The sequence below is a fragment of the Enterococcus moraviensis ATCC BAA-383 genome (assembly GCF_000407445.1).
In the GTDB taxonomy this organism is placed as follows: domain Bacteria; phylum Bacillota; class Bacilli; order Lactobacillales; family Enterococcaceae; genus Enterococcus_L; species Enterococcus_L moraviensis.
The window spans coordinates 1-57,671 of the sequence record NZ_ASWB01000002.1 but is presented as its reverse complement, the minus strand read 5'-3'; the positions used below and the strand labels follow the sequence as shown (position 1 = coordinate 57,671).

At 36.1% G+C, this 57,671-nt stretch carries 57 protein-coding genes (1 of these 57 running past the window's edge); 16 read left to right on the top strand and 41 right to left on the bottom strand.

From position 1 onward, the window contains the following. The 4 genes from thiI to I586_RS06220 form a co-directional block, all read right to left on the bottom strand. Window positions 1-723 carry the 5' portion of a tRNA uracil 4-sulfurtransferase ThiI gene (thiI, locus tag I586_RS06235; protein ID WP_010765993.1) on the bottom strand. It extends 483 nt beyond the left edge of the window, so only the first 723 of its 1,206 coding nucleotides appear in the window; it begins with the start codon at window positions 721-723; its stop codon lies off the left edge, out of view. 34 nt (window positions 724-757) lie between these two features. Beyond that, on the bottom strand, window positions 758-1,906 hold the full coding sequence (locus I586_RS06230) for a cysteine desulfurase family protein (RefSeq protein ID WP_010765994.1): 1,149 nt from the start codon (window positions 1,904-1,906) through the stop codon (window positions 758-760). Between the two features lie 145 nt (window positions 1,907-2,051). After that, window positions 2,052-3,773, bottom strand: a complete 1,722-nt coding sequence (gene ezrA / locus I586_RS06225) for a septation ring formation regulator EzrA (RefSeq protein ID WP_010765995.1) — start codon at window positions 3,771-3,773, stop codon at window positions 2,052-2,054. Between the two features lie 229 nt (window positions 3,774-4,002). Then, window positions 4,003-4,668 (bottom strand): HAD family hydrolase, encoded by a 666-nt coding sequence (locus I586_RS06220; protein ID WP_010765996.1) that lies wholly within the window; start codon window positions 4,666-4,668, stop codon window positions 4,003-4,005. Between the two features lie 195 nt (window positions 4,669-4,863). On the opposite strand from I586_RS06220, the gene I586_RS06215 reads away from it, so the two are divergent. The 3 genes from I586_RS06215 (at window position 4,864) to I586_RS06205 (ending at window position 8,687) form a co-directional block, all read left to right on the top strand. Then, window positions 4,864-6,216 carry an aspartate kinase gene (locus I586_RS06215; RefSeq protein ID WP_010765997.1) on the top strand — a complete coding sequence of 451 codons (1,353 nt, stop codon included), beginning with the start codon at window positions 4,864-4,866 and terminating at the stop codon, window positions 6,214-6,216. A gap of 130 nt (window positions 6,217-6,346) precedes the next feature. Further along, window positions 6,347-7,111, top strand: coding sequence for an ABC transporter ATP-binding protein (locus I586_RS06210; RefSeq protein WP_010765998.1), 765 nt, complete (start codon window positions 6,347-6,349; stop codon window positions 7,109-7,111). Beyond that, a complete protein-coding gene (locus tag I586_RS06205; RefSeq protein WP_034701946.1) occupies window positions 7,104-8,687 on the top strand; it encodes an ABC transporter in 1,584 nt (527 codons plus the stop codon). Before I586_RS06210 ends, I586_RS06205 begins: the two co-directional genes overlap by 8 nt. Before the next feature lie 128 nt (window positions 8,688-8,815). Here the strand turns inward: I586_RS06205 and I586_RS06200 are convergent, their stop codons facing one another. From I586_RS06200 to I586_RS06170, 7 genes are all read right to left on the bottom strand, one after another. Continuing rightward, complete coding sequence (locus tag I586_RS06200) at window positions 8,816-10,369, bottom strand: LPXTG cell wall anchor domain-containing protein (protein WP_010766000.1); 1,554 nt, start codon at window positions 10,367-10,369, stop codon at window positions 8,816-8,818. Between the two features lie 42 nt (window positions 10,370-10,411). Next, on the bottom strand, window positions 10,412-11,437 hold the full coding sequence (wecB, locus tag I586_RS06195) for a non-hydrolyzing UDP-N-acetylglucosamine 2-epimerase (RefSeq protein WP_034702191.1): 1,026 nt from the start codon (window positions 11,435-11,437) through the stop codon (window positions 10,412-10,414). 121 nt (window positions 11,438-11,558) lie between these two features. Beyond that, a complete protein-coding gene (locus I586_RS06190; RefSeq protein ID WP_010766002.1) occupies window positions 11,559-12,824 on the bottom strand; it encodes a glycosyltransferase in 1,266 nt (421 codons plus the stop codon). 304 nt (window positions 12,825-13,128) lie between these two features. Next, window positions 13,129-13,647 carry a pyrophosphohydrolase domain-containing protein gene (locus I586_RS06185; RefSeq protein ID WP_010766003.1) on the bottom strand — a complete coding sequence of 173 codons (519 nt, stop codon included), beginning with the start codon at window positions 13,645-13,647 and terminating at the stop codon, window positions 13,129-13,131. A gap of 134 nt (window positions 13,648-13,781) precedes the next feature. Continuing rightward, a complete protein-coding gene (locus I586_RS06180; RefSeq protein ID WP_010766004.1) occupies window positions 13,782-14,621 on the bottom strand; it encodes a Cof-type HAD-IIB family hydrolase in 840 nt (279 codons plus the stop codon). Between the two features lie 38 nt (window positions 14,622-14,659). Next, complete coding sequence (locus I586_RS06175) at window positions 14,660-15,493, bottom strand: DUF72 domain-containing protein (RefSeq protein WP_010766005.1); 834 nt, start codon at window positions 15,491-15,493, stop codon at window positions 14,660-14,662. A gap of 141 nt (window positions 15,494-15,634) precedes the next feature. Continuing rightward, the gene (locus tag I586_RS06170) at window positions 15,635-16,375 is read right to left on the bottom strand and encodes an acyl-ACP thioesterase domain-containing protein (RefSeq protein WP_010766006.1); all 741 of its coding nucleotides are present in this window, start codon (window positions 16,373-16,375) and stop codon (window positions 15,635-15,637) included. Window positions 16,376-16,799: 424 nt separating this feature from the next. On the opposite strand from I586_RS06170, the gene I586_RS06165 reads away from it, so the two are divergent. The 3 genes from I586_RS06165 to I586_RS06155 all read left to right on the top strand — a co-directional run bounded on the left by I586_RS06165 (window position 16,800) and on the right by I586_RS06155 (window position 19,489). Further along, the gene (locus tag I586_RS06165) at window positions 16,800-17,645 is read left to right on the top strand and encodes a helix-turn-helix domain-containing protein (RefSeq protein ID WP_010766007.1); all 846 of its coding nucleotides are present in this window, start codon (window positions 16,800-16,802) and stop codon (window positions 17,643-17,645) included. A gap of 182 nt (window positions 17,646-17,827) precedes the next feature. Next, window positions 17,828-18,412 carry a lytic polysaccharide monooxygenase gene (locus I586_RS06160; protein WP_010766008.1) on the top strand — a complete coding sequence of 195 codons (585 nt, stop codon included), beginning with the start codon at window positions 17,828-17,830 and terminating at the stop codon, window positions 18,410-18,412. 27 nt (window positions 18,413-18,439) lie between these two features. Further along, entirely contained in the window at window positions 18,440-19,489 is a 1,050-nt protein-coding gene (locus I586_RS06155; RefSeq protein ID WP_010766009.1) for a chitinase, read from the top strand. Between the two features lie 99 nt (window positions 19,490-19,588). Here I586_RS06155 and I586_RS06150 read toward each other — a convergent pair whose 3' ends face one another. From I586_RS06150 to I586_RS06140, 3 genes are all read right to left on the bottom strand, one after another. Beyond that, the gene (locus I586_RS06150; protein WP_010766010.1) at window positions 19,589-19,903 is read right to left on the bottom strand and encodes a DMT family transporter; all 315 of its coding nucleotides are present in this window, start codon (window positions 19,901-19,903) and stop codon (window positions 19,589-19,591) included. Next, window positions 19,900-20,235: a DMT family transporter gene (locus I586_RS06145; protein ID WP_010766011.1), complete on the bottom strand. Its 336-nt coding sequence runs from the start codon at window positions 20,233-20,235 to the stop codon at window positions 19,900-19,902. The genes I586_RS06150 and I586_RS06145 overlap by 4 nt, the downstream gene beginning before the upstream one ends. A gap of 774 nt (window positions 20,236-21,009) precedes the next feature. Continuing rightward, a complete protein-coding gene (locus tag I586_RS06140; RefSeq protein ID WP_010766012.1) occupies window positions 21,010-22,338 on the bottom strand; it encodes a C1 family peptidase in 1,329 nt (442 codons plus the stop codon). Window positions 22,339-22,487: 149 nt separating this feature from the next. Between I586_RS06140 and I586_RS06135 the strand changes: the two genes are divergently transcribed. The 3 genes from I586_RS06135 (at window position 22,488) to I586_RS06125 (ending at window position 24,922) form a co-directional block, all read left to right on the top strand. Beyond that, window positions 22,488-22,859: a GntR family transcriptional regulator gene (locus tag I586_RS06135; RefSeq protein ID WP_010766013.1), complete on the top strand. Its 372-nt coding sequence runs from the start codon at window positions 22,488-22,490 to the stop codon at window positions 22,857-22,859. Window positions 22,860-22,876: 17 nt separating this feature from the next. Then, window positions 22,877-24,259 carry a PH domain-containing protein gene (locus tag I586_RS06130; protein ID WP_010766014.1) on the top strand — a complete coding sequence of 461 codons (1,383 nt, stop codon included), beginning with the start codon at window positions 22,877-22,879 and terminating at the stop codon, window positions 24,257-24,259. Between the two features lie 183 nt (window positions 24,260-24,442). Then, on the top strand, window positions 24,443-24,922 hold the full coding sequence (locus tag I586_RS06125; RefSeq protein ID WP_010766015.1) for a GNAT family N-acetyltransferase: 480 nt from the start codon (window positions 24,443-24,445) through the stop codon (window positions 24,920-24,922). Window positions 24,923-25,006: 84 nt separating this feature from the next. Here I586_RS06125 and I586_RS06120 read toward each other — a convergent pair whose 3' ends face one another. The 15 genes from I586_RS06120 to nirB all read right to left on the bottom strand — a co-directional run bounded on the left by I586_RS06120 (window position 25,007) and on the right by nirB (window position 39,137). Beyond that, on the bottom strand, window positions 25,007-25,630 hold the full coding sequence (locus I586_RS06120; protein WP_010766016.1) for a P-loop nucleotide/nucleoside kinase family protein: 624 nt from the start codon (window positions 25,628-25,630) through the stop codon (window positions 25,007-25,009). Window positions 25,631-25,634: 4 nt separating this feature from the next. Further along, window positions 25,635-26,498, bottom strand: coding sequence for a class II fructose-bisphosphate aldolase (locus I586_RS06115; RefSeq protein ID WP_010766017.1), 864 nt, complete (start codon window positions 26,496-26,498; stop codon window positions 25,635-25,637). A gap of 25 nt (window positions 26,499-26,523) precedes the next feature. Continuing rightward, complete coding sequence (locus I586_RS06110) at window positions 26,524-26,925, bottom strand: hypothetical protein (RefSeq protein ID WP_010766018.1); 402 nt, start codon at window positions 26,923-26,925, stop codon at window positions 26,524-26,526. 15 nt (window positions 26,926-26,940) lie between these two features. Further along, window positions 26,941-28,230, bottom strand: a complete 1,290-nt coding sequence (locus I586_RS06105; RefSeq protein WP_010766019.1) for a PTS sugar transporter subunit IIC — start codon at window positions 28,228-28,230, stop codon at window positions 26,941-26,943. Between the two features lie 31 nt (window positions 28,231-28,261). After that, window positions 28,262-28,567 carry a PTS sugar transporter subunit IIB gene (locus I586_RS06100; RefSeq protein WP_034701942.1) on the bottom strand — a complete coding sequence of 102 codons (306 nt, stop codon included), beginning with the start codon at window positions 28,565-28,567 and terminating at the stop codon, window positions 28,262-28,264. Window positions 28,568-28,588: 21 nt separating this feature from the next. Further along, complete coding sequence (locus tag I586_RS06095; protein ID WP_010766021.1) at window positions 28,589-30,688, bottom strand: BglG family transcription antiterminator; 2,100 nt, start codon at window positions 30,686-30,688, stop codon at window positions 28,589-28,591. Window positions 30,689-30,905: 217 nt separating this feature from the next. Next, window positions 30,906-31,106 (bottom strand): heavy-metal-associated domain-containing protein, encoded by a 201-nt coding sequence (locus I586_RS06090; RefSeq protein ID WP_010766022.1) that lies wholly within the window; start codon window positions 31,104-31,106, stop codon window positions 30,906-30,908. Window positions 31,107-31,144: 38 nt separating this feature from the next. Next, window positions 31,145-31,591, bottom strand: coding sequence for a CopY/TcrY family copper transport repressor (locus I586_RS06085; RefSeq protein ID WP_010766023.1), 447 nt, complete (start codon window positions 31,589-31,591; stop codon window positions 31,145-31,147). 170 nt (window positions 31,592-31,761) lie between these two features. Continuing rightward, window positions 31,762-32,295, bottom strand: coding sequence for a dihydrofolate reductase family protein (locus I586_RS06080; RefSeq protein WP_010766024.1), 534 nt, complete (start codon window positions 32,293-32,295; stop codon window positions 31,762-31,764). Window positions 32,296-32,581: 286 nt separating this feature from the next. Further along, window positions 32,582-33,262: a uroporphyrinogen-III synthase gene (locus I586_RS06075; RefSeq protein WP_010766025.1), complete on the bottom strand. Its 681-nt coding sequence runs from the start codon at window positions 33,260-33,262 to the stop codon at window positions 32,582-32,584. Beyond that, window positions 33,259-34,167 carry a hydroxymethylbilane synthase gene (gene hemC / locus I586_RS06070; protein ID WP_010766026.1) on the bottom strand — a complete coding sequence of 303 codons (909 nt, stop codon included), beginning with the start codon at window positions 34,165-34,167 and terminating at the stop codon, window positions 33,259-33,261. The genes I586_RS06075 and hemC overlap by 4 nt, the downstream gene beginning before the upstream one ends. 47 nt (window positions 34,168-34,214) lie before the next feature. Next, window positions 34,215-35,000 (bottom strand): formate/nitrite transporter family protein, encoded by a 786-nt coding sequence (locus I586_RS06065; protein ID WP_010766027.1) that lies wholly within the window; start codon window positions 34,998-35,000, stop codon window positions 34,215-34,217. A 453-nt stretch (window positions 35,001-35,453) separates the two neighbouring features. Further along, complete coding sequence (gene cobA / locus I586_RS06060; protein WP_034701937.1) at window positions 35,454-36,425, bottom strand: uroporphyrinogen-III C-methyltransferase; 972 nt, start codon at window positions 36,423-36,425, stop codon at window positions 35,454-35,456. A gap of 2 nt (window positions 36,426-36,427) precedes the next feature. Further along, window positions 36,428-36,733 (bottom strand): nitrite reductase small subunit NirD, encoded by a 306-nt coding sequence (gene nirD, locus I586_RS06055; RefSeq protein ID WP_010766029.1) that lies wholly within the window; start codon window positions 36,731-36,733, stop codon window positions 36,428-36,430. 1 nt (window position 36,734) lies between these two features. After that, window positions 36,735-39,137 carry a nitrite reductase large subunit NirB gene (nirB, locus tag I586_RS06050; protein ID WP_010766030.1) on the bottom strand — a complete coding sequence of 801 codons (2,403 nt, stop codon included), beginning with the start codon at window positions 39,135-39,137 and terminating at the stop codon, window positions 36,735-36,737. A 378-nt stretch (window positions 39,138-39,515) separates the two neighbouring features. On the opposite strand from nirB, the gene I586_RS06045 reads away from it, so the two are divergent. Further along, window positions 39,516-39,770 carry a hypothetical protein gene (locus tag I586_RS06045; RefSeq protein WP_010766031.1) on the top strand — a complete coding sequence of 85 codons (255 nt, stop codon included), beginning with the start codon at window positions 39,516-39,518 and terminating at the stop codon, window positions 39,768-39,770. Window positions 39,771-39,978: 208 nt separating this feature from the next. On the opposite strand, the gene I586_RS06040 is transcribed toward I586_RS06045, so the two are convergent. Genes I586_RS06040 through I586_RS06020 form a run of 5 tightly spaced genes read right to left on the bottom strand, consistent with a single transcriptional unit; the run spans window position 39,979 to window position 43,248 of the window. Next, window positions 39,979-40,410 carry a precorrin-2 dehydrogenase/sirohydrochlorin ferrochelatase family protein gene (locus tag I586_RS06040; RefSeq protein ID WP_010766032.1) on the bottom strand — a complete coding sequence of 144 codons (432 nt, stop codon included), beginning with the start codon at window positions 40,408-40,410 and terminating at the stop codon, window positions 39,979-39,981. After that, on the bottom strand, window positions 40,398-41,135 hold the full coding sequence (locus I586_RS06035) for a sirohydrochlorin chelatase (RefSeq protein ID WP_010766033.1): 738 nt from the start codon (window positions 41,133-41,135) through the stop codon (window positions 40,398-40,400). Before I586_RS06035 ends, I586_RS06040 begins: the two co-directional genes overlap by 13 nt. Window positions 41,136-41,147: 12 nt before the next feature. Then, window positions 41,148-41,795, bottom strand: a complete 648-nt coding sequence (locus I586_RS06030; protein ID WP_010766034.1) for a response regulator transcription factor — start codon at window positions 41,793-41,795, stop codon at window positions 41,148-41,150. After that, window positions 41,792-42,811, bottom strand: coding sequence for a sensor histidine kinase (locus tag I586_RS06025; RefSeq protein ID WP_010766035.1), 1,020 nt, complete (start codon window positions 42,809-42,811; stop codon window positions 41,792-41,794). Before I586_RS06025 ends, I586_RS06030 begins: the two co-directional genes overlap by 4 nt. An 8-nt stretch (window positions 42,812-42,819) precedes the next feature. Further along, on the bottom strand, window positions 42,820-43,248 hold the full coding sequence (locus tag I586_RS06020; protein WP_010766036.1) for a GAF domain-containing protein: 429 nt from the start codon (window positions 43,246-43,248) through the stop codon (window positions 42,820-42,822). Between the two features lie 101 nt (window positions 43,249-43,349). On the opposite strand from I586_RS06020, the gene I586_RS06015 reads away from it, so the two are divergent. The 5 genes from I586_RS06015 (at window position 43,350) to I586_RS05995 (ending at window position 49,397) form a co-directional block, all read left to right on the top strand. Next, the gene (locus I586_RS06015) at window positions 43,350-44,858 is read left to right on the top strand and encodes an amino acid permease (protein WP_010766037.1); all 1,509 of its coding nucleotides are present in this window, start codon (window positions 43,350-43,352) and stop codon (window positions 44,856-44,858) included. Window positions 44,859-44,972: 114 nt separating this feature from the next. Further along, window positions 44,973-45,728, top strand: a complete 756-nt coding sequence (locus I586_RS06010; protein WP_010766038.1) for a MurR/RpiR family transcriptional regulator — start codon at window positions 44,973-44,975, stop codon at window positions 45,726-45,728. A gap of 137 nt (window positions 45,729-45,865) precedes the next feature. Then, window positions 45,866-46,285, top strand: a complete 420-nt coding sequence (locus I586_RS06005) for a hypothetical protein (RefSeq protein ID WP_010766039.1) — start codon at window positions 45,866-45,868, stop codon at window positions 46,283-46,285. A gap of 239 nt (window positions 46,286-46,524) precedes the next feature. Continuing rightward, window positions 46,525-47,856 carry a PTS sugar transporter subunit IIC gene (locus I586_RS06000; RefSeq protein WP_010766040.1) on the top strand — a complete coding sequence of 444 codons (1,332 nt, stop codon included), beginning with the start codon at window positions 46,525-46,527 and terminating at the stop codon, window positions 47,854-47,856. A gap of 110 nt (window positions 47,857-47,966) precedes the next feature. Continuing rightward, window positions 47,967-49,397 (top strand): 6-phospho-beta-glucosidase, encoded by a 1,431-nt coding sequence (locus tag I586_RS05995; protein ID WP_010766041.1) that lies wholly within the window; start codon window positions 47,967-47,969, stop codon window positions 49,395-49,397. A gap of 116 nt (window positions 49,398-49,513) precedes the next feature. Here I586_RS05995 and I586_RS05990 read toward each other — a convergent pair whose 3' ends face one another. The 3 genes from I586_RS05990 to I586_RS05980 are packed head-to-tail and all read right to left on the bottom strand — an operon-like array spanning window position 49,514 to window position 51,779. Next, a complete protein-coding gene (locus I586_RS05990) occupies window positions 49,514-50,017 on the bottom strand; it encodes a hypothetical protein (protein ID WP_010766042.1) in 504 nt (167 codons plus the stop codon). Beyond that, the gene (locus I586_RS05985; protein WP_010766043.1) at window positions 49,995-50,996 is read right to left on the bottom strand and encodes a hypothetical protein; all 1,002 of its coding nucleotides are present in this window, start codon (window positions 50,994-50,996) and stop codon (window positions 49,995-49,997) included. Before I586_RS05985 ends, I586_RS05990 begins: the two co-directional genes overlap by 23 nt. An 18-nt stretch (window positions 50,997-51,014) precedes the next feature. Then, window positions 51,015-51,779: a S8 family peptidase gene (locus I586_RS05980; RefSeq protein WP_034702185.1), complete on the bottom strand. Its 765-nt coding sequence runs from the start codon at window positions 51,777-51,779 to the stop codon at window positions 51,015-51,017. Between the two features lie 1,215 nt (window positions 51,780-52,994). On the opposite strand from I586_RS05980, the gene I586_RS05975 reads away from it, so the two are divergent. Next, window positions 52,995-53,243: a hypothetical protein gene (locus tag I586_RS05975; RefSeq protein ID WP_010766045.1), complete on the top strand. Its 249-nt coding sequence runs from the start codon at window positions 52,995-52,997 to the stop codon at window positions 53,241-53,243. 194 nt (window positions 53,244-53,437) lie between these two features. On the opposite strand, the gene I586_RS05970 is transcribed toward I586_RS05975, so the two are convergent. From I586_RS05970 to I586_RS05955, 4 genes are all read right to left on the bottom strand, one after another. Continuing rightward, window positions 53,438-53,971 carry a DNA-3-methyladenine glycosylase I gene (locus I586_RS05970; protein ID WP_010766046.1) on the bottom strand — a complete coding sequence of 178 codons (534 nt, stop codon included), beginning with the start codon at window positions 53,969-53,971 and terminating at the stop codon, window positions 53,438-53,440. Window positions 53,972-53,989: 18 nt separating this feature from the next. After that, window positions 53,990-54,772 (bottom strand): MurR/RpiR family transcriptional regulator, encoded by a 783-nt coding sequence (locus I586_RS05965; protein WP_034702182.1) that lies wholly within the window; start codon window positions 54,770-54,772, stop codon window positions 53,990-53,992. 127 nt (window positions 54,773-54,899) lie between these two features. Beyond that, on the bottom strand, window positions 54,900-56,237 hold the full coding sequence (locus I586_RS05960) for a 6-phospho-alpha-glucosidase (RefSeq protein WP_010766048.1): 1,338 nt from the start codon (window positions 56,235-56,237) through the stop codon (window positions 54,900-54,902). A 105-nt stretch (window positions 56,238-56,342) separates the two neighbouring features. Continuing rightward, a partial coding sequence (locus I586_RS05955; RefSeq protein ID WP_016249971.1) for a PTS transporter subunit EIIC occupies window positions 56,343-57,671 on the bottom strand: 1,329 nt, incomplete at its 5' end.

Genomic DNA, 57,671 nt, shown 5'->3' with positions numbered 1-57,671 from the left:
TTCAATAAATTGAATACTACCAGCATATGGTGCAATTTTTGCTGCTAGATCTTTAGCTTTTTGCAAGGCTTGTTCACTCGTGTACGGAGGACTAGCAAAATGAACCGCTTCTACTTCCACTCCACGTTTCATTGACAAGTAACCTGCTACTGGCGAATCGATTCCGCCTGAAAGCATCAACATACCACGACCGCTCGTTCCAACAGGTAATCCACCAGCACCACGAATCGTTTCATAGGATAGATAGGCCCCTTCTTTCCGAATTTCAACACGAATCTCGATATCAGGTTTTTTCATTTGTACAGCTATCTCAGGGAATACGTCAAAAACTGCTCCCCCTAGTTCACGGTTCAATTCATTCGTATCTAATTCAAAACTATGGTCCGAGCGCTTAGAAGTGATTTTAAATGTTTGACCTGGCTGATATGCTGACTTGATGATTGTTTGCACCATTTCTCGAATTGCTGGCATTGTTTTTTCTACGCGAACACTTGGAGAAAAATTTTGAATACCAAAGACTTTCTCTAGCTTAGGTAAAATTTGTACGCTGTCTTCTCCATTTAATAATAAATGCATTCGATCTCTGTCAGCGTGGATTTTAACAGCTGGAAAATCACCCAGCACTCTTTTGACGTTTTGTGCTAATTGGGAAATAAATAGTTTTCTATTTTTCCCTTTCGTTGAAAGCTCGCCATAGCGAACCATGATTTCAGTGTATTTCAAATTTTTCAATCCTTTTCTATAATGTTTGATTTTCTTATCCATTGAGCACTAGAAACTTTTTATACAGTTGATTAAAGATGATCATAAACTGTTCTGCTTCTGCAATCGTATTACTTTCATCTAAACTGACTCTAATCGCAGAAGTTGCTAATGAATCTGGAACATTCATCGCATGTAATGTGCTACTTGCGATCTTCTTACGGCTAGAACATGCACTCGTCGTTGAGGTGTAGATTTGTTTCTCTTCTAATGCGTGTACCAAAACTTCTCCACGAATTCCCTTTAGCGCAAAACATAAAATATGAGGCGCAAAGTCGGCTGTTTCTTTTGAAAAAACCGTCACGTTCGTATATTCTTGTAAAGCTTCAACTAAATAGCGGCGAATAGTGGCTGTATGCTCTGGTTTTTCTGATTTTTTATCCATGTATAAACGCAATGCCTTAGCCATAGAAACAATGCCTGCGACATTTTCAGTTCCACTTCTTTGATCATTTTCTTGCCCACCACCTGTTAAAAGCGGCGCAAGCTTACGCCCATGTTTCCAATAAATAAAGCCTACACCTCTTGGTCCATGAAATTTATGTGCAGAAAATGTTGCAAAATCTACTCGAGGTGTTAACCACTGCTCTTGTGAAACTTTCCCGATTGCCTGTACAGCATCCACATGAAAATGAATCGTTGGATAATCTGCTAAACAGTCACTGATAGCTTGGATCGGTTGAATCGATCCAATTTCATTATTTACCGCCATAATGGAAACAAGGATCGTATCTTTTCGAATCAATTTGGATAATTCTTCTACGTTCACAAACCCTCGTTCATCAACTGGTGCAATGGAAAGTTCAAACCCATTTTCAGCTAATTGTCTTGCAGTTTCAGAAACCGCAGGATGTTCAATATCTGAAATAATAATATGACGACCAAAAGATTTTTTCTCCATAGCCGTTCCTTTTAGCACCCAATTATCGCCTTCCGTTCCACCACTTGTAAACGAAATCTCATCTGGCTTCACTTCGATCAACTCAGCTATTTGCTTTCGGGCTTGTTCCATTAAACGATTGGCTTGGTTGCCTAGATCATGCAAACTAGACGGATTCCCAATAATTCGTTGACTAACTTTTACATATGTATCTAAAGCTTGAGGATAAATCGGCGTTGTTGCACTGTTATCAAAATATATCATCTAAAAACCTTCTTCTTTTGAAATTCTTTCCTATTATATACTTTCTGTTTTAGTAGTTCAACCAAACTAACAGAATTCATTAAAGAATAAATAAAAACAAGCAAAAAGACGAGACCACAGTCTCGCCTTTATCATTTACTTCCTATTACATTGCATCAAGATTATTGAAGTAGAAATCTTCAATTCTTCTAAATGCGCCTGGTTCCACACGTTCAAGTGCAGTACCGATCTCATCTAAAGCATCTTGATATCTGTATTCTTTTGAAAATAATTCTAAACTATTTTCCATCGCTACACGAATTGCTTCATGTGTATGGCGATAACGATTAGCGTATTGCATCATTTGTTCTGTTAATGCTGCTGAGTTAACTAAATCATTTGTTTTCTTATCTAGCAATTCTAGATCTTCGTTACAAAGATCAGAAAGTTTTCTAATTTCTTCCATGTTGATTCGGATTCTGTTTAGCGCTTTGCTTAATTCTTCAATGCGGTCTGTTGCAACAAAGAAGAATTCTAAGTAATCAGCTGGCAATCCTGGTAAACGTTGTTTTTCAACATGACGTTTGATATTGCGTAAACGGAAATCATATTGGTCAACTTTTTCTTGCGCTGCTTTTTCACCTTTACGTAGTTCTTTTAGAGAATCATCGATTTCAACTTGTTGATTTTCGATATCATCTAAGATTTTGTAGCAATCTTTAAAGAATGCTTGAACTTCTGAATAAGGAATCGTGTGTTCTTTTAATTTTGGTTCAAAGTCTTCATAACGACGAATCAATTCTTCGATTTCAGTTTGGAAACCTCTTGAACGACCTAATTCATTATGGTTTAGTGTGTAGCTTTGAGACGTGTGATCTAATTCGATCATCAACTGACGATTATTTTTTAATGCATGTGCGATGTAATCACCAACGACTTTACGATTTGTAATCACGTATTTCTTCGCATTGATCTCACGTTCCATGATTTCATACAATGCATCGATTGCATTCGCTGTATCACGATTCGCTACTTCAACTGCGTCAACTTCTGTCTTCTCTAAATCAACTGTTGAATTTTTCACACGTTTTTGTACGCGTCTTAACTCGTCTTCGAAATTCTTTTCAGGAAAAACATAATGATCTGCAAGCAGACGTTTGTATCCTTCTTCGATTTCTTTTAATTGATCTGGGAATGTCCGGTTCAATTCGTCATAAAGTGGTGGGATACGTTTCATCACATCATCTAATTCATAAGTGTGACGTTCCGCATTTTCCAATACTTCACGCGCTTCAATCGGATCACCTGACGTATTCAATGTGACAAATTGAGTGAACTCGATTTCGATATTTTTGATTTGTTTTTGCAATTCAGGATACGCAGAACCAAATTCTGATTTTTCATCATGAAGTAATTTACTGATCTCTTCGTAAACATCTAAAGCTTTTTGCACTTCAAGTGAATTACGCTCTTCACTTTCGCGCAATTCTTTCAGACCATTACGAATGATCTCAACTTCTGATTCCATCTCAGTCATTGTCTGATCTGCTTCAGCAACTGCTTTTTTAGCTTTCATAAAACGGAAGGTTTCATTTAAATTTTCAACTTCAAAAATCTGACTTTCTAGCTCTGCAAAAGAACGAGTAGAAATCTCGGTCCAACGTTGATTCCATTCTCTAAATGTGTTCTGACTTTGCCCGACCATGTGCATCTTTTTAACATCATCGACCTCTTCGATCACTGGTAAGTCGAACAGCTCTTCTTTCCTCTTTTCCAGATCATCGAGTTTCATTTGATTTTTCTTTCTCATAAAATAACCAATTAAATACAAAACAGCTGCGATGATTATTATAGATAAAACTACGATAATGATCAGATTATTCTTCATTCATGGTTCCTCCGTTTATTAGTCCATATATGATATGTTACTGCCGATAAATAACAAAAACGCCTTTATCTACAGTCACAATATTCTATTATCTACTTAAATTTCCTTAAAAACACCTACAGAAAATTATAGCACAAACCTGTCCATCAAGCACTAACTAATTGTATTTTTTTAAGAAATATTTTGAGTTTTTATTATTGTTACAAATTCGTTCTAGCTAATAGCCAGTTTAACCGACTTGTTCTGTCTTTTGCAACTTTTTACACATATCACTTAATGTATTCAATTGTTCGTGCGCTAATTGTTGATCCATACCAAAGCGTGTATCTTTTAAAGCCCACACGGTTGTGCCAGCATCATATGCTGCCCGAATCCCTTTTTCGGAATCCTCGATAGCCAAACAATTTTTGGCATCGATTCCTAACTCATTGATTGTATACTCATAAATTTCAGGATTTGGTTTGCTTTTTTGAAATTGTGTTCCACTGACAACCACATCAAAGTAACTGGTTAATTGTCCGACTTTCAGTACTTCTTGGATCACTGCCATCGTTGATGAAGACGCTAAGCCTATCTTATAGCCTTTACGCTTAAAGAATTGCAGCACTCGTTTGGCATCTGGATCGACCAACTGTCGATAATCAATAGGATGTTCTCTTTTATATTCATGGTATTTTTCGTTTAAAAAAGCTTCATCATAGATTGTATCATTAACTTCAAGAATCGTCTCCCATAAACTTCGCATATCGGCGCCAATAAATAATGGGATCGGAATCTGTTCAATAGATAAATCATATTCTTTAAGGAATGCTTTTCTGCGTTGGTAATAAAACTCTTCACTATCGACTAATACACCGTCCATATCGAAAATGATTCCTTCATAATCTTGGGTCATTTTGGTGCTCCTTTTTTTGACTATTCTTATTCAGCTCTACCAGTCTAACAAAAGTTTGAAAAAAAATGAAGAAATTTGTTGAAAAATAACTGAAAAGAACGAATAATTGTCATTTTTGCGGTTGCTTTTCCCACCATATTTCGGTATTCTTTTACTATTATAATGAAAAATCTATTAAAATTAGGAGTGAAAAAAGTGAAAGTCACAAAATTCGGAGGCAGCTCGCTCGCTTCTGCTGCACAATTAGAAAAAGTTTTACAAATCGTAAAAGAAGATGCTTCACGAAAGTTTATTGTGGTTTCCGCTCCTGGTAAACGGTCTTCTGAGGATATCAAGGTAACTGATTTGCTTATAGCTTACTATAACGCCTATTTAAACAATGAAGAAACGACCGAAATCATTGAAAAAATCGTTGGGCGTTATGAAGCAATTTTAGATGAGTTAGAAATCAGTAAAGAAATTTTGGCTGATATTCATCAAGCAATTCAACATTTATCCACATTAACTATCGAGAATAATCCCCATTTGCTTGATGCATTTTTAGCAAGTGGTGAAGACAATAACGCTAAGTTGGTGGCTTCTTATTTTCAACATCGCGGCTTGAACGCTCTTTATAAAAATCCTTTAGATCTTGGAATCATCGTTTCAGATGAACCTGGCAATGCACGAATTTTGCCTTCTTCATCAGACAAAATCAATAAATTTAAAGAAACAGAAGAAATTTTAGTTATTCCTGGATTCTTTGGTTTTACTGAAGCAGGTGATATTTGTACATTTTCTAGAGGCGGCTCAGATATTACAGGATCAATTGTTGCAGCGGGTGTCGCAGCAGAGATCTACGAAAATTTTACTGATGTCAACGGGATTTTTGTTGCCCACCCTGGCATCATACATGAACCAAAAACTATCAAAGAGTTGACCTACCGTGAAATGCGGGAATTAGCTTACGCTGGTTTTGCTGTGCTTCATGATGAAGCGTTGATGCCTGCCTATCGTGCTAATATTCCAGTTGTTATTAAAAACACAAATAATCCTGATCATCCAGGAACATTGATTACAACGTCTAGAACTGTTAAACATGATCCAGTTGTAGGGATTGCCAGTGACCAAGGATTCGCTAGCATTTATATCAGTAAGTATTTAATGAATAGAGAGTTAGGGTTTGGCCGACGCTTACTGCAAATTCTTGAAGAACTAGGTCTTAGTTATGAGCATATGCCTTCTGGAATCGATGATATTTCGATTATTTTACGAGAACGACAATTAACGATCGACATTGAAGATGCGTTGATGAAACGTTTAGAAACTGAACTTGAACCTGATGAACTGCGAATCACACATGGTTTGTCAATGCTAATGGTTGTAGGTGAAGGAATGCGCCAACGAATCGGGGTCATGGCCGATAGCACTGCTGCTTTGGCTTTTAACAAAATAAACTTAGAAATGATCAACCAAGGGTCTTCTGAGGTTAGTATTATGTTTGGTATTCGTGAAGATCAAGAGAAAAAAGCCATTCAGGCCTTATACCACACTTTTTTTGAAGGCTAAATAATAACGTAAATACACAGCGATGCCTCGATAGAGGCGCCTGTGTATTTTTTCATAGAATACATTTTCTTGATGTAAGGACTAGCGTATAATAAGATTAAGCAATTTAAATTAGAAGGGTGGAATCATCATGATCGAGTTCATTAACGTTAGTAAAGATTATGGAACAAAACAGGCACTAAAAACATTAAGTTTGAGTATAAAACAGGGAGAGATTTTTGGATTTCTTGGTCATAATGGAGCAGGAAAATCGACAACTATCAAAAGTTTGGTCAGTATAATCCAACCCTCTAATGGTTCCATCACTGTAGATGGTTTAGCGCTAGCTGAGCATCGTCAAACGATTAAGAAAAAAATCGCATATGTCCCTGATACACCAGATATTTTTTTACAGCTTACTGCAGGTGAATATTGGGATTTGATTGCAGCAGCCTATGAACTTGATGACCAACAAAAGCAAACCCGTTTAAATGAACTCGCTACTTTATTTGATATGCTAAGCCATCAAGACGAAACATTAGCGAGCTTCTCACATGGAATGCGGCAAAAGACAATCATAATTGGCGCGTTACTCCCTGACCCTGATATCTGGATTTTAGATGAACCCTTACAAGGATTGGATCCTCAAGCGGCCTTTGATTTAAAAGAAATGATGAAAGCACATGCTGCTAAAGGAAAAACCGTTATCTTTTCGACCCATGCCTTAGACACAGCTCAACAGTTATGTGATCGTTTGGCTATTTTAAAAAAGGGTGAGCTTATTTATAACGGTTCTGTTGATGATTTATTAGCACAATCGCCAAATGAAACGTTAGAATCGATTTATTTGAAAATGGCTGGGCGGCAATCAGATACACAGCTAGTGGAGCGTGTCGAAGGTGCTTCTTATGAATAAAACACAATTGTTGGAATTAATACGTGTCAACTTGCGTTATGCCAATCCTCAAGTGACTGATCGTGCCCGAAAAAAAGGCAAAAGCGGCAAAGCATTAACGAGAGCGCTGATCAATCAATACTTACTGTCTGGCGTATTATTTCTGTTCATCTATGGCATGACGATGTTTTTTCTCGACTTCAGTCAGATGCCAGGTTTTTTCACTTATTACGTGGCTTTATTTAGTATTTTAGCCTTCTCACAAGGGATCTCAGTTATTTATAATGTCTTTTTTGAAAGTCAGGATCTTCCTGCTTATTTGCCACTTCCATTTCGCCAAAGTATGATTTTTAGTGCAAAAATCTTGGTTGTTGCTTTGACGGTTACACCTTTTGTGTTTCCCATGTTCATTGTCTTTTTATTGACAGGTTGGCGATCTGGACTCTTTCTTCCAGCCACGATCATCTTGGCAATTTTACTCTTTTTATTCGTTTTAGCTATTGTTTTTGCAATTTGTTGTCTGATTGTTTTTGGCTTAACAAGAACTGTATTTTTTAAAAAACATAAAAAACTTGTTACGAGTTTATTATTAGGTGTCTCAATGGCGATTGCGATTGTTGGGATTATTTTCATGAATGGGCAAGGTTCTTCTATGGAAACAGGACAAATAGATCGTCATCCTATTTCGATATTCCTTCCTTTATTTCATATTATGTCTGGACCTTTCACTGCATCAGGACTACTAAGTTTTGCTGGTTTACTGGGTTTATTCTTACTTTTGATGCTCGCTATCTATGTTTTGATTTTACCAAAACTTTATGAACAATTGACAGATGCCACAACTGCTAAAGGTGCAAATCGTCGAAAACATAAAGCAAATCAAAATTTGACTCAACTGCTTATAAGTTATAATACGCAATTATTGAAAGAACCAAACTTAATTATGCAAGTTTTATCAAATTCTATACTGATGCCAGTGATTTTCATTGTTACATTTGCAATTGGCGGCTCATTAGATTTAAGTCATCTTGATTTCCGTTTTGTTGGTGTTGTCTTTTTAACTGGAGTTGCTTTAGCATTTATGACCGTCAATCAGACTTCTTTTATCAGCAACATGATTTCTCTGGATCAGGAGAATTTTAATTTTATCCAATCTTTACCGATTTCAATGTCTGAATATATGAAACAAAAATTTTTAGTTGGTCTACTTATTCAGTCTTTGTTAACAGGTAGTATTGCGTTGATTGGCGGTATTCTTTTTCATTTATCGCTTCTAAATGTTGTCATTTTGGTAGTCGGTTCATTACTTGGTACTTATCTACTTTGTCTGCGTTTTTTTGCTAGAGATTATCGCTTTAGGTTATTGGATTGGACAAGTATCAGCCAATTGTTCACTCGTGGCTCTGGAAGTGTAGGATTAGTCTTTACCATGTTAGGCTCGATTTTTATAAGCTTGATTTTGTTAGGAGCCTATATTTTTGCTGCAACACTGCTTCCATTTTGGCCCCTCAATTTAAGTGTTTTAGCCATCCTATTGCTTGTGAGTATTTTGTGGATACGTCATTTCCAAAAGAATTTTTGGCATTTGTTTCATTAAAGAAAGAGCTTGAGGCAGAAGTGTTTAACTCCGAGAAATAAGGATGAGTTACTTCTTTACCCACTCTTTATTCAGATACTAAGAGCCTAGGACATAACTTTTTTAGTTATGTCCCAGGCTCTTTCTATTTATTTACGTTTGCTATCGTTTTGATATTTCTTCCTAACGAAAAGAAATGTCATGCTGAGCATTATCAATCCATAGCCGGCCAGCTCGATCAAAGATTTTAAATCCCCCGTATTCGGTAGTCTGCTTGCGTTTTTCGGATCTCCTTTACTAGAATTAGTTCCTACGGCTTTGGAATCTGAACTGCTACCCTTTTTCAGTTCTGATAGCGTTGATTCTGTCGTGCTTGTTGCCAGTGATTCCTCACTACTTTCAATATGACTATCCGTAGTTGCAGTAGTTTCCTCTAGACTTGATTCTGTTGCTATCGTCTGCGTTTGTGAAGTTGTTTCTTCTGGATCAGTTTCTGGTGTACTTGTTTCAGTGGTGGTGTCACTTGTTGATTCTTCACTGCTTTCTGTACTTGTCTCTGAAGTTGCTGGAATTTCTTCGGTACTTGTCTCTTCTGTGTTTGTTTCTGAAGTCCCCGGAATTTCTTCGGTACTTGTCTCTTCTGTATTTGTTTCTGAAGTCCCCGGAATTTCTTCAGTGCTTGTCTCTTCTGTATTTGTTTCTGAAGTCCCCGGAATTTCTTCGGTGCTTGTCTCTTCTGTGCTTGTTTCTGACGTCTCTGGAATTTCTTCGGTGCTTGTTTCTTCCATGCTTTCACTTGTCGATTCTTCTGGATCTGGTTCTCCTGGGTCTCCACTGCCAGTTCCGCCACCACCGATTCCTGGTGTTTCAGCGTCGATCACTACTGGATCGCCATCCCCATCTGCTTCTAAAATGGCTTTATTTTTATAGGGTACGTTTGTGTCACCTAACTTATTCGAGACATAGGTTAAACTAACCGCATTATTTAAAATTCCTAACTCAATCACGAACCCATCGTTTGAAGCAATGATCTTTGAAGGATCAATTGGCTCTAATGCTTCAAAGGATTGCGTTGTTTTGTCATACGTCCCAAGATCTGCCTGAATCAAAAAACCACTATCAAATACCTGCATCTCTCCAAGTTGATCTGTCAAAATCACATTCGTGATATAATTTGAATCTGGATTAATAATAATATTCCAAACAGCCGAAGTATTATCTAAACTGTTCCAACCAACTTTGTTCATTACCCAATCTTCATTTTCAACTGTTGTGGCGCCACGCGCATAGAAAAGAATTTCTCCTTGCCGATTGGCTTTGTGCGTTTCGTAGTATGGACCAAAAGTTGCTATTGCAGTATTTGAGGATGAATCTCCGCTGATTGTCATGATCACTGTCCCATCATTTGCAACAATGTCATACGAAAAACTATTTGCTACTATTGTGTTTTCCGGAATTCTCAAATCCATCGTATCTCCTGAAATGATAGAGATGTTGTTAGGAATGTTATAGGTGTATGATAACGAAACATTCTGGTGGTAATCGATTTCGGTATTCTCGTCAATAACACTATCCCCTTGATAGATTGTTGGATCTGAAACATATAAATCTCCAAAGTTCATATTGGCATAGGAATAGCTTGGAAAAAGAACACTACAAATCATGCAGAAAATAATAGATAAAACAAAACTTTTCCTTTTCATTCATTCATCTCCTTTTTAAGTTCTTTCACAAATGGCGGATACTCATACTTCTTGTAATAGATGATCAACAATTCTCTTTGCAGCTTTCCCAGCACCAGCATCAGTGACCCCCATTGTTTCATATTGGGCTTGATCCTCTAAAAGGGAAACAATATTTTTGTAAAGCGTCTCTTCTCCTGTACCATCTCTGACAACTAAAACAGGCACTTTGTAATCGGATACCTCTTCTTGTACGCCACTAGAGTCAGTGATAACTAAAAAGCTGTTCATCATTTCTTTTTGAAATTCCAAATGGTTTAATGGTTTCGTTAAAAAAATATTCTCTTGATCAGATAATAATCTTTCGACCATTTTTCTCCCTTTTGGGTTAAGAGGTTCAGGATATTTTATTACAACTTCTGGGTTTTCCTTTGCAATTTTCACCAAGACTGCACAAATTCTCTTTGACTTTTCGTCATTCCATTCACGTTGGTACGTCGTAACCATTATTTGACGTTGATCATTTGTGATAGTCCGTTTCAAATCATGAAAGTTCAATGTATCTATTCCTGTATTTCCAGTAATCTCGATTTTTGAATAGATACCTTCTTTTTCTAAATTTTCCTTGTTCTTTTGCGTTGGAACAAAATAATAATCCGCGACACGATCGATCATTTGGCGATTCACGTCTGCTGTATAAGGGGCGTGTTTATCATTGGTTCTAAGTCCTGCTTCCACATGAGCTATTTTTTTCTGCTGATAAAATGCCACTAAACTGGCAATAAAAGCTGTCGTCGTATCTCCATGAACCACTACTAAATCCGGGTTTTCGATTTTCATAATCGGTTCCAACCCACTCATTAAATTAATATTGAGTTCTGTCAATGATTGTTTTTGTTTCATGACGTTTAAATCATAGTGTGGTTTAATTCCCCATTCACTTAAAAGCAGGTCGACCATTTCTTTTTGTTGTCCTGTATTGACGATCGTTAATTTGATTTTTTTCGCATGATTCTGACACTCTTTAATTACCGGATACATTTTTATCAATTCAAGTCTCGTTCCAAAAACGATCATGTAATGCTTCATTTGTGCCCTCCTATTCAGTACATCTAAAAAAATCCATAAGATTTTACCAAAGATCATACTTGCGATGATGATAATAATTGGTAGAACCGAAAATAAGCGATTATCAAAAAGATGGTTGAGTTCATTCATTGTAGACCTTCTCTTCTCTCTGCGTTTTTATCCATGATTTTTTGCCAGTTAATTGTCTAGCGAACGCCAGTAGAATACTTGGAATCGTTAAAAAAATGTACAGGTACATCAGCATTCCTCCTAAATAACTTCTTAATTTAGGAGAATTTCCGATTGTTTCGATCTCTTTTGTTTCATTGATATATCGTCTAGAAAATGACAAACCAGGATAAATCGTAATAAATGTCATTAAAAATAGGGTGATCAATGATTTAATGGTTATACCCTCTATCAACGATTGGCTTAACAATTTTATTGATACTAAAAGGATGACGCTATTGACTAAATTGTAATAAGGTTGCAGTAAAAAATAAAACATCTCAAGTTTTCCAATTTTTGAGAGTGAGCCCGTTTTTAGTAAATGAAACATGTACGAATGACATTGAAGACTTCCTTGAATCCATCGGCTTCGTTGCTTGATATATCGTTGATAGTTTCGTACTCCTTGTTGATAAATGATCAGCTTATCTGTATACACAATTTGTTCATTATTCAACAATAGACGAATTGTTAAATCATAATCTTCTAGTAAGCAATCACTCCAAGGAATACCTGTAAGTTTTTCTAAAACAGATAAACGCGTAAATTGACCATTGCCCCCTAGCCCAACTGTTTTTGTTTTCATCCTAAGTTTTTGAATATTTCCAATTACCTCGTAAAATTCAATATCTTGCAGGAGTGTCAGCCAGTTGCCATTTCTATAGTTATTGATAATTCTCACTCTCGCTTGGATGCCATGTATATCGGAATGACTAAAAATTCGGTCTGCTATCGTGAACGCATCCGCGCACAAAAATCCATCCGCGTCTAAAACAGTCACTATGACCTGGTCAGAATCGATAGACCAGTAATCTTTAAGAATACTTTCGTAGGCAATATTAAGGGAATGGCCCTTGCCTTTTTGAGCATTGGGTTTCTTTTTTCTAATTACTTTAATTCTAGGATCTGAGATTCCATTTATGACGTTTAATGTGTTATCAGAAGAATCATCATCCACCACATAAACCATTAGATTTGGTTCAGTAAAACGTAATAAGGATAGCAGCGTTTGTTTAATAACTTTCTCTTCATTAAAACAAGGGATAATCACCGCATAATACAACGGCTGGTTTGAGTTGGAACGTTTTTCAATATAAACGTCATTTGCACTTTTAATAATTGTGATGTAGACGTAGTAAACACTGATCGAAACCATAGAAATGAAGTAAACAACGGCCATTTTCTTCCACCTTTCTGCTGGGTTCTAAAAGGTTTTGCCATGACGGGTTTTTCACAAAGACTTTTAAAAAATAACACTCGTTCTATAGCAATCATATCCTTTCGTAATTTTATATAAATATTATGTTTTTTCAAGTCGACTATATGTATGTTATCATAATAAAAATGTAAATTTTATCATATTATTAGTACATACGCTAAAATAATGAGAAAAACATGAAGATATTTATCTAAAATAATAGAAAAAGAACCCGAAGCAAAACAAGAATTGTTCTGTTCTAGGTTCTTTTATCTGTTGTTTTTATTCATTTCTTTTTAGCATTATATTGCCGTTCTAGCTCTTCTTTTATTTTGGGTTCAGGCGCAAAATCAGCTTCCCAGTTATTTGGTTTCATCACTTTATGTGTTACTGGATGATAATGTGGTTGTCCATCGGGAAATATTTTTCCCATATTCGCTTCATGAACGATAGAGAAAATTTCTGTTGGATCAACACCTAACAGTGAAAATGAACCATACGTAAAATACAATAGATCAATCAACGCATCTACTTGTTCTACAAGAGGATCAGTGACATTTTTCTTCTTACTAAGCACTTTTTCTTCTGCCTCATCGACAGATTGTTTCAATTGAGTGACTAACTTTTTAAACTCAGTTGGATCATTGGCAGCAGCCCCATATAAAAACTCTACAAGTTCTTCTACTTTGAATCCAGCTCGGTCCGATGCTTGCTTGGCAGAGAATGGTGTAGGCACTTCAGGTTTTCTATTATCAAATTTTTCGTGAAATGCTTCTGTTTTTTCAAATGGATTTTCGATTTTCATTGAGTTCCTCCTATAATTAAGCATGTAGCAGACTTGTTTAGGCGTAACCAGAACATAGATCATGATACTTGAGCTCTTTTTTATTCATGATTTATCTTTTTAAAAAAAATTATAGAATCAAACTAGCACAACGATTAATCAACAATATTATAATGTGCTAAAGCTTGGTGAATGCCTGCTTTTTCATTTGTTTCAGTGACATATTTCGCATTTTTTTTGATCTCTTCTTCTGCATTCCCCATCGCTACACCAACGCCAACACCTACAAGCATTTCCAGATCATTCCAACTGTCACCAAAAGCCATCACTTCTGCTAACGAGAGACCAAAATGTTTAGCACATGCTTGAATTCCTACTAACTTTGAACCACCACTTGGAATGATGTCTACAGTATAGGGATTAGAGCGTGTAATGTGACAAGCTGGTAATTGTTCTTTTAATGCAGCTTCTTCTGACGATGGACTCAGAAGAACACATTGGTAGATTGGTTCTTTTAACAAATCAAGATCATGATAACGTTGCGGTTTTCTATGAATGGAAAATCGACTAATCAAATTTTTTACAAAGGTTGCAGGAAACTTTTTGGGTAAAAAATGGACTAGTTTCTTCGCCCATTTTTGTTGCCCAAAACGCATCAATGAACTTCCTGCTAGGTACTCTCTTGAACCAAACAGGATTTGCCTATGATACTGATCAGAAAAAGAGACGATCCGACGCAAGGTTTCATCTGGAAATGGTTCTGAGCGAATCGTTGTATCCTTTGTATAAACCAATTGGCCGTTGTATGTTACAAAAACATCAAAATTAAGCGCATCGATTTGCTGACTTAAATGAACGGGCCCACGCCCTGTTGCCACACCACAAATAATTCCTTGTTCTTGAGCCAAAGCGATTGCTTTTTTGGTAGATTCCAAAGCTTTGCCATTATTATTCACTAACGTACCATCGATATCAAAGAAAATTGCTTTTATCATCGTTTCCCTTTCTTTATTCAAAGAAGTATTTTTGCTCCCTAAAACAAGCCCATTTGTTTTGGATTTAAATGATCATACTCCAGATTAAGTGCCGCTTTCATTTCTAATAGATTTTCGGCCGCATCACCACCAGAATTATTGTTGAAGATGACACCCACTTCTTTTGCTTCACGAGCCACTTTCTCTACTGCCTCGCTTAACTCTGCGATTTCTTCTGAATTATAGTGATACAACGTCCGTTTTTTGCGCCAGTCTTTATCATTCGCCATCCAGCCTGCTGCATTACGTCCATGAAAACGAAATAAAACAAATCGTTCATTCGTAACATATGGAAAAAATGGCACTGGATTTGTTGGAATTTGTGGTTCATCCACTCCAACTAATGAGAACGCATTGTTCTTCATAAAAGATACCGTTTGTTTAATATATTTAGCTGTGTACCATGAACCATTTCGCAGTTCAATCGCAATCGGAAGGTCTTTAAACCAATGCCTGATTTTTTCCAAATACTGTACATTTTCTTTTGTACAGGCAAAGGTTCCAGAGAATTGAATCAAAAAGGCAAAGAGTTTACCACTTTCGATCATAGGAGCCATACTGGTCAAAAAGGCATTGACCATCTCCTCTTCATTTTGGTAATACTGCTGCCATTCCCCTTGACAACTGATACCACTATATACTTTCATTACAAAACGAAAATTTTCAGGTACAGACTTCGTCCATTCTCTAACAGAATCTTGTTTTGGAATACCGTAATAAGCCGTGTCCATCTCAACTAAAGGTAAATAGCCTGCATATTCGTATAATGTAGATCGCTTTTTTCCAGTTAATTTATCATGTTCATTAAAGGAGGTCAAACCTAATCGAATCATCGTTTCATCACCCTTTCTATTCCTAATTCATTACGTTTATATTTAGTCAAAATGATTGGTCTTTTCTTTATTTTATACTAAAAAAGACCAAGACAAAACAAAAAGTTGCCTCAGTCACAAAAAGTGATTTTGATGTCTCTTCTATTCACTTTTTTTCCATTTCATATTTGCTTCACAATAGGTTTGATCATTTATTCGTATTTCGTGGCGAGTCATTTTTCCCTCTTCTGTATCAACCATTTCATAGTGACTTTCTACTACTTGGCCATATTCTACTTCTTTGTCAAATTTCACATTGATGAATGTTGGTTCATGAGTACTTAAAAAATCGTATCCTAAGACATCTAACAACCAGTTGAAGTAGATTGCATTATTAACATGTTGGTTACCATCGATATCAAAATAGCGTACACGATAGGGTAAAAATTCACCGTTTTCTACTTTTTCGATCTTTTCACCACGATAGATTTTTTTAATTTTTTCACTTTCGTAAGGTTCAATGATTTCAGGCAGCACACTGCTCATTTTGCGATTTTCTTTATCCATCAAAACGAACGTTGACTTGATTAACACACACTCGTTTCCTGCTTCATCATGAATCCAAAAGTTTCGATAACAAAAGTATTTATTATAAGACATCGCTTGAGTCGTCACCGCGAGTTTTTCGCCAACCTTGGGTAAACGTGTAATATGAATTTCATAATTGGTAATTACCCATCCTAACCCAAATGAAGCAACAAAATCACTTCCTCTTTCTAGGGCATCACTTTGTTCTTCAGATGTCTTGATCACAACGGCTAACATTGCTGGAATCGTCATTTTTCTAGTAATATCGCCATCATAATACGCTACTTCGTACGGGGTCGTAAATTTTTTGGCCATTGGATCTCCTCCTTTTTGAACTATACAACTCTTTAAATTATAACATAAGATCGCAAACTGAGGATAGAACGCCATGAATTGTTCGATTTTGTAAACTTAGGTAAATAGCGCTAAACGTCTAATTCCAACAACTAAAAATAGAAAATTTTTACAATAAAAACAAAAAAACTTTAAAAAACAAAAGTATAAACACTCCTGTTTAAAAAAGTTTTTTGGTCTTACCTAATTGTTAAAAAAAAAAACCTAATAACTAATTTTTTCACTCTATACGTGACCAGTATTGCCTTGACCGATTACTTCACCCAACAGTAATAAAAACGCTTCCATTCCAATCCCTCCAAAAAAATTAGTTGATTCCAAAAGAATAATACCATACTATTATATAAAACTAGAACTATAATGCATAAACATAGAGGGGAAAATTATGAGAATCAAAGGTGACATCATTCGAACAGTCAGAAAACAGAAAAAATTGTCGCAAGTAACTTTAGCCGCTGGAATTTGTACGCAAGGAACTGTTAGCAACATTGAAAATAAAAATGTCTGCGATAGTCTTGAAATCCTTGATGCAATCTGCAAAAGATTAAACCTCAGTCTTGAAAGTGTATTAGATGATAATGATGAAAAGAAGTTAACTTCTTTATTAAATCGTGTAGAAGAATTGTGCAATACATTTAAACATAAAGAAGCTCATTCACTTTTAAAGTCAACATCGATCAATGTTGCTGATTTTCAAAATAAAGAGCTTGAAGTACGTTGGCTCTATTTTATGGGCATTACTAATTTATTAGGTTACAATAATACAACCGATAGCTTATTTTACTTTTACAGAGCTGATGAACTTGGTGATTCAAATTCTGTGTATGCGATCCTTTCAGTCAATAGCTTGGGAATCGTTTATGAGATGGCTAATGAATTAGATAAAGCACAAGTTTATTATGAAAAATCAATCGATATGCTGAAAAAAATGACGATCAAGATACCTATTGAAGCAACAAAAGTTTTCTTCAATACTGCAAAATTCTATTCCTTGATCAAAAATTATGAAACAGCCTATGATTTAGCGATTGAAGGAATGGCTTTAAACCAAACCTATCAATCCTTATACATGTTAGATCTTTTGGCGTATGAAGCTGCTTTTAACGACTTTAAGAGATCACCAGAATTAAAAAATCCAGATTTTAATAGCGCAAAAGTTTTCGCTACTTTTAATAATAATGAAAGTTTATTAGATGTTATTGCTAGTGATGAGAAATCATTACTTCGTTAAAAGTAAATTAGCCCGTTAGGATAATGCATTCAAATGCACCTAATGGGCTTTTCATGTCTTTTACATACCTTTCTCATCTTTTTATAATATAAAAAATATATGCGTATTATTTGAATAATATAAACCAGCATGTTACATTTATTTTTGTAAGCGCTACAAAAAAATACTTAGGAGGAATCATTATGAAAAAAACAATGCTCAAAGCAGTCCTTACACTAGGGTTATTAGCTGGAGGTTTATCTGTCTCAGCTACGGTGACACATGCCCATGGATATGTCTCATCTCCCGGAAGTCGTGCGTATTTCGGTAGTACTCAAGGTGGCAAAATAAATAAAGATGTTGGTCGTGCTGAATGGGAACCCCAAAGTATCGAAGCAACTAAAAATACCTTTATCCCAGGAAAGTTAGCGAGTGCTGGTGTTAGTGGTTTTGACCCTCTAGATGTTCAGACTGCTGATCGTTGGCATAAATCTGATATTAACACAGGTCCACTTGCCCTCACTTGGACATTGACTGCTCGCCACAGAACTTCTACTTGGGATTACTATATGACTAAACAAGGATGGAATCCAAATCAGCCTTTAGACATCAAAAACTTTGATTTAATCGGTCGTGTAGATGATCAAGCAGCAATTCCTGAAGCTTCTGTAAAACATACGATTACGGTTCCGAGTGACCGTAAAGGATATCATGTTATTTATGCGGTATGGAATGTGTATGATACAACAAATGCTTTCTATCAAGCAATTGATGTCAATGTGAAGTAATTCAATAAATCAAAAGGGGAAACACCTATGAAAATCAAACAATTGATTCCTGCTTTTTTACTAATTACTGGTATTACTGCTGGTAGTTTGTTCACCGCAACACCTGTCGAAGCGGCAGACTCTGCGAGTGAGATGGTTAGTGTAGCAAATAAAAAAGTCCTTGTAGGGTATTGGCATAATTGGGCTTCAAAAGGACGAGATGGCTATAAACAAGGAACTTCTGCGAATATTTCATTAGCAGAAGTGAATAGAGCATACAATGTAGTTCCTGTTTCTTTTATGAAAAGTGATGGCGTGAGCCGCATTCCAACATTTGCTCCTTACAATAAAACAGACGCCGCTTTTCGACAAGATGTAGCCTTGCTCAACAGTCAAGGACGTGCCGTTTTACTTGCTTTAGGTGGTGCTGATGCGCATATTCAATTGAAGACAGGTGATGAACAAGCTTTTGCTGATGAAATCATTCGTCAAGTAGAAACATATGGTTTTGATGGATTGGATATCGACTTAGAACAATCGGCCATAACAGCTGGTGATAATCAAACAGTTATCCCTACTGCTTTGAAAAAAGTTAAAGAACATTATAAAGCACAAGGTAAAAATTTTCTCATCACAATGGCTCCTGAATTTCCTTATTTGAAACCTGGCGGCGCGTATGAAAAATATATTACTTCTTTAGAGGGGTATTATGATTACATTGCACCACAGTTATATAATCAAGGTGGCGATGGAGTTTGGGTGGATGAAATAAATAAATGGATTCCTCAAAGCAATGATGCATTGAAATACGAGTTCCTTTATTATATGTCCGACTCAATGATCCACGGCACACGAACTTTCTTGAAAATTCCAAATGACAAACTTGTTTTAGGACTTCCTGCAAATGTGGATGGTGCCGGTAGCGGTTATGTCATTGATCCAAATTCTGTTTATAAAGCTCTTGATCAGTTAGCCAAAGATGGCAATCCAATCAAAGGATTAATGACTTGGTCTGCCAACTGGGACATCGGCACAAACGTAAATGGCGTATCTTATAATAATGAATTTGCTACAAGATATGTACGAATTTTACAATAACTAAACTAAAAAAGAGCTGAAATATAACTTGATGAGTTATGTTCCAGCTCCTTTTTTTATTCATCTGTTCATTGTATGAATGAAAATAGATTGAATAAATCACCCAATTAATTTTAACCCAATTACAGAGAACAGAATAATGCCGATGAAAATGAGTCTACGCCAATCTTTTGATTCCCCATAAAAAATCATTCCTAAAATTGCGCCCCCAGCTGCCCCAATTCCTGTCCAAATGGCATAAGAAACGCCCATTGGTAAATTTTTCATCGCTAAAAAAAGAAAGAGAAAACTACTACCAAAGGTCAACATTAATAGGACGAATGACTGTTTATCCTTTTTTTGATTCAAACGATTGATTGAGCCCACACCTAACATTTCAAAAATTCCTGCAACAATCAAAAATAACCAACTCATTTTTTACTTCCACCCTTCTCTCCCGTTACAAATTTCAAGCCCATTACACCAATCAACAATACTGCTATCAAAAGCATTTTCGATAGTTTAAATTCTTCTCCAAAAAAAAGAATTCCTGTAATAACGGTTCCGGCCGTACCTAATCCAACAAATACTGCATACGCTGTCCCAACAGGTAGTGTTTCTCCTGCTTTGATTAAGGCGTAAAAACTGATGAAAATGAAGACAATCGTCAATGCTATTTCCCACCACGTGTTACTATGCTTCATCCCAATCACCCACAAAATCTCAAAAAAAGCGCCAATCAATAATTTAATCCAATCCTTGCTCATATACATGCCTCCTAATTTTAAAAGCCGTAAATACGCTTTCTACCTTAACTGTACATTTACAAATGTATCAATGTATTTAATACAAGCTTTATTCTATTTCTCGGAAGATTTCAACGTAAATCAATAAAAAAAGTGTCAATCAACAATTCCATCTACGGCCTAAGAATTGTCGATCCACACTTTAACTGATAAACAGCCGGCGCTGATTACCAAAAGTTATTTTATTTAATGTTGTAATTTCCTCAACTGAAACTGTCTCTCATTCTACTCCACAATAAATACTTTGGCAATAGCAAATTCCTCTTATAATTGCGAAATAAAACGTAATACTTATAAATAATTATAACTTAACACGTTAAAAGAATTTTTAACGCATTAACACTCTATATTGTTTAAAAATTCAATCATTTTTATCTGTATTTATTTCAATTAAATATAATCCTTCATTTATACTCTATATAAAGTACAATTCAATTAAATAATTCCTAAATTTTTCGTATCATGATTTTGTAAATTCAATCAACATATGATACACTTACGTTATCAAAAAAAGATTCCTAGTGAATCAGTTAACGTTGATATTACTTACTTTAGGCGGTAGTAATGTCAACGTCTTTCTTTTGTATATACAAATTATAACACAGTAAAATCTTTTTGAAAATATCCACATACTTAGCGTAATAAAAAAAAGCGTCTAGGTCATAACTCTGCAAGTTATATCCCAGACACCTAGTATCCGAATAAACGGAATTGTACGACTTCAAGGTCTTTTTTTTATGCTAAAGCTCCCATTGGATCCCAAGGTGCTAAAACAGTCGGCTCTTGATTCCAAACTTCTTTTAACTCTTTTGATAATAACTCTTTACGTACAACGATTTGATACGTATATTCATCCATCCACGCGTCACTCATCACAAAGAATCCTTTGTCTCCAACTTTTTCACCCCAGCTGTTTTCTACTTTCCATTTTGTAGAAACACCATCAATGACATCGACTCCAGTTAAAACCATCGCATGCGTCATTAAACTTTCACCAAAATCTAAACGTTGCGCTTTTGTCATCGTGAAATCAATATCAAATAAATCATTCATGTCATAAGCATCCAACGCCATGATTCCACTATCTCGTGTAGAAGATTGACCTACATCACAACCAAACCAAACAGATTCGCCTTGTTCTAATTGAGCCATAGCTAGTTTTTTAAACGTCGTCATATCGACATTGATATATTTTACCTCTTTACCGCCTACCACGTTTCCTAGCATTTCTACTGTGTAGGTTTGGTTATACGGTTTATCTGCCGTTGGAGCATTGATTATGCTCACATAGTTATCCAAATCAACGCCTACATACTTTTCATAGAAGGCTTGTGGTGTCAAATTTTGGTCTAAGTGATAATTTTTTTCTTCATCACGGTATTCAAAATCAACGGTTGCTGGTGGTGTACCTAAGGAAATAGCTAAAAAGTTATACACTTCTTGCAGCATTGATTCTTTAGCAGTTTGGATTTCCGTCGCTGATTTTCCACTGCTTATCAATTCACGTAAAATCGTTGCATCTTTTCTTAGCTTTTTATTTAAGTAATTATTTAAATCACGAGAGTTTGAGCTATTGCTACTTTCTGGCATAGCAGTTTTTGGCACAACACCGTATTTTTGGAAAAGAGAAACGATCATATCCCATTGTCCACCATCTTGCTGCGGTGTTGCGAGTAAAAAGGCCACTTTCCGACTGTCTAACGCTTGGTCAGCAGTTGCGATGATATTTTCATAAAAGTAATTTGATTTTTCATATTTGTCCCAGAAAAATGTATAGTTTTGAGAGAGTTCAAAATCTTTTAAATTAAAACTGTTGATCATTTTGTGTCTGAATGTATTTAACGCTGCAAACATCCAGCAACGACCGCTTTGTTTTTGATTGGCTACTTTTCCGGTTGTAAGATCGATTGAAAAGACTGGAACATTGTTCACTTCAGCACTTTGGTTTTGTGCAGAAGCCGTAATACCATTTTTAACAACGCCACGCTGTAGCGCATTTTGTTTATTATTTTCTATAAATGTATCATGAAATTTTTGTGTCACGGTTGGTTCGATTGCTGACATATTGACTCATCCTCTCAGTTATTATATTTATTCCCCGCTCTTATTATATGCCTGAATTTTCAATCCCTCAAGTTTTTAATCAAATATGATTGCATTTTTGTATCAGTTGTATTACTATATGTAATACAAAGGATAAAAGAGGTGAACACATGTTATTAGAAATAGATACTCAAAATCAAATGCCTATTTATCAACAAATTTGCAATCAACTGATCCTTGGCATTGCAACAAAAAAACTACAACCAGGAGAGCTACTTCCCTCCGTACGGCAAATGGCAGATGAAATTGGCGTAAATATGATGACTGTTTCAAAAGCTTACACGTTATTGAAGAATGAAGGATATATTGTGACAGATCGACGAAACGGAACGAAAATCGCCGAAAAACAAACTTTAGCTTCCCCATTTCAAGAGCGATTTTTAAAACAGCTCGAACTATTGTTAGCTGAAGCGTCGATTCATCGGGTTTCAGAAAATGAAATACAAGAAAAAATCAAACAGATTTATCAAAAATTTGACTAATAAAAGGTGTGTTGAAAATGAATTTTTTTCTATATTTACTACTTGTTGGGGTTAACTTTGTCATGGCATTTTCAGGAAGAATTCCTGCGAATCCGCATAAAAATATTATTTTGGAAACAACTTTACCCAAAGAGAAACTTCAAGATGAACAAGTTCTTACAGTCAGTAGAACTTACAAAAAAAGGTTATTACAATGGGCCTTCGTTTTCTCCGTTATCGCCTTACCAATCATTGTTATTCCTTATGATTCATTAACGCTGATTTATTTTATTATGATGACCATTGGTATCATTGGAACTTCATTTTATTTACAAGTCATTTATATTCGGAAAATGACAACGATAAAAGTTCAAAACGATTGGATTTTGCCAACAAGCCCTATTTTGGTGGACACAACGTTAGTAGCGAATAAAAATCGCAAATTGATCTCTGCTTGGTGGTTTTTACCAAGTATTTTAATTACTGTTTTAGGATTCATTTATTCTTTTAAAACAATTGGCTTGTCTAATGGTACTTGGATTATGGGGATTCTCTCTTTACTTATGTCAGGCATGTTTTTACTTTTCTATTATTTTATTGCACGTTTTCCAGTTAAACCGGTAACAAGTGATGCAACAATCAATCAGCAAGTCAATGATCAAATGCGACATCACTGGTCTGTCTTAATGGCTGTTTCCTCTCTTGTTTTAAGTCCTCTTTCTTTTCTACCAACGAGTTCGGTGATGATTCCTTATGAACAAATGATGCTATTTTCAGTTGGTTACGCTGTATTTATTCTTTTGTTTGTACTTTTCACGTTTTACTATTTATTCTCATCTAGAAAAAAACAGGACCAATTGATTGCACAAGCGAAAGAGTATCGCTACAGTGATGAAGACCAATATTGGAAGTATGGCCTTTATATTAACCCAGATGATAAAAGAATTATGGTTCCTGATCGCGTTGGAATGAATATTTCTGCAAATTTAGGTAGACCTGCGGGGAAATTGACGTTGGGGTTAACTGGTATTGTCGTTTTGATTGCTTTAGTTGTAGCATGTGTTCCATTGTTGATCAGTGACTTTTCAGCTAATCCATTTGAACTTGAAACAACGCACAATGGTATTTATTTATCCGCACCATTAAGTCAAAGCAGAAAGATCGATTGGAATGAGATCGAAACAGTTAAATTGGTTGATACGTTACCTAAGAACAGACTCCGCGTTTACGGAACTGCTACGGAAAATTATTTGACTGGTGAATTTCAAGTCAATAATAAACCTGCTTATTTACTTGTTCTATCAAATAAGAAACCGATTTTAGAAATACAAACTAAAAATAAATGGTACTACTATACAAATAAAGACAGTAAGTTAACAGAAAAATATTATAATAACATTCAATCAATGCGAGGAAAATAGAACGGTGTTTGGTTTTGATTACGTTACTTTTTGTTTGTCTATTCCCTTTTGTTTATGCTTGATTCCGAGATTAGTGGACAAATTAGCTAAATTTTCTAAAAAATTGCCTATCTACGAAATAATGCTTTGACATATCTCTTTTATGTGATTAAACTAAGTTTAATGAATAGGGGTGAATGGATAATGACTGTATTCAATTTAAGAAAATATCAAAAATCTGACTTAGAAGATATACTTACTATATTTAATGGAACCGTTCAAGCAATCAATAAAAAAGATTATACACAACAACAAATCGACCAATGGGTGCAACTAAAGCCTGATTATGAAAAATGGCATGCAACTCTTGATTCGACTTACTCTGTGGTTGCGCTAAACAGAATGGAAGTCATTGGCTTTGGTAATATCTCTGATACTGGTGAACTTGATTATTTGTATGTGGATAAAAAATGGATCGGCTATGGCATTGGCAAAATGATTGCGACAGATTTGATGAATCATGCGTTGAACGCTGGAGCAAAAGAACTTACTGTATATTCATCGATCACAGCCAAACCATTTTTTGAATCACTTGGTTTTGAATTAGTAGAGCAAAAAGTACAATATCGTAATGGTGTTATGCTTATGAATTATTTGATGGTTTATCGTAAGGCGACTAAATAAGTCTCTACCTTCATCTTTAATTCTTCTGAACACGAAATAAAGGCAGCCGCTAAATTGTTTAGTGCTGCCTTTATTTTTTTCATATTAAAGTCTTTTTGTCCCCTCAACTTCATTTTTTAAATACTTGATCAAGGGTGCATAATCAACTTTTTCATAATCTGTCACATCAAATTCATGCAATTCACCTAGTTGAAATTGGTTATATTTTCTAGTATCAATTATCTGTTTAAATTGTTCTTTTGTAATATGATTGTCCGCTTTGCTTCGATCATCTAATTGATCGTTCCAATGATAATGTGTCATCAAATGGCTAAGATGTCTGTCTGGTTCAAGATCACGTTTGCATCTTCGCTCCCACAATACGTCAAAATCGGCCACTAAACGTACGGTAATCACTTCATATTCATAGGTTTTAGCTAGTTTTGCTAATTGCTCTTTTTGTTTATCGCTAAAGGGGTATTCTGAAACAATTACTTGTTTCCCTACATCCATATATAATGCTAAAACACCGTAATAAAAGGACCATACCCTTTTTTCTAACTGCGCTTTTTCTGTAAGGTTCGTAAACCCGACGGAATCAGCTAGCAATTCCTTGCCTTCATCTGGTGTGATCAAAAATAGATCAGGTATTTGTTCACGAATTTTTTGGATCAAATATGTTTTGCCTGTTGCTGGACTTCCTGCAAGTAAAACTAAAAATTTTTTCATTGGACTAACTTAAATGGATTGGACTGTCCACATTCATGAATAAGCCAATTTTATGTTTGACAATATCACGACAGACTTCATTTGCAGGAATTACGTTATAGCGTAATGACTTGTTGACTGCTGTTTCTCCAAAAGATTCTTTTGCAGTTTTTGTCCAGTTGACTAAAAGCTCTGTCCCAACATTGAATTTACGGATACCATTATTGATAAGTTCTGGATAGTCTTCTTCTTTTACTCCTGTTCCACCATGGATCACAAGAGGAATGTCAACGATTGCGTTGATTTCTTTTAGCAATGGTACATTGACTTCTGTCTTAGATTTAAATTGTCCGTGATTTGTGCCGATGGCGATCGCTAAGGCGTCGATTCCTGTTGCTTCTACAAAGGCAAGCGCATCTTCTGGTTTGGTATACACTTTGTCATCTTCAGCCACATGAATTCCTTCTTCCGTGCCGCCAATCGTTCCTAATTCTCCTTCAACTGAAACACCTCTTTGATGAGCATACTCCACTACTGCTTTCGTTTTTAATATATTATCTTTAAAGGGTAAATGAGACCCATCATACATAACCGACGTGTAGCCCTGATCGATTGCTTCTTTGATGTCATCAAAATTTCTAGCATGATCTAAATGCAATACTGCATCGACCATTTCTTTTTCAGCCATTGTTTTGACAACGGAAACTAATACATCATACCCGATATATTTGGCAGTATCTACACTGGTTTGGATAATGATCGGCGCCCCCATTTCCTTAGCTGCTCGAATCATTTCTGGTAACATTTCTAAATTATGAGCGTTAAAAGCACCTACGGTAAAATTCAATTCTTCTGCTGTTTTTGTGACTTCTTTTAATGTTGTATACATGTATTTCTCCCCAATCTTTTCAATTTTACTGACCGCTGATTGTGACCTTTTTAGCGATTTGTCGCATGTCATCCATTTTGTTCATCCATTTATCAATGCCAGCATCATCCCCATTTTTTGCGGATTCTGCTCGTTTTTGATTATATAAACTCATTAATTTTTTATAGCCTGTGCCAATACTATTTTTATAGGACTGACTTTTCTCTAGCGCTGCAATTGCTTCGTCTATTTCACTAAGTTGTGCCAATAACAAGCCGACTTTTTCATATTTTTCAGCAAACACACAATCTATTGGTTCTGATGATGCAATTTCTACAGTAAGTTGTTCTATTTCTTGGCGTAATTCATTTTTTTGTTCTTCTGTTAAAGTCTCGTCTACTTCTAGTTTGACAGGCTTTGTTTTTTTCTTTTTTAGAAAATCAAACATCGTTTCACTCCTTTTCTAAAAGGCCTTCATGATTGGGCTAATGATCCAAGCGTATAACAGAGCTGCCGTCACAGTATCCACATCTGTCGCTGTGGCATTGACAAAGCCCATGCTATTGAAAATCGTCACTAATAATGCAGGCAATAATGTGATAAAGAAACCATGTGCGATTCCGCCGATGATCGCACCACGTCTACCCCCCACTGCATTCCCGAAAATTCCTGCAGTGCCGCCTGCAAAAAAGTTCGTTAACATTCCAGGTAAAATCATTGCTAAACCAAATGTTGGCAAAACAAACATCGCCAAAACCGCACCAATCGTTGTTGTAATAAATCCTAAAATCACGGCATTTGGACTATAAGGGAAAAACACTGGGCAATCTAAAGCAGGAATAGCGTTTGGTACTAGTTTCATTGCAATCCCTCTAAAGGCTGGAACGATTTCTCCAAGTAATAGACGCACACCTGCTAACAAGACATATACGCCAACAACAAATTGAATTGCTTGTAAGAAGGCAAACATAATATAGTTTTGGTTGCCAGATAACGTTGACGCAAATGTTTCACCTGCAAATAATACGGTCACGATATATAGAGGTACCATCACAACCATCACAGATAAATACGTATCTTGAAGGAATTCAAAAGATTTTGGCAATTTAAGGTCTTCCACTGACTTTTTATTTTCACCCCGTTCACCAAAAATCCAAGCTACTCCTGCTTCAAATAGATACCCAATCGTACAAAAATGGCCTAATGCAATATCATCTGAACCAGTTATTTTCCGGATGAACGGCTGTGCGATTGCAGGCATAGCTACGGCAAAAACGCCGCCGATAAAGCCACCTACAAGAATCAAGACGATCCCACGTAGACCCGCAAAATATCCAAAAACAGTAGTCATTGTTGCCATCCATAAAATCGCTTGCCCCGTTAGAAAGATATATTTCCATTTTGTAAAGCGGGCAATCAAAATGTTGAATACAAAAATGGCTAAAAAGGTTAACGCAATATCTCGACCCAAGCCAAGCTCATTCATCGCTTGACCGTTAATAGCTTCGATTGACGGAATGATTCCTTGCATATGGAAACCTTCTGTAAAAATCTCACCAAAATAGGTCAGACTCCCAACGATAATACTAGAACCTGCGCTTAATACTTGAAACCCTAACAACGTTTTTAATGAACCCGACAACACTTGACCAATCGATTTCTTTTGTAAAATCAAGCCCAACATAGCAATCAAGCTGATTGTAATCGATGCCTGAGTCAAGATATTCTCGATTATAAAATTAACTACCCCCATGATATAAGTCCCTCCATTTATATTTTAGTCGCTAAATAGCGCCTTTTGCTTGTAAAACTGGTGTGATTTTTTCATCTATTTCAGCTTTTGACACAATATTTTTCAGGTAAATGATGGCCGTTTTTTCTTCATCAATCGTAAATTTTTCAAATTGTGTTTGAAAGTTTTGAGCTGTAATAATAATATCGGGATTCATCGAAACCGCCGATGAAATATCTGTATGCTCCAGTTTTGCTTCGACTCCTTTCTGGTTTAATACATCCTCTGCTGCCATTTGTGCTGCAAAACTGCTGCCTAATCCTGCTCCGCAAACAAATAAAATCGTTAGTTTTTTCATCATAATTCGCTCCTGTCATTTTTATTGTTTTGTTTCATTTAGCGCATCTTCATATAAAATTGTTTCAAAATCAGCTACAGTGGTGCATTGAGCCAAGCGATCGATTTTCGTTTCATCGTTGATCAATTCAATCAAGCTTTTCATAATATTTAAGTGGGAAAAAGAGTCCACTGCTGCGAGACAAAAAATGATTTTCACTGGATCATTTTCTTCATTGCCAAACACGACTGGTTCTGCCAATGTCGCCACGCTAATTCCTAATTTGTTTACCCCATCTTCTGGTCTTGCATGGGCTAGGGCTAGGTGTTTTCCCATCACGATATACGGACCAAATTCTTTAACAGAGGCGATCATCGCGTCTATATACGATTCTTCAATAGCGTTTTCTTTCAATAAAGGACATGCTACTTGTTGAATCGCACTCTCCCAATCAGGACATTTTTCTAATAACAAAATATCACTTTTCTTTAAGACATCTTTTAGCATTGGCTGCAGCTCCCTTTTATTTATCTTTAAATGATTCTGATCAAAGGTTTTTTCTAGATTTTTATAAATTTCATTGGAGATCATTCCCCCACTTTCTTTGATCAAGTCAAGGACACGGTAAAATAATTCAGTAGAATCAGTGTCATTATTTATCAAGCGCTTATATTGTTTATTTTGTTCTAAAAAAGCTTGGATATTTTTTCGACTCTCTACTTTGATGATTGGATCGACGACTAATATTGGTTTTTCAGGATAGGTTAAACTCAGCGTTGAAAAAATCAAATCAACATCTAACTTTTTGATTAAGTCCATTTCTCCTGTACTTAAAACAGCTAGCACGTCAATATTGAATAGTTCTTTTAAATGCTCGGCTAATAATCGACCCGTTGCCGTACCATGATTACAAATGACAACCGCTTTATAGGTATAGGTCAACTCTTGATTGATCGCACTTACAGAGGTAGAAAAATGAATAGTTAAAAAGGCCATTTCGTCCTCACTTAGCTCATTTTTAGTAATGGCTTCAATCGTTGGCGCAAATTTCTCAATCGCAAAATAAATATTGCCGTAATATCGTTTTACCGTTTCCTTTAAAGGATTTAAAATTTGAATTTCACTTTTTACCCGACTAATCAGGCCCGCCATATGCCGATATAATCCCTCATGGAGTGATTCTTCTTTTTTGGAAAAAGGAATTTTAGTCGTTTGTTCCACAAATTGAATGAGTTGAATCGATAATACTTGTGCTTGGACCCACTCTACAGAATTTCTGATACTTCCAGTGTTGAAGGTTTCCAGCATGAAACTAATATAGTTTATTTCTGAACTGGGCGGTCTCACTGCAAGCGTGCGGCAAAGCCGATCGATAAAAGTGTGAAGCTTATTTTGACCGTTCTCGACTACTTCCCAAGAAGAATTCACAATCAATTCCTGTCTTAAATAACGGCTTAGCCAAATCGCTGTAAACATGACTAGTTGATTTCGGTAAAGGTCTTCTCGTGAAGAAATCGTCTGATGATAGACCTGGTCGATTTTTTTCAATATCTGCTTAGGGATATACCGAAATAGATGTTTTTCTGAATTACTCAAGCCTGATTCATTTCCCTCAAGAAATCGTAAACTATCAATGGATCGGTTGATCACATCGTAAATCATGGTTCGAATGGTCCGTTCAGATCCTTTTAAAATAATTCCTTGTTTCGGAATGCTCAACACCTCGATACCGTATTCCAAAAGAATCGTTCTAACCCTACGCATGTCTTCATCCATTGTACTTTTCGAAATTTGATAGTCTGATTCTTTTTGATATAAAAACACAGGCTGTTCTGATAACGAAAAAGCTAAGATCAGGTCAAAAATTCGTTCTTCTCGATTTAAATAGTTGAATTCATTTTTTTCATCAAGACATGCATCCAACAATTCACGTTCCTTTTGTTCAAGGTTTAAACGCATCCCTCTGTTTCGAATCGTTTTGATTTCGGGCAAGTTTCGTTCATCAAGAAATGCGTTGATTTCTTTGATTTCATTTCTAAGTGTTCTATTACTGATGCGAAAATCTTCGCTTAACTCGCTAAGAGTCAAAGGATAATCCGACCAAATAAAGCGCTTAAATATTTGGATTGTTCGATCTTTCATCTGCTTCTCTCCTTGCTTGATTTCATTATATAGTGGTGTGACACAATTGATTAGTGGAGATTGTTGCAACATTTATCGGCAATAATGTAAGCGTGAACATTCCCCTTGGAAATAACTAGTTGCAATTTTAGTATACAAAAAAGAGTGATACAAAACTGATTTAGTTTTGTATCACTCTTTATGTTAGGATCAATATTCTTTTGCCGTAGCTAACTTTTTAAGCCACAGTAAATTTAGTTTCTGATAATGCATTTTGTAACTCATTATTTGAGATTTCTCTATCACTTGTGACAGATGCCGATTTTTTTTCTAAGTCAACTGTTGCAGATTGAACACCTGCAATTTTTTCAAAATTTTCTTTGACGATGTTTACACATCCATCACATTTCATTCCGTTGATCGTTACTGTTTTTTCCATTGTAAAACACTCCTTATTGTTGTTTGTATGTTAATGGTTTAATGAACAAGGTGACACTGACATTGGCCAGGTATACAGTTACAAGGTACGACATCGACTGCTGACTTGCGTTTTTCTTTCAGTAGTGCTTCCAGTTCATCAATGTCGTCAAAGCTTAATAAACTTTCAGCAATGATTGATTCAAGAACCTTCCCTACTTTTTTACTGCAAACTTTCGTCAACATTTCTTGTGAAAGTACTTCGATGCTTTTACGCTCTTCGACTAAAGGAAAATAAGTAAATTTATTGCCATTACGTTTCGTTCCAAGCATCCCTTTATCAACTAAGCGACTTAATAATGTTTTGACCGTGGTACTTTTCCATTCAGTCTTTTCATTTAGGATATCGGTCACTTCTTTACTCGTCGTCTCCTCTGTGGCCCATGCAACGCGCATGACTTCCCACTCTGCGTCAGTGATGTTCAAAGCTTTTTTCTTCTCTGACATAAAAAGTCTCCTTTTTATTGTTTTCTCGTTGTATCACCCGAACAACTACACGCGTAGTCGAACCTTGTATTTATAATAGCTCTTTTTTTGATCTTTGTCAAAGGGAAGATTTTAAGATGAAATAAAATAAGTGTGCAACTATCTAAATAGCCACACACACTTATCTCACTTTATCTAGTTTTATATGTTGTATACACCATATCATTCTTCACATAAACCTGATTTACTTTCAAATTGACCGGTCCATTGAATTCATTAAATAAACGAATCCCTTTCCCTAAAATCGTCGGAATTGTCGTAAGAATATAAGTATCAATCAAATTGGCTTCCACTAAAGGTGCAATAATACTTGCTCCGCCAACGACCCAAATCGCTTCGCCTTCTTGCTCCTTCAATTCTTGAATCAGCTCAACAGGTCCTTGACTTGTAAAGAATAGCTTTTCAGTATTTTGATCTGGACGACTTGTGATAATATAGGATGATTGCTCTTCATATGGATATTGATCGACCGCCAATTCATTTACTACTTGATCATAAGTCGTTCGGCCCATTACTACCGTATCGATCTTTTCCATCAATTCTTGATAACTAGTATCCTCTTCCACTAATTCAATCCCGCCACCTAAAAAATCAATACTGCCATCAGGTTCAGCGATATACCCATCGACACTTGCTGCAATGTACAAAATAACTTCTCTACTCATAAAAAACCTCCTAATTTTAAAAAGCTGAAAGAGCTTGGTCAGCCTTGACAGGAAAATAGGAAAAATTGAGGGTGGCGCTTTTTGCCACAATCTATTTTTATCTGTTTCCCGAAGAGCTAGCCCGTGTAGCTAGATAACATTCAACGTTGAACGAGTTTGGTCAACACTGATAATACTAAAGTATGTATCTTCCTCGAACTATCTATTCTACCTGTTTTATTACTTTCGTCAACTAGTTTTCTAAAAAAAGAAGTATCGTTGAACTGAAGAGTATTCCTTCTTTCAACTATACTTCTTTTCTTAATTTTGCTTTGTAACCATCTTTTAGAATAGCTTGTCTTGTTGTTTCACCTAAACAGTATAAAGTCGGCATTTCCCTCAAATCAACTTCTCTAAATACCAATAAAAATCGTTCCCACAGAGACGGACTTGCTAGATAAACTGCTGTCATTTTTTCAGCCATTAAATTTTTTTGTAGTAGCAGTTGATTTTCTTTTGGGAAACAATTGTCGTAAAGGATTGGTGTGAATAATCGATGTCCTTTATCAACTAGTTCTGCTTCACCAGTCTGATTGGCTAAATTACTCCTTGGATAAAAAATCGTGGTTGCTTCTAAATGATCAGCTGACCAAGACTCAAATAAGTTCTTTTTTGTTGCACATGGGGCTTGAAATGTTGTTTCTATCTGATTGGCTAAGAGAACTTGAGCAGTCTTCTTTCCAATTACAGCGAACTTTTTCATTTCAACCTCTTTTCTATTGATTTGCTGAAAAAAAAATTTGGCTGCATGTTGACTTGTTAAAAAAATCCACTCGCTCTGTTTCACCATTCTCTCAAATGATTGACCTAACGCTCTTTTTTTCAATTCAATCAATGGAATTTCAACCGTCTCAAATCCTTTTTGCTGAAAATACAAACGATCTTCTTGGTTATCTTCTATCAAACGTGTTAAAAGAATTTTATTCATATTGATTCCTGATCCATTTCAGTTAGCAACGCTTTGGCTATTTGCTTTCCAACACCCTCTATTTCTTGGACAGTCACACTTTTAGTGAAGGATTGTTGTAACTCTTTATCTCCTAAAAACCCTGAAAAGCGGTAACCATTTTGCTCTTGACTAGCGAAAGCTCCGATAGGAATATCGCAATTTCCATTTAACATCGCCAAAAAATCACGCTCTTCCATGACTAATTTTCTTGTTAACGAATCATTGATTGGGCTTAAAAAATCGTTCATCTCTTGATCTTGGCTACGACATTCTACAGCTAAAGCTCCTTGTCCTACAGCTGGAATACACTGCTCACAGCTTAAAATAAGATAAGGATGTGTGGGTTCATCAAACCAATTCAACCGTTTTAAACCAGCTACTGCTAAAACAATGCCATCTAGATTTTGCTCTTCCATCCGTTTCAAACGCGTTCCTACGTTCCCTCGAATCGATTCCACTTGAATATCTTCCCGTAAATTTTTCATTTGAAATTCTCGCCGCAAACTACTCGTTCCAATTCTAGCACCGTTGGGCAACGCCTCTAAAGAATTGACTTCTCTAAAAATCAAACAATCAGCCGGATCGCTTCTCTCTGGAATCGCAGCTAACGTCAATCCATCCGCGACTTTTGCTGGCATGTCTTTTAAACTATGGACCGCAAAATCGATTGAGCCTCTCAATAAAGCCTGTTCTACTTCATTGATGAATAATCCCTTCCCGCCAATTTTAGACAAACTGACTGAAAGCATTTGGTCTCCTTTGGTCGTCATTGGGACGATCTCAACTGGAAAATCACCATGAACTTCTTTCAGTAAATTTAATACGATCATGGTTTGCTTCATTGCTAAAGGACTATTTCTGGTGCCGACACGGACGGTTTTCATTCAACTTACTTCCTTTTTCTTTTCTTATCTTTTCATCATACTAGATTTTATTTTTTTGACAACTGCCCTGTACCAACTTTATATGCTAAGAAATAAAGTCCTGCCACAAAAAAGCCGCCACCAATAATATTACCTAAATACACACTGACCATATTTTGCCCAAACGCTGACCACGTATTGCCTCCTAATAAAATCCCCATCGGAATCAAGAACATATTGGCTACAACGTGTTGGAAGCCGCAAATCACAAAACCCATGATTGGCAGAAAAATCCCGACGATTTTACCAATAAAATCTTTTGCTGCAAAGTTCAAATACACTGCGGTACTCACTAAAAAGTTACAAGCAATCCCCGAAAGAAACCCTTGTAAAAAAGTATCTTTAGTTCTCCCCAGTGAAACTTGGATCGCACGCTCAGCAAAATCACCTTGTAACGCTCCACTTAAATAGCCAAAGAAATAAGCCACAAATAAGGAACCAATCAAATTAAAAATCGTCACAATCACAATGTTTCTAAGCCATTCTTTGCCACTGATTTTTCTAGCAAACAACGCCATTGAAACAACCATCATATTTCCTGTAACTAACTCTCCTCCAGCTAACAATAAACAAATCAGTCCAAACGGAAAAACAGCTGCTCCGATCACATTAACTAGTGACCCCCATTCCTTTGGCATTGTTCCCATTGCACGAATCATCGCAATCCCTGCAACAGCAATAAAAACACCTGCTAAAAATCCTAATACCGCTAAAGTCAAAAAACTACCACGCGCTTTTTGAACCCCTTTTTCAATTGTAACATCAACTATTTCTGGTGGTTGAAGTGAACTCATATTTTACCTCCTAATTTAAAAGCGGAACGGGCTCGTTCAGCTCCGACTAGAAAATAGGAAAAATCGATTGTGGTGCTTTTTACCACAAACTATTTTTATCTTTTTCCAGTCGGAGCTAGCCCGTGTAGCTAGATAACTATAAAAGCGGAACAAATCGGCTAATCCTGTAGAAAATTAGGAAATTGACATTGAAACGCTCTTTGTTTCACTGACAATTTATCTATTTTCATAAGGATTGATTTGTGCAGCTAGATAACACATGGTAACAACGTTCCGCTTCGCTGCACCTTGTACTTTTCAACATCAGTTCTTTTCATTCACTGTGTTTCAAAGCAAAAGCGAAGCGGGCTCGTTTAACCTTGACAGAAAAATAGGAAAATATGACTGAGGCATTTTCTGCCTTATTCATAATTTATCTTTTTTTCGAAGAGCTAGCCCACAAAACTAACTGATTTACTTATCTAAAATATCTCTTTGATTCTTATACACCGTCGTTAATTTAGGATCTAAATACACGACCTCATCAAAATAATGATCCCTTAAATACTGTTTATGAACCTCATCAAACCGTTTATCACGCTCTTCACCAACTTGAATCGCATAAACGTCTGCTCCTTGTTGTGTGTAGATAAGAATCGTTTCAAAATCGATTGTTTTAGTATCCATCAATAACATTTTATGTCCAAACAATGGCAATTGTTCAAACCAATCCTCATCCTTTCGACAAGAAACAACCTCTCCTACAATAATCAATGCAGGATTTTGAATGTGTTGTTCCTCAATTGCATCGATCATCGTTTGAACTGTTGCGGTAATTGTACGTTGACGACCTAAGCTCGCCCATTCGATGATTGCTACTGGTAAATGTGGTGAAACATCTTGCTCCAAAAGTTTCTGTTGAGTACTTTCTACTCGTTCTACCCCCATGTACAAACAAATCGTTCCATTCTCTGTCAGTCCTTTAAAATCGATGGTTTCCCCTGCTTGACGATGAGCAGTTGCTAGCGTTACTTTACTACTATGGTCACGATGCGTGAGCGGAATACCACTGTAGCTACTAGCAGCAGAAGCCGCGGTAACACCTGGAATGATTTCATAGTTAATTCCTTCTCTTTGAAGCGTGGCGATTTCTTCACCTACACGACCAAAAATACCAGGATCTCCGCCTTTTAATCTGACCACAAGCTGATTTTGACGACCTTCTTCTATCAATAGTTGGTTAATATTTTTTTGCTTTAACACATGATTTTTTGGGTATTTTCCACTGTAAATAAAGCGAGCTGCTTCTTTGGCAAGGTACAACAGAACTGGATGAACTAGCCGATCGTAAATAATCACATCTGCTGATTCTAACAGTCTCTTCCCTTTTAGTGTCAATAGTTCTGGATCACCTGAACCTGCTCCTACAAAATAAACTTTTCCCATCACTACACCAAAACATAGACGAGGTCTTCTTCAATAATCGTTTCATAGGCACGAACACAGCCTTCATCAGGCTCTTGCACTTGTCCATCGTTTAAATTGATTTTGTAATCATGTAGTGGACAAAAAACATATTCCCCTGAAACCGTTCCTTCAGCCAATGGTCCTTGTTTGTGCGGACAAATATTTTCAATTGCTTTGACACGATCATCACTTAAACGAAAAATAGCGATTTTTTGCTCTCCAACAATAATTTCTTTCCCCATTCTAGGAGCTAGCTCAGCTAATTGACCAACTAAAATTTTTTCCATTTCATGCTCTCCCCACTGTGTATAATTCTTGGCGTGTTTTATTATCTTCTACAACTTCATCCCATGGGTTTCCACGACGTCCTGTGACCGCCTCATCTAATGTCACTAACAACTCTTGACGTTTTACAGGATCTAGTAACACGTCTTTCACGTTATCAAAGCCCAGCCGTTCAATCCAAGGTGCAGTCCGTTCTGCGTAAATACCCGTTTCACGGTAATATTGCAACATTGCTCCACAAATATCGATAACTTCTTGTTCCGTTTCAACCGTCGTTAGTAACACTGCTTCTTTCACTTCTGTCCCGCCATTTCCGCCAACATAAATTTGGAAGCCATTTTCCACACCGATAATGCCAAAATCTTTCACGCCACTTTCCACACAACTTCTTGGGCAAGCAGAAACACCCATTTTAAATTTGTGTGGTGTATCGATAAACTCGTATCGTTGTTCCAATTTGATTCCAAGACCCATTGAATCTTGTGTACCAAATCGACAGAAATTAGCACCTACACACGTTTTGACCGAGCGAACTGCTTTCGCATAGGCACCAGCAGCTTTCATATCTAATTCTTCCCAGATTTTTGGCAAGTCTTCTTTTTTCACACCATATAAACCGATTCTTTGGCTACCGGTTACTTTGACCATCGGTACATCGTATTTTTCTGCAACTTTGGCAATCAACAGTAGTTGTTGAGGGTTGGTTTTTCCACCACGCATTCTTGGAATCACAGAGAACGTACCATCATTTTGAATGTTCGCGTATAGTCGTTCATTCACATAACGAGACTCTTTCTCATCTTCGTGTTCCTTAGGCCAAGCAACATTTAAATAGAAGTTGATTGCAGGTCGACACTTAGGACATCCTTCTGAATTGGTAAAATTCAATTCTCGGTATACTTCACCGGATGAGGTCATTTTTTTCGCGTAGATTTGTGTGACAATTTGATCTCTTGTTAAATCTGTACAACCACAAATTCCAGTTGGAGCAGATACAACTTCGCCACCTAATGCATAAGCTAAAACGTCTCCGATCACTGCTTTACATTTCCCACAAGATCCGCCTGCTTTCGTGTGCTTGGTTACATCTGCTACAGAGGAAAGCTCTTTTTCATTGATGGCAGTCATGATTGTCCCTTTGTCGATGCCGTTACAGCCACAGATCACTTCATCATCCGGCCACTCACTGACATCCGCACTCGCTTCTTCACCAACCATATGAAGTAAAGAAACAGGTGTGTATTCTTCAATACTTTCATTTTTCTTCAAAATATTATAATAGCGATTCCCCTCACTTGTATCGCCATAAAGAACAACACCGACCACTTGATTTTCTCTTACAAAAATCTTTTTGTACGTATAATTGATACCGTCGAAAGCCTCAATACTATTGACTCCTTCGGTTTCTCTGATATTACCAGCAGAATACAAATCACAGCCAGATACTTTTAACGAAGTAAACGTCGTACTACCTTGATATGCTTTCGCCTCTTTGCCTGTCAACACATCCGCTAAGACTTTTCCTTGTTCAAATAAAGGTGCGACTAAACCATAGACATTGCCATCATGCTCCGCACATTCCCCTACTGCAAAAACATCTGGGACATTTGTTTTCATAAAGTCATCCACAACGATTCCACGGTTCACTTCGATCGTTGTTGTTCTTGCTAGTGTTGTTTCTGAGCGAATCCCGATCGACATTACCACTATATCCGTTTCAATCGTCGTTCCATCACTAAAAGCTAACCCTGTGACACGCGTGTCTCCAAGGATTTTTTTTGTTGCTTTTTCCATTAGAAATTTTAAGCCCTGTTTTTCTAAATCAGCTTGCAGCATTTTTCCTGCTTTTTCATCTAATTGTGTTTCCATCAGCCATCGTTCTAAATGAACGACAGTAACGTCCATTCCTTGATCTAGTAATCCTTTGGCCGCTTCTAAGCCAAGTAAACCGCCACCGATCACGACGGCTTTTTGGTATTTTTGAGACGCTTCAAGCATATTTTCTGTGTCATCGATTGTTCTAAATCCAAGAACACCAGGTAGTTGAGCACCTTCAACAGGTAAAATAAATGCTCTAGAACCTGTAGCTAAAATACATTTATCATAAGAAATTTCTTTGCCTGATTGTGTCGTGATTGTTTTGTTGGTTGTATCCATTTGAACGGCTGGGTCATGATTGATCAAGCTAATTTGATTTTCTTCATACCATTCAAGTGGATTCGTGATGATTTCTGAAACAGTCATTTTCTTTTGTAAGACATTACTTAACATGATCCGGTTATAATTTGGGCATTGTTCTTCGCCGATGATCGTGATTTGATAGCGATCAGGATCGCGGTCTAAGATTTCTTCAATGGTGCGCACACCAGCCATTCCATTTCCAACTAAGACAAGCTTTTCTTTCATTTTATGTAAACTCTCCTTTTGTGATTTTTTGAGCAATCCATTCCACATGTTGTCTTTTTTAGAATAGCAAGAATCAAAGACGGTGACTATTAGGGAATTACCTAATAACTATCTTATTAGAAAATGTACAACAAAATAGCTCTAATAAATAAGTTGAGATTCACAAACATTTGAAGAACAGTCTTTGTAAATCTCTTCTTAATTTATTATGGCTAAACGCTTTTATCATATTTTGTACTGATTATCATTATTTAAATTTGAGATAAAAATAAGTGTAAAAACATTTTTGATCAGTTACTATAAGCAATGTTAGACACAAAATTATGATATAATGATTAAAATGAATTTCAAAAAGTTAATTTCTACGGAGGCTGTTGAATGAACGTTATTAATAAAATTTCAGATTTTTTTGATGAAAAACGTAGATCTAAGCATAAAAGGATAAGAGAAAGAAATGATAAAATGCGGGCTCTCGGTAAAAAAACTACGAAAAAGGGTTGGGGGTCAATGGTTAATACAGGTTCAGGCGGTATAAATAAGAACCCAATTGATCGTGTATACGATATTGCACAGCAACAAAAAAATATTGCTGAGGAAAAAGAATTACAAAAAAGAGACGCTCCGGAGAATTAAATTGCTCAAGTAAATAATTAGTATATGACATAAGCACTTTGAATCAAATTTACTTAATTGTGTGATTCCCAAAAAAAGATATTTTATTCAACTACAGTGCAAAGTCTACCTCTAAAAGGCCGAAGTAATGAATAATGCTTGAATGATTGCTAAGGTCAAAAGGACGAACTATATCAAAAGGGACATGTTTTGATATAGTTCGTCCTTTTTATTCTTCTAACAACAGTTTGAATTGCTCTTTCTTCTTTTTTAGGGCTGCTGGGTCTTTTCCATATGAAGATAACGCAATCAAATAATCCTGAGATTCGATCGTACTCATATTATAAAAACCACTGTTTTCTTTCTGACTACAGTCATTGACCCATTGATACTTAGATGCATCGTTGACGATTTTCTGATTGATCGCTTTGGAATCTGTACAAGCAAAAATTAGATGGGCTTCTTTGATATGCTCAGCCGTGTAGGTTGCTGTGGTCAGTTTTATATTTTCTAATTCATTGAATTCCTCTAAAAAAGTTGGTGCAACTAGTGTTACTTGTCCTTTAGCGCTTAAAATTGCTATTGTTTTTCGTAATGCGATTCGGCCACCACCGATGATCACGATTTTCTTCCCCGTTAAATCAAGCATTACTGGATACATGTAATAGCCTCTTTCACAATTCCTTCTAAATCGGTTAAAATTCGTGCATCAAATTCTAGTGTTCTTGTAATGATAAACTTTGTTTTAGGAAATGCTTCGCTCAGTTTATTTTTCATGATCGTAATCAAATGTCCATCGAATAAAAAGAAAGGGACAATCACTATTTTTTGATCCGTTGATATTTGTTTTTTGATATCCTCTAAGTAGTCTTCTTGTCCTTTTAAACTTGTTGGGATAATGGAAAAACCGACTTGTTGTTGGATTTCGGTCGCGATTTCCGTCAATACTTGTTGTGGTTCATTCGTTTGTTTTGTACCATGAGCGACTAAAATACCCACTAGCTGATCATCTGGATAAGCCATCGCAACTTCTTGAAATCGTTCTAACAATACTTGACGGCTACCACTTTTACTGCCGAACGTCTCTGTTTGTTTGAATTGGACATCTGGATATTGTTCTTTTACTGTTTCAAGTTCAGCCGGGATATCGACTAAAGCATGTTTCGCTGCAAATAATAATACAGGAACAACAATTATTTGCGTCACATCGTTTTTGATCATTTCTTCGGCAACTTTCGGGATTGTATCCGTATGATTTTCTAAAAAGGCTGTTGCTTGATAAAACGTTGAATCAATTCTTGTTTCTACTTGTTGAATAAACTCCATCGCAGCTTGGTTTTTCTCATTTTTTTGACTACCATGAAATACATAAAGAATACCAATCATTTTTTGCTCACCTCATAAGTCGATTAATTGATGTTTCATACTATATTGCAACAATTCGCTAAATGTTGCAAATTCTAATTTTTTCATTACATGAGATTTATGAACTTCAACCGTTTTTACAGAAATAAATAATCGTTCCGCAATTTCTTTATTGCTGTAGCCTAAAGCAACTAGTGGTAAAACTTCTCGTTCTCTTTTTGACAAACGTTCATACTTTGTATCTTTTTCAGCCGTTCCCACGTTATTACGCCAACTTTCCTTATCATACTCACCAAATAACGGATCGATTACAATGTTTCCATTGCTCACTTGCTGGATGGCTTCTAATAAAACCGTATCCTGGGAACTTTTGAGAATGTACCCTTTTGCACCATACTCTATTGCGGTGCGGACATATTCTTCTTCATCGTGCATGCTTAAAATAATCGTTTTTATTTCTGGAAAATGCTCTTTGATACGACGGGTTGTCTGAAGACCATTTTCGCCAGGCGGCATACGCATATCCATCAACACAATATCAACTGGATATTTTTCAAGGAGCAAAAAAGCCTCTGTGCCATCAGCGGCATCTCCCACAACCGTAATATCTTTTTGGGATTCTAGCAATAACCGTAATCCACTTCTGACCACGGCATGGTCATCTGCTATTATGATATTCATTTTCCCACCTCCCATTGGATAGGCAATCCTAACGTCACAGTCGTTCCTTCCATTTCTTCTGATTGAATACTTAAATGACCACCGATTGATTCAGCTCTTTCTTGCATATGTAAAAGCCCTAATCCACGACTGTGTGCATTTACTTTGTGAAGATTGAATCCTTTGCCATGGTCTCGAACAGTAAGTACTAAGTGATTGTCTTGTTCACTCAAGGTCACCCACAATTCATTCACATCAGCATGTTTCACACTGTTCATAACACTCTCTTGTAATACGCGATAGGTGATAATTTCCACACTTTCCCCAAATCGCCTATTTTCGATTATCGGAATAAAATGAATTTCCACACCCGTTGTTTCTGTTAATCGATTTAATAACACTTCAATCGCTGGAATCAAGCCTAAATCGTCTAAAGCAGTTGGACGTAAATCAACCGCGAGTTGTTTCACTTCACCAAGTAACGCGACAAAATCTTCATCAATTTTTTGTAATTTAGTGGGTAAATCCTCTGATTGTCCACTCCACTTTAATTGCCTAGTTTCCAGCATCAAACTATAAATACTTTGGGCTAATCCATCATGTAATTCTTGTGAAATCGCGCGACGTTCATTTTCATGAGCCTGATTGACGTATTCAATCAATCGTTTATTTTGAATGACCTGCTGCAAACGATCTTGAACAGCGACACGGCGGATACTTAATAAAGATGTTTCGCGGTCAATCACAGTGTAGCTACCGCTAAATTGTTCTTGCTTGCCTTTGGCATCTTCTAAAACGAAAGGAAAAGCCGTCTGATCCCAGTCAGCTTTGACTTCACAATCAAGGCACTTTTCCATAGTGGTGTGAAGCATGCAGCCTTCACCTTTCGCGATTTCCAAGATTTTTTCTATAGTAAATGAATAGTCTATCTTTAATTTAGCCGCCGCTTTGTTATACCTAATACAATTGTTTTCTTCAATTAGAAATAAACCATCTTTTGCTTCTTCAAATAGTTTTTCCATTACATTCATTTTCATTTTTTCACCTATAAATAAACAGCTAGTTCATTTGTTTTGTCTTTAGCAGCACCCAATAATCCCTCTGTAACGTTTGTCTTCTCTCGATACCCCACCAATAATACACCTTTCACTTCTCCTGACTTTAGTACGGGAAAAGCAGCAATTGTTTCTAGTTTTTCCATTCGTGTAATCGGTAATTCCACTAATTTTTCTGGTTGTTTTTGTAAATCAGTCGCTTGATAGGGACGACCCGTTCGCCATACAATTCCGCCGATTCCTTTACCTACTTGTAATCGAATTTTTTTGTAATTTTGGTTGGTGTTTCCTGCTACATAATTCCAGCGGATCACTCGAATTTTAGTGATTTCATTCACAGTAGAAAGAGCTAATGCGACAAAATCCACCTTTAAATCTACTTTGATTTGATCGATTGCTTGTTGCATCTGATCTGTCATTTGACTACTCCTATTCCCTAATTTTTAATAAAAATCTTGTTTTCTGCTCGGTCTTCTCTTATTCTTAAACCAACATCATCTTATTTTAGAAGGATTTTTTAATGAAAACAACAACTACTTTTAGCCCTAAACGTTTGGTCATGATTATTACCATGACTGTTTTTTCTTTTTCGAGTATGACAACAGCGTTTTTCTTGATGGGAATCAAGGCGTTTCCTTATTTTATCGTCGCTGCTCTTTTTTACTTTATTCCTTACGCTATTATTATAGCAGAATTTACTGGTGTTTATAAAAATCATATTGGTGGATTGTATCAATGGCTAGCGGAACATCTTTCAGAAAAAGTTGCATTTATCGCATCTTTTTTATGGTATTGCAGTTATTTTATCTGGATGATCAGTTTATTTATGAAATTATGGATCCCTTTATCTATATTACTTTTCGGACATGATCTTACTAAACAAAACACACCATTTCTATTTCTTCCCACGCCAGTAATAATCGGTATTTTATCCATTTTAGCTGTTTTAGCGACGTTATTTTTTGTCAGTAAAGGATTTAAAGGTATTGCTTCTGCGTTATATTTAAGTGGTCTCTTAATGACGCTTTTGATTGCGGTCTGTCTGGGCAGTAATCTATGGTTGTGGCTTCATAATCAGTCGGCAATCTTACCAAATCTTGTTGCTAGTTTTAAAGGGGGACAATCTACTTCTACAGCAGATCAAACTCTAATCGAACAGTTTGCCTTTTTGATTTTTGCAATCACAGCCTTTGGTGGATTGGATACCATTGCAAGTCTTGTGGATAAAACCGGTAAACAAAAGACACGCTTTCCAAAATTATTGATTCTAAGCAGTATTTTAGTCGTCATTTGTTACTTCTTAGGAATTCTTTTATGGAGTGGCAGCACAGATTTAACTATTTTAAAAGCAAATGGCAGTATTCATTTAGGAAACTTGATGTATGAATTAATGGAAAACTTAGGCTATTCTGTAGGGCGCTCATTCGCATTATCCCCAATCCAAACGCAATGGTTATCTCAAGTATTTATTCGCTTTACAGCGTTGACCTTACTGCTTTCTTATATCAGTTTATTATCATCGATTTTTTATCTCCCGATTCGAACATTAGTAGAAGGCACACCAAAACATTATTGGCATCCTCGTCTGAAACAAAAAAATAAACATGACATGCCAGTTTATGCGTTGCTCGTTCAAGGAAGTTTGATTAGTTTGTTTATTTTAGGGATTAGTTTTGGGAGTCAATATGTGGTTTTTTTATACAATCAATTGACTTTGATGACGAATATTTCTAGAGCCATCCCCTATTTATTAGTCGCTCTTGCCTATCCAGCTTTTAAGAAAAAGCAATTAGCACTTGAACCAACTTCTGATATAGTTCAGTCAAAATCTACGAGTTTATTGATCAGCGGTAGCGTGATCATCAGTATTACATTAGCCATTGGCTTTCAATTATATCAACCAATTTCACAAGGAAATTACCTGCAAAGTTTAACATTATTGATTGGTCCATTCTTATTTGCTTCCATCGCTTCTTTACTTTATAAGCGTTTCAATAAGAAAAAACGTAAAAAAATAGTTGATGCCTAAAAAATAGTAATAACAAGCGAAAACCGGCCCTTTCCTGTACAATATAAAGTAAGTTATTTTCTGTTTTTTCTAAAAAAAGAAAGATCAGTTATCTTTTGTGCAGGAGGGGTTTTTTTGTTCGACTTAGAAAAGGTTCAGTCATTAAATGAACTGGAAATGATTGTTTACCAGTATATCTTAGAACATATGAATAGTGTACCTAAATTAACGATTCGTCAGCTTGCCGCAGATTGTCATGTTTCGACTTCAACTATTTTACGTTTTTGTTCTAAAATGGGCTTTGATGGTTTTTCAGAATTAAAATATTTCCTAAAGAAAGAAGATACTGAAAAACAACAATCATTTGAACAATATTATGATGCAACGATTCACGTTGATTCTTTTTTAAAACAACTCAACCAACAAACGTATTATGATACCTTGAAACCAGCAATTACAATGATTGCTTCGGCTCGGCATATTGTTTTTTCAGGAATTGGCACTAGTGGTATTTTAGGCTCTTACGGCAGTCGTTACTTTGCTAACATGGGCATTAACGCCTATAGTATTGGCGATCCGTTTACGCCAATTCCTCAAAGAGGGTTTGAAAATACTGTAGCGATCATCCTTTCTGTTTCAGGAGAAACTTCTGAAGTGATCAAACAAGCATCTGATTTTAAACGGTCTAGTGCGAAAATTTTGAGTATCACGAATGATGAACATTCTACCATTTCTCGTTTAGCTGATTACAATATCTCTTATTATATGCCTGACGAACGTTCCGTTTATGCTGATCCTTATATTAATATCACAACGCAGATTCCTGTCATTGCCTTGATCGAATTACTCGCTCATCAAGCAAGTAAAGAACTATCAGAAAAACGTGTATAACCCCCACATCAAATACGGACTGACCGCTAATCTAAATGCCAAAATTTTGACAAAAAGGATAGGCATTGCTATTGTTTTTACGAAGATCTACAGGATTTTTAAACGAAGGACTCATACGAAAGAGAGAGTGACCGTAAATGACATTTACTATCGAACATTTGGACAATGAAGTAATCACTGGAAAACGGTACAAATTCGCTATTCCTAAAACACCGGAAGATTTTACTGAGGTGAATAATCAAAAACTCGAAATACTACCGATGGATCAAAAAACAATACGTGCACTCATTATCAACGATCCAGATGAAAGTAATGGTACCTACAAATACTTTGTGGAGCATAGTGAAGGGAATCGGACCTTTACATTATCAGCGAGTGAATATGCTGTTTTCTCTGGACCATTTGAAACCTTAGCCGATATCGATCAATTTATTGGAGCCTGTTATGGTGAACTTCATCAAGCTGCTGATTATGGAATCGGAGGAACACATAATATCCAATTAATCGATTTTGAACACGGAAAAATCATCTTAAAGTTACCTACTATGAAAAAATAAAATAAAGGTATGGGTGTAAACGGTTATGCGATTTACACCCATGCCTTTTATCCTATTATTGTTTTTTTACTTGGTACATGTTTCTCAAAGTGGTTAAGCTATTTTAAATAACCCGAAATTATTTTATAGTATTAATGTAAACGTATTCAATAGATTCAAATCAGAGCGGCCGCTCTATTGAAATACTACTACACGCACTTATTGTCATATACTTAGTCAACACAAAGGAGAGGTTTAGAATGAACGAATGGATCAATGAAAAAGTTCTGCCACCCGTTTTAAAATTCGTTAATACCAAAGCAATTACTGCATTAAGAAATGGTATGTTGTATACCATGCCATTTACGATTGTGGGTTCGATTTTCTTATTATTAGCTAATTTACCGATTGAATCAGTTGCAAAATGGATTACAGACAGTGGCTTAGTCGTTTACTTTAATCAGGCCTATGGGGCATCTTTTGCTATTATGTCCGTTTTTGCAGTGATTGGTATTGCATATTCTTACGTTAAAACAGAAGGCTTTGAAGGATTACCTGCTGGGATGATTGCTCTGGTTGTCTTTATTTTATTTATGTCTTCTGAAATTACGGATGCTGAAAGTGGCGTGACAATTGGCAACATCATCAATAAAGACTGGACTGCTGGTAAAGGAATGATCACAGCCATTATCGTTGGGTTAATTGTTGGATGGGTATACAGTTGGTTCTTGCGTCATGATATACGTATCAAATTACCTGAAGCTGTTCCTGAAAACGTAGCAAACTCATTCACTGCATTGATTCCAGCTGGTGCTTTGATTACAGGTGCAATGTTTGTGTATATTTTCTTTGATAAAGTCTTTAATACAACGTTCTTTGATTTCATTTACGATGTTTTACAATCCCCTCTTCAAGGTGTTACAGATTCCTTGGGCGGTGCTTTAGTTTTAGGATTCTTAGTTCCTTTATTTTGGTTCTTCGGTGTTCACGGTTCAACGATTGTTGGCGGAATCATGGGGCCAATCTTACAAGCAAACTCTTTAGAAAATACAGATATCTTAAATTCAGGAAAAGAATTAACAGTCGCAAATGGCGGCCATATTGTAACACAACAATTTTTAGATCAGTTCTTAACCGTAACAGGTGCTGGTATGACTATTGGTTTAGTCGTATTTATGGTTTTCTTTGCAAAATCAGCACAATTCAAACAACTAGGTCGTTTATCAATTGGACCTGCTATTTTCAATATTAATGAACCAATCGTTTTTGCTACACCAATTGTAATGAATCCGATCATGGCATTACCATTTATCATTACACCAGTCGTTTCTTCGGTCATTACTTACTTTGCTTTATATACTGGCCTAGTACCATTGTTTACAGCAGTTCAAGTACCTTGGACAACCCCTCCAATCATCTCTGGTTTGTTAGTCGGAGGTTGGCAAGCAGCATTATTACAAATCGTTGTATTAACAGTTGGATTCTTTATTTACCTACCATTTGCTCGAAAAATGGATGCAATCAACTACGCACAAGAAACAAATCAACCGATTACTGAAGAAGTATTAGAAGGAATTGAAGCAAAAGCTTAAAAATATGTTTAATATGACTTAAAATCACTGCATAGCTGATCCGTTCAAATGATTCCTCCTAGCTGTGTGGTGATTTTAGTGTTCAACTAACACGTTAAGGAGTAGATTATATGTCAATTTTAAGAGAGAATTTTCTTTGGGGCGGTGCTGTTGCCGCTCATCAATTAGAAGGAGGCTGGGACCAAGGTGGTAAAGGTGCTAGCGTTGCTGACGTGATGACCGTTGGAGCGAATGGCGTACCTAGAAGAATCACAGATGGCGTTTTACAAGGTGAAAATTACCCAAATCATGAAGCTATCGATTTTTATCACCATTACAAAGAAGATGTCAAACTGTTTGCTGATCTTGGATTGAATTGTTTCCGGACATCGATTGCCTGGACGCGAATTTTCCCCAATGGTGATGGGACTGAGCCAAATGAAGAAGGCTTGCAATTTTATGATGACTTGTTTGATGAATGTTTAAAATATGGGATCGAGCCTGTAATTACCTTATCTCATTTTGAAATGCCTTATCATTTAGTCACTGAATATGGCGGCTGGCGTAATCGTAAAATGATCGATTTTTTTGCGAAGTTTGCTCGTGTTTGTTTTGAACGTTATAAAGATAAAGTAACATATTGGATGACGTTCAATGAAATCAACAACCAAGCGAATTACGCTGAAGACTTTGCGCCATTTACTAACTCTGGTATCAAATACCAAGAAGGCGAAGATCGTGAAAAAATCATGTATCAAGCGGCTCACTATGAATTAGTAGCGAGTGCCCAAGCGGTAAAAATCGGCCATGAAATCAATCCTGATTTTCAAATTGGTTGTATGATTGCGATGTGTCCAATCTATCCTTATTCATGTGACCCCAAAGATATGATGATGTCGGTCAGTGCGATGCAAAAACGGTACTGGTTTACCGATGTTCATGTGAGAGGCCATTATCCTAGCTTTATGGAAAACTATTTGGCGCGTAAAGACTTTGATTTGGATATTACAGAACAAGATTTGACTGATTTAAGCCATGGTTGTGTGGATTATATCGGTTTTAGCTACTATATGTCGTTTGCCATCAAAGATCATGAAAAAGGCCCTGCTTTTGATTATGATGAGTCAAAAGATTTAGTCAAAAATCCTTATGTAGAAGCGTCTGACTGGGGTTGGCAAATTGACCCGTTAGGCTTGCGTTATGCCATGAACTGGTTTAATGAACGTTATGAATTGCCGTTGTTTATTGTGGAAAATGGCTTTGGTGCCATTGATGAACTTGAAGCAGACGGCACGATTAATGACCAATATCGCATTGATTATTTGAAAACCCATATCGAAATGATGAAAGAAGCGGTTGAGTTTGATGGGATTCCGTTGATTGGCTATACGCCTTGGGGCTTTATTGATTTGGTTTCTGCGGGAACTGGTGAGATGAAGAAACGCTATGGTTTTATCTATGTGGATAAGGATAATGATGGACAAGGGACGTTGGCAAGATCTAAGAAGAAATCATTTGATTGGTATCAGCAAGTGATTAAGAGTAATGGTGAAGAGTTGTAAGAGGTTTGGTATAAAAGAAAGGGGAAACTAAATTGCATAAACACAATTTAGTTTCCTCTTTCTTTTTTACTACACAAACAAACTATTGAGTATCAGAAAAAATAGTGAAAAGTTCCCTATTCTCCTCCAAATACATCAATCCCCATATTTCTGACTTCTTGGCATTCTTCATCTGTCAAAAACCACCACGACATTTTTTCATGCCCCACTGTACCTAGCCATATTTTTTCCCCTTGAAAAAAAACAATATCTTCTGGTAAATTCGGACCTTGCCAATCTCCAATTGATTTTGAATAGTTTAAAAGAATGGATAGTGAATCTGAATTAAATACAAAGCGATATACTTCCACTACTTTTTCACGATCAATTACCATTGAAGTTGCCCAACTATTTGTTTCAATTTTAGTAACTAAAAATGAATCTAAATCACTAATTAATTCATATGCTTTTTTATCATATGAATACGTGTTATCTCCTTTAAAATCAATATCATGACGAATACAAAATTCAAAAAATGTACACTTTTTTTCTAAAGCCAAGTTAAGAATATTTTTATATTGATGGCTATGTATATCCTCTGAATAATAATATTGGTTTCTATTTGTTTGAAGCCACGCCATAAAATGAATGACCTCCAGACCTATTCCATGTATGGTAATGATGGAAATTACCTGGACCATGTGCATTTTCAGCTATAGGTGGTTGGAATTTGCCACCCCTTAGTCCACCAGCTAAACGAGCTACCTTGTAGGCTCCTGTAGATGTTGTTGACCATAAATCTCCACGTAGCTTCATGTAATTTACAGCTGTATTTAAGTTCATACCAGAATAAACTACGATTCCTACTCGACCAGTCCTCACTGCTCTATAATGCTCGTAAAACTGTCTGTAATTTGCATTTCTAGAAAAAATAGTTAACGCAATTCCTAACAATCCACCAACGACTGCTGCAAAAAATAGTCTGATTAATTCTCGTGCGACTGGAATCGCAATCCTAATTCCTGGCCCTAGTACAAAACCTGAAGCTACACCGTCTTCTGGTAATATTTCCCTTTGTTCGAATGTATTTTCATCAGTAATAACTATGGCAGTATCCGCAAATTGTTCTTCTGTTGTAATATGCGTACTTTCATCTTCCATTATGTTTTTAGTAGGCAATTCAATTTTTTGAAGCTCTTCTTCTGAGTACTTTCCTTGTTCAATTTCTTCCAATAATATTTTTTCTTCTTCAATCGCCTTTTCTAGCCTTTGTTTCTGTTCCAATGTACCAAAATAAAGACTATAATTATTTGTTTCCTCTTCATTTTTCTCAGATACTTTCATACCACTCGAGTTTATGGAGTCTTCTTGAAATTCTTGAACAATTTCAATTTCTCTTGTTTCGTCGTCAACCTGCGTTTTCGCTTGAATAATTAACTCGCTTTCTTCCAAATCAATCTCAACATTTTCAAATGTTGTGGCCTCATTACTTGATTTTTCTAGTTCTGTTAAAATCTTATTCTCTGTTGTACTAATAGGATCATTTGTAATCGCATATGCTGTATTACTTATACACCCACAGCTTAAAATCATTAACAAACTTACGACAATTTTCTTCATTTCCCATCTCCTTAATGTTTATTTATTAATAACTTCAATAGATTTAAGGTATTCTTTTAAATCATTGAAGGTTATCTCAAACGTCAAATCTTTTTGTAGTTTAGTAGCTAGTAGACCTGTAGCAATAGCAGATGAGTAAGTAGTCCCTTCCACCTCTGAATATTCATTTTCTCCATAGCTTGGTGCAACTATTTTAGTTCCTGGGAAATAATAGTTCGCTTCGTTTGAAGAATTCATAGAAGATTTTTTAAAATTACTGTCTAGAGCCCCTACAAAAATGACGTTTTCTATATTTTGTATGTCTCGTTTGGTGGTATCAAAATTCCCATTTGAAATAACAAACAAAATATTTTTTTTCTGTCCTTTTTTAATTACTTCCAAAAGTTCTTCAGAAAATTTGTTGAATGCGATACTGATATTTATAATTTCTACTTGATTTTCGAGACACCATTCAATTGCATTCAGTAAATCATTAGGTTTTGCTATACCAGCAGATAGAATACTAGCATTATATACGTCTAAATATTTAGGATCTGCGAATCCATATTTAGAACCATTATAGCTACTTTGACTAATTACACCTAGAACAGATGTTGCGTGTACGGTATCTTCTTTTTTATTCACAGGAACCATAGCCTTTTTAATAATGGAATTCATCTTAGAAAACGCTCTATGATTGTCAGCCAATTCTCCATCAATAATTCCTATCTTAACCATTCTATTTTTTAACTGTTCCGAGTTTGAATACTTTTTTGAGAATGTTTGATAATCAAACTTATTCAATGATGATACTTCACTTTGCTTGCTATACTGATAAAGAAAACCAATGATGAAAATACTTATAAGAGTATAGAACACATTTTTTAACTTCATTTCCAGTTAATTCACCACCTATCTATTTTTTAAGATACGCTTCTTTACAAATTGAGCCTTAAAAATTTGAATTTCCAGATTTTTATTTCCATAAAACTTATATTATAATATATATTATAATATGTAAAGATTATTTTTCCCAGACAGCTTCATCCCTTTTTGTTTCAAATGTAATTATGGCAAAGATAAATAGACATGATCTACCTATTTCAACGAAAATCGTCTTCGTATTCAACTTGTTTATTTCTATCTTTATGTTCTTTAACAAAATCCACTCATTAATTAAAAAATTGAGAGAGCTAGCTTTTTCATCAAACCAGCAACTGGCCTTTCAAATAAGTTTTTAGGATGAGAATCAGCTCTTTCAAACACAACAAAGCTCTATGAATATTCACTACATCACGATTTAACATATGTATAAAAACTCAACTATTTTTCTCCCTTGTTCGTATTGACCATTCATGTTAAGTTCTTTATACTTATTGGTATAGGATAGCAACGAAAAAAGCTTTACGAACTAGGAAAAGTTCATAAAGCTCCATCACATATAAATAACCATTGGCACCTCAAGTATCTGGCGGGAACCTTATACTTGAAGTCCTTGTAAAGTCAGCATCCACTGCCCAAACAAGTTGCCAATAGTCGCTAGCATTACAACTAGCTTCTTTCATTGTACAAAAATCAAGTGTCTTTGACCGCTTCTTTTTTGTATCGTTTTATTTGATGAGAAGTGAAGCAGTAAGGTTAGTTCATACTATTGATGAACAGGTATTGGGATAATTTCCCGATATCTTTTTTTGTTGCTATCCTATTTTGTAACAAGGACCTGATAGAAAATAAAAAACGGCACCTCACATTTTGGCGGGAACCAAAATCATGAGGCCCTGTAAAGACAGCATCCACTGCCAATACAAGTTGCCGATAGCCAATACCGAAGTACCAGCATATTTTATTGTACCCAATTTTAGCCTGAATTTCTACCTTATGTGAGAAATTCTTTTAGATTGTGTCGAGATGTTTGCGGTGGTTTTTGTCTATTGAAAACGATGAGGCGCGGGTCTGATCGTTTTTTATTCGTCTATCTAGTTGGGTTTTTAATCAACTTTAGACTAGGAGAATGTAGACATGGGAAAATCACAGGAATCTAACACAATCGCTTATCAGGAGATTTTGGCTATAAAAGCTTCTTTGCGCGAGCTAAATTCATGGCATGAAGCATTGCATTTTATGCGTCATTTTCTTGATGGGAAGAAAACAAGGACTTCTGAAGAGATGCAAGCTTGTGCTGAAATATTTGAAGTGGTTTATCAAAAATTTGGTGCATTATTAACTGAGAGTGAAGTATCTTTGCGTAAAATAGTCAAGCTAAAATAAGTAAAGTATCTAAAAAAACAACCTGTGCACGCGGTATAGCCTACACAGGTTGTTTTTATTTTTAAGACTACAAATTTCAAGTTCTTAGAAAAACTGTTGTACCACTTTTCTTAATCGATTCAACGACTCTTCATTTATCTGTGACACTGCTGATTGATTCTCGCTTGGGGATCAATACTTCTTAAAGGGGATAATTATTTTAATTCCCGATTCAACACTTCATCTTTAATCATCCCGCTCGCTTTCATAAACATATACGTCACAACGGGTCCGACAAAAGTAAAACCATGTTTCTTCATATCTTTGGCTACATTTTTAGATAGGGGTGTGACATTTGGAACCTCATATGCTTCTTCATATACGTTCAAGCGAGGCACGCCACCAACAAAATTCCACATATACTCAGCGAAGCTACCATACTCTTTTTGCACAGCTAAAATCGCTTGAGCATTTTGAATCGTCGCATTGATTTTTCTGGGATTGCGGATCATTTCGGAATCTTGCATGATTTTCTCCACATCATCCGGCATCATCCCTGCAACTTTTTGAATGTCCATATTGTGAAAGTTCCTCAAAAACACATCCAGCTTCCCTGCTGCTGCTTTCCAACTTAATCCAGCTTGGAAGGTTCCTACTGTTAACAAGATAAAAAGTAAACGATCATCATGTGTGGGTTTGCCCCATTGGTTGTGATACCAGTCAAATTTCGATGGTTGGTTCTTTTTCATATCAATACCTCATATTTTTCAGTGTCTATTCTTTAATCTTCCCCTTTGATAATCAATATAGCCGAATGCAAAAGCTTCTACAAGTGTGAAAAAGCTAGAGGCACTTTGCAACCACCAATCATTAGGAATTGGGCTTCGGGAGCTGGAAGCATATAAATTGTATGTTGCCTGACCTGATAACCAATTACTCTTAAAATTAGTAATAGAAACAATCAAAGCTTGTTTAATTTTTAAAATATTCATGATTCCTTCTAAATTACGATTTTCACCAGATAATGATAAAAGAAAAATTACGTCATTTTCTGCTAACTGTTCGACGATCCGCTTAAATTCCACAGAATCAGCACTCCCTGGTATTACTTGAACAGGTTTACCTATCAATAAAAACATTCGTTGTAATTCTGCAGCCTGATTTTGTTGTGTCACTCCTGTAGAAATAACGAAAATGCGCGCACAGTTCTCTATTACTTGGTATATTTCAGTCCAATCTACCTCACGAATATACTTTAATGTCTCTTCAACATCTTGCAATGTTTGGGAAAAAAAAGAAGAGTGTTTTTCACTGGATTGATCGTTAGAAACTTCCCACTTCAGATAGTTTTTCATTTCACTATACCCAGTAAATCCCAATTTCTGAGAAAAACGAATCACTGAAGATTTAGAGGATAAGCTTTTTTTTGCAAATGTGGTTACGCCAAGATCCCCAATCTCATTTTTATTTTCCATGATAAATTTACTGATTGCAAAATCAGTTTCACTTAGTTGATTATAATTTTGATGTAATAAATCATTAAAACTCATATTATTCACGTCAATCCTCTTACATTCATTTAGATTTTCAACTACGCCAATTTTGTAAACGTAAAGAAGCTAATGAAAAAATCCACTAGCTTCTTTATATCATGAATTGATTATTTTTCCTAGTTGATTAAACTAGTTCAGGCCAATATTCCTTATTAACTGCAATTAAATCATCTAAAATTTCTTTTGCTACACTAGCACTTGGGACCGTTTTAGATAACGTTAATGCTTGCCACAATTTTTGATAAGATTTTTCAAGGTATGCCTGAACAACTAATTTTTCTACTGATACTTGTTGTTCGATCATTCCTTTTTGAAATTGTGGAATTTCTCCCATTGCTAATGGTTCGTATCCTCGTTTGCTGACAATGCAAGGCACTTCTACCATTGCTTTTGGATCAATATTTAAAATTGCACCATTATTAGGAACAATCAACAGCATTCGTTCGTAAGTGTTATAGGCTAATGCCCCCGCTAACTGGACCACAAATTCAGCATGTTCTCCCGCCTCAATTATTGTATCTTTTGCTGTACCATTTTCAGCGATGCGTTTACACTCTGCAAAAACATTTTTCTCACGGTGATCCATTACTTCATTCGCACGAGTATAGTCCGGATTAGAATGCGCTACTACATAATCGGGAAATAGGTAATATTTTAAATAAGTATTAGGAATAGTTTCTGGATCAACAGCATAAATATCCTTTGCCTTTTGGAATGTATCCATCCAGCTAGCTTCTTCTAATAAAGGATTATTCAATTCATCTCCTGCTGCGCTATACCCCCATTTCGCCACATGTTCTTTTAGCTTTGGTAATAAATCATTCCCTTGTCTATCGGTCATTTCAGTCCACCAGCCAAAGTGATTCAAGCCGTAATAACGTTCGACTATTTCGTTTTCATGTTTTAATCCCATAATATCGGCAATTGATTTTTTAATTGCAACTGGCATATCACAAATATTGATGATTTTTGCATCTGGACGTAGCACTCTTGTTGCTTCTGCAACTATTGAGGCTGGGTTGGAATAATTTAACATCCAAGCCTTTGGTGAATATTTCTCCATATAGTCAATCAATTCAATCACGCCAGGAATTGAACGCATCGCATAAGCTACTCCGCCTGGACCACATGTTTCTTGGCCTACAACACCATATTTCAGCGGGATTTTTTCGTCTTTTTCACGCATTGAAAGTCCGCCAACTCTAATATGTGCCATCACAAAATCAACGTCAGTAAAGGCTTTTTCCGGATCAGTGGTTGCTGAGAACTCAATTTCAGGTGCACGCTCACGGACAATCACTTCGCAAGCGTCTGCTACTATTTTTTGTCTTTGTTCATCATTGTCGTAAAATGTTAATTTTCTAAGTGGAAACTTCTCTTGATTTTCAATCAGCATCATTACGATTCCTGCGGTGTAAGTACTTCCTCCACCAGCGATCACTACAGATTGTTTTTCTAACATGTTTTTTCCTTCTTTCCATCTAAGTTACTTTTATTCTAACGAGTTTTTTTAGCAATTCAATCACTCAAGCAAGCTTTGGACCTTTGTCCAGTAGTTGAAACAAATTTATTCAATAATTCCTAGTTCTTCACATACAGCTTCTTTAAATTCAGGAACGCCCATACCAATAATTACTTGTATATTATTGCCATTCATCACAACACCTTTTTGCTTTGAACATTGTTTTAATATTTCTTCATCCACTTGAGTAGACTCTTTGACTGTTACTCGTAAACGTGTGAAACAGTTTGTGACCACCTCAATGTTTTCTGATCCACCTAGTCCTTCAATGACTATCGCAACATCAGCCTTCGTTACTTCACTCGTTGCATTCGTCTCACCTAATTGTTGTTGTTCACTACTAGCGATCGTTAGTTCAATCCCCTCACTCGTTACTGCAATATCTTCACGTCCCGGTGTTTTTAAATTGAACTTATTAATCAAGAAAACAAAGGTAAAATACCAAATGACACTCATGATTAAACCTACAATAATTACCAAGTAAAACTTAGATAGACTTGGCGGAATCACAGAGTTTGACACCACTGTATCGATCAAACCATAAAGCATATACGTACGGGCACCAATTGCCCAAAGGATAACTTCTGAAATAGCTGTTAATAAGCTATGCACTAACCATAACAATGGGGAAGCAAATAAAAACGAGAAATCCAAAGGTTCCGTGACTCCAGCTACTGCTCCCACAAATACAGAAGGTAAAATCATCCCCTTGATTTCATCTTTTCGTTCTTTTTTCGCACAGTGGATCAAGGCTAGACCTACTGCTACTGAACCAAAAATTTTCACAAAACCAAAGGTTGCAAAACGTAATGATGGATCTAAAGAAGCAATCGTACCTGCATTTGCCATTTCAGCATAAAATATATTTACAGCACCACTATACATTTTTCCACCAATTTCGGCTGTGCCTCCTAAAGCGGTGAAACAAAACGGCATCCATAGTAAATGATGAAGACCTGTTGGAATCAAAAAGCGATTACCGAAAGCATAGATGAAAACACCAAACAATCCTGCGGTCAAAATCACATCTGACAACGAAGTAATCCACGCATTGACAATCGGCCAGACATAACACAAACTAATAGCTAAAACTAATGTGATTGGTATCATTAAAATGAATGAAAACCTAGGTCCACCATAAATACTTAGTAGATCAATAAACGCAATGTCAGAAAATTTATTGTGGATGTATGCCGTAAGACAGCCCAATAACATTCCTAAAAATACATTCATATCAACAACTTGAAACCCTAATACCATACCTTGCCCTGTTCCAAACAATCCCATTGCACCTTCTGCAGCTAACATGCCGTTTAGATTGAGCCAAGCATTATTAGCTGCTAAGAAAAATAGAAAAACGATTAAAGATAATAG

Coding starts and splice junctions, on each gene's coding strand:
- I586_RS06230 (WP_010765994.1), bottom strand. CDS start 1,906: ATGATATATTTTGATAACAGTGCAACAACGCCGATTTATCCTCAAGCT.
- ezrA (WP_010765995.1), bottom strand. CDS start 3,773: ATGAAGAATAATCTGATCATTATCGTAGTTTTATCTATAATAATCATC.
- I586_RS06220 (WP_010765996.1), bottom strand. CDS start 4,668: ATGACCCAAGATTATGAAGGAATCATTTTCGATATGGACGGTGTATTA.
- I586_RS06210 (WP_010765998.1), top strand. CDS start 6,347: ATGATCGAGTTCATTAACGTTAGTAAAGATTATGGAACAAAACAGGCA.
- I586_RS06205 (WP_034701946.1), top strand. CDS start 7,104: ATGAATAAAACACAATTGTTGGAATTAATACGTGTCAACTTGCGTTAT.
- I586_RS06200 (WP_010766000.1), bottom strand. CDS start 10,369: ATGAAAAGGAAAAGTTTTGTTTTATCTATTATTTTCTGCATGATTTGT.
- wecB (WP_034702191.1), bottom strand. CDS start 11,437: ATGAAGCATTACATGATCGTTTTTGGAACGAGACTTGAATTGATAAAA.
- I586_RS06190 (WP_010766002.1), bottom strand. CDS start 12,824: ATGGCCGTTGTTTACTTCATTTCTATGGTTTCGATCAGTGTTTACTAC.
- I586_RS06185 (WP_010766003.1), bottom strand. CDS start 13,647: ATGAAAATCGAAAATCCATTTGAAAAAACAGAAGCATTTCACGAAAAA.
- I586_RS06180 (WP_010766004.1), bottom strand. CDS start 14,621: ATGATAAAAGCAATTTTCTTTGATATCGATGGTACGTTAGTGAATAAT.
- I586_RS06175 (WP_010766005.1), bottom strand. CDS start 15,493: ATGATTCGATTAGGTTTGACCTCCTTTAATGAACATGATAAATTAACT.
- I586_RS06170 (WP_010766006.1), bottom strand. CDS start 16,375: ATGGCCAAAAAATTTACGACCCCGTACGAAGTAGCGTATTATGATGGC.
- I586_RS06165 (WP_010766007.1), top strand. CDS start 16,800: ATGAGAATCAAAGGTGACATCATTCGAACAGTCAGAAAACAGAAAAAA.
- I586_RS06160 (WP_010766008.1), top strand. CDS start 17,828: ATGAAAAAAACAATGCTCAAAGCAGTCCTTACACTAGGGTTATTAGCT.
- I586_RS06155 (WP_010766009.1), top strand. CDS start 18,440: ATGAAAATCAAACAATTGATTCCTGCTTTTTTACTAATTACTGGTATT.
- I586_RS06150 (WP_010766010.1), bottom strand. CDS start 19,903: ATGAGTTGGTTATTTTTGATTGTTGCAGGAATTTTTGAAATGTTAGGT.
- I586_RS06145 (WP_010766011.1), bottom strand. CDS start 20,235: ATGAGCAAGGATTGGATTAAATTATTGATTGGCGCTTTTTTTGAGATT.
- I586_RS06140 (WP_010766012.1), bottom strand. CDS start 22,338: ATGTCAGCAATCGAACCAACCGTGACACAAAAATTTCATGATACATTT.
- I586_RS06135 (WP_010766013.1), top strand. CDS start 22,488: ATGTTATTAGAAATAGATACTCAAAATCAAATGCCTATTTATCAACAA.
- I586_RS06130 (WP_010766014.1), top strand. CDS start 22,877: ATGAATTTTTTTCTATATTTACTACTTGTTGGGGTTAACTTTGTCATG.
- I586_RS06125 (WP_010766015.1), top strand. CDS start 24,443: ATGACTGTATTCAATTTAAGAAAATATCAAAAATCTGACTTAGAAGAT.
- I586_RS06120 (WP_010766016.1), bottom strand. CDS start 25,630: ATGAAAAAATTTTTAGTTTTACTTGCAGGAAGTCCAGCAACAGGCAAA.
- I586_RS06115 (WP_010766017.1), bottom strand. CDS start 26,498: ATGTATACAACATTAAAAGAAGTCACAAAAACAGCAGAAGAATTGAAT.
- I586_RS06110 (WP_010766018.1), bottom strand. CDS start 26,925: ATGTTTGATTTTCTAAAAAAGAAAAAAACAAAGCCTGTCAAACTAGAA.
- I586_RS06105 (WP_010766019.1), bottom strand. CDS start 28,230: ATGGGGGTAGTTAATTTTATAATCGAGAATATCTTGACTCAGGCATCG.
- I586_RS06100 (WP_034701942.1), bottom strand. CDS start 28,567: ATGAAAAAACTAACGATTTTATTTGTTTGCGGAGCAGGATTAGGCAGC.
- I586_RS06095 (WP_010766021.1), bottom strand. CDS start 30,688: ATGAAAGATCGAACAATCCAAATATTTAAGCGCTTTATTTGGTCGGAT.
- I586_RS06090 (WP_010766022.1), bottom strand. CDS start 31,106: ATGGAAAAAACAGTAACGATCAACGGAATGAAATGTGATGGATGTGTA.
- I586_RS06085 (WP_010766023.1), bottom strand. CDS start 31,591: ATGTCAGAGAAGAAAAAAGCTTTGAACATCACTGACGCAGAGTGGGAA.
- I586_RS06080 (WP_010766024.1), bottom strand. CDS start 32,295: ATGAGTAGAGAAGTTATTTTGTACATTGCAGCAAGTGTCGATGGGTAT.
- I586_RS06075 (WP_010766025.1), bottom strand. CDS start 33,262: ATGAATAAAATTCTTTTAACACGTTTGATAGAAGATAACCAAGAAGAT.
- hemC (WP_010766026.1), bottom strand. CDS start 34,167: ATGAAAACCGTCCGTGTCGGCACCAGAAATAGTCCTTTAGCAATGAAG.
- I586_RS06065 (WP_010766027.1), bottom strand. CDS start 35,000: ATGAGTTCACTTCAACCACCAGAAATAGTTGATGTTACAATTGAAAAA.
- cobA (WP_034701937.1), bottom strand. CDS start 36,425: ATGGGAAAAGTTTATTTTGTAGGAGCAGGTTCAGGTGATCCAGAACTA.
- nirD (WP_010766029.1), bottom strand. CDS start 36,733: ATGGAAAAAATTTTAGTTGGTCAATTAGCTGAGCTAGCTCCTAGAATG.
- nirB (WP_010766030.1), bottom strand. CDS start 39,137: ATGAAAGAAAAGCTTGTCTTAGTTGGAAATGGAATGGCTGGTGTGCGC.
- I586_RS06045 (WP_010766031.1), top strand. CDS start 39,516: ATGAACGTTATTAATAAAATTTCAGATTTTTTTGATGAAAAACGTAGA.
- I586_RS06040 (WP_010766032.1), bottom strand. CDS start 40,410: ATGTATCCAGTAATGCTTGATTTAACGGGGAAGAAAATCGTGATCATC.
- I586_RS06035 (WP_010766033.1), bottom strand. CDS start 41,135: ATGATTGGTATTCTTTATGTATTTCATGGTAGTCAAAAAAATGAGAAA.
- I586_RS06030 (WP_010766034.1), bottom strand. CDS start 41,795: ATGAATATCATAATAGCAGATGACCATGCCGTGGTCAGAAGTGGATTA.
- I586_RS06025 (WP_010766035.1), bottom strand. CDS start 42,811: ATGAAAATGAATGTAATGGAAAAACTATTTGAAGAAGCAAAAGATGGT.
- I586_RS06020 (WP_010766036.1), bottom strand. CDS start 43,248: ATGACAGATCAGATGCAACAAGCAATCGATCAAATCAAAGTAGATTTA.
- I586_RS06015 (WP_010766037.1), top strand. CDS start 43,350: ATGAAAACAACAACTACTTTTAGCCCTAAACGTTTGGTCATGATTATT.
- I586_RS06005 (WP_010766039.1), top strand. CDS start 45,866: ATGACATTTACTATCGAACATTTGGACAATGAAGTAATCACTGGAAAA.
- I586_RS06000 (WP_010766040.1), top strand. CDS start 46,525: ATGAACGAATGGATCAATGAAAAAGTTCTGCCACCCGTTTTAAAATTC.
- I586_RS05995 (WP_010766041.1), top strand. CDS start 47,967: ATGTCAATTTTAAGAGAGAATTTTCTTTGGGGCGGTGCTGTTGCCGCT.
- I586_RS05990 (WP_010766042.1), bottom strand. CDS start 50,017: ATGGCGTGGCTTCAAACAAATAGAAACCAATATTATTATTCAGAGGAT.
- I586_RS05985 (WP_010766043.1), bottom strand. CDS start 50,996: ATGAAGAAAATTGTCGTAAGTTTGTTAATGATTTTAAGCTGTGGGTGT.
- I586_RS05975 (WP_010766045.1), top strand. CDS start 52,995: ATGGGAAAATCACAGGAATCTAACACAATCGCTTATCAGGAGATTTTG.
- I586_RS05970 (WP_010766046.1), bottom strand. CDS start 53,971: ATGAAAAAGAACCAACCATCGAAATTTGACTGGTATCACAACCAATGG.
- I586_RS05965 (WP_034702182.1), bottom strand. CDS start 54,772: ATGAGTTTTAATGATTTATTACATCAAAATTATAATCAACTAAGTGAA.
- I586_RS05960 (WP_010766048.1), bottom strand. CDS start 56,237: ATGTTAGAAAAACAATCTGTAGTGATCGCTGGTGGAGGAAGTACTTAC.